Here is a 47,283-nt window from a genome sequence, read left to right on the forward strand (position 1 = left end):
CAAACCCGGTTGGCTTGAGCCATGAGCTCGGTGGCCGTCCTGACCCGTGCCCCGGGCGACCCCGCCCCGGGTGCAGAGTCCGACGACCTCGACGCCGCGGAGCCCGCCCGCCGCCCCGGCTCCTGGCCCGCCCACTGGCCGTTGACCGCCCTGTTCGTGGGGTTCCCGCTGTGGTGGGCACTCGGCATCGACTCCCTGCTCCCGCTGCTGCTCGCCGTGCCGATGGCCGCCCAGCTGTGGCGCCGTCGGAGCCTCCGACTCCCCGCCGGCTTCGGCTTCTGGTGCCTCTTCCTGGTCTGGGTCGTCATGGGCGTCGTGCTGCTCTGGGCCGACGCCCCGGGTGCGGTCCCCGGCGGCGACTCCTCGCGACTGCTGCTCTTCGCCTACCGGATCGCGTGGTACGCCGCCTGCACCGTCGTGCTGCTCTGGGTCACCAACCTGCGCCGCTCCGACCTGCCCGACGAGCACGTGCGGCGCCTGGTCGCCTGGATGTTCGTCGTGGCGACCGCCGGCGGCCTGCTCGGCCTCCTCGCTCCGTCGTTCTCGTTCACCTCCGCCCTGGAGCTGCTGCTCCCGACGAGCATCCGCTCCAACCAGTTCGTCGCCTCCCTCGTGCACCCCGAGGCGGCCGACGTGCAGCTGGTGCTGGGCTATCCGGAGACGCGACCCAAGGCGCCCTTCCCGTTCACCAACACGTGGGGCAGCATGCTGTCGCTGAGCCTGGTGTTCGTGGCCGCGCTGGACCTGCGGCGGCGACACGTCACACGTGCCCTCCTCGCGCTGGTCGCCCTGACCGCGCTGGTGCCGGTCGTCTACTCGCTCAACCGCGGCCTCTGGGCCTCGCTCGCGCTCGGCCTGCTCGGCGTGGTCGTCCTGCGCGTGCTGCGCGGTCACAGGGCGATGGCGCTCGGCCTCGTCGTCGCCATCGCGTTCGGCGCCGTGGCGCTGCTCGCCAGCCCGCTCGGCGACCTCTACCAGGGGCGTCTGGAGAACGGCCACAGCAACGACCGCCGCGGCCAGCTGCTCTCCGTCACGACCGAGGCGGTGACCCAGGGCTCGCCGGTGCTCGGCTTCGGCAGCACCCGAGACGTGCAGGGCAGCTTCGCCTCCATCACCGGCGCCTCGACGCCCGACTGCCCTGCGTGCGGGGTGCCCCCGATGGGGACCCAGGGCCAGCTGTGGCTGGTGCTCTTCTCCCAGGGCTGGCTGGGCCTCGCGTTCTTCCTGGGCTTCGTCGCGCTCGCGCTGTCGCGCACCTGGCGGTGCCGCACGACCAACGAGACGGTCTGCCTGTTCGTGCTGGGCTTCTTCATCGTCCAGCTGCCGATCTACGACACGCTCGGCCTCCCGCTCTACGTCACGATGATCGCGATCGGGCTCGTCGCGCGCGAGCAGGCAGCAGGCGCGGGCCGGGAGCCCGGAGGCGGGCGCTGGGCCCGCGTGCGCGCGCTCGGCGTACGCAACCTCCTGGTCCTCGTGCTGACCCCGGCCGCCGTGGGTGGCCTGGTCGGCGCCGGGGTGGCCGGCGCGACCGCCGAGCCGACCTTCCGGGCGAGGGTCTCGATCCTGATCACGCCCTCCCCCGTCTATCTCGACACCGGCGCACCGGAGGTCGACGACGAGGAGACCGACGAGGACCCCCCGCGCGAGATCACCGTCGACACCGAGGCCGCCCTGCTCGAGTCCGAGCGCGCGCTGGGGCGCGCGGCCGACGCCTCCGGCATCGACTCCGTCGAGCTGCGCGACTCCATCGCGGTGACGGCCGAGCCCAACTCCCAGATCCTCGTGCTCACCGTCGACGCCGGGGACGCCGAGCGGGCCGACGCCGGCGCTCAGGCCGTCGCCGACTCCTACCTCCAGGAGCGCGAGGCGTTCCTGATCCAGCGCCGCGACCGGCTCGTCGAGCAGCTCCGCGACGAGCTCGCCTCGCTCGACCCGGCGGTGCGCTCGCTGGCCGGCGACCGCGAGCTGGTCACCGCCCAGATCGACTTCCTCGAGACCTCCACCGCGACGATCGGCCGGGTGGTGCGCCACGAGGACGCCACCGCCGTACGCCGTCAGTCCGAGGTGCCGATCGCCTCCGGCGCCGCCCTCGGGCTGCTGCTCGGGGTCGTCGCCGTGCGCCGTCTCTCCGCCCACCGCCGCCCGCTCGGGGCACCCCGACCCAGGAGGGTCCGATGACCAGCCAACCCCAGGACCGTCTTCCCAGCACCTTGCCCAGCACCTTGCCCAGCGTCGACGTCGTCATCGCCACCCACCAGCGCCCCGAGCTGCTGCGCCGCGCCATCGCCGGGGTGATGGCGCAGACCTACCAGGGCACCATCCGGCTGCTCGTCGTGCACGACAAGTCCACGCCCGACACCTCGCTCGAGGAGCAGCACGCCGGCCGCAGCGTCGAGGTGCTCGCCAACACCCGCACCCCGGGCCTGGCCGGCGCGCGCAACAGCGGCATCGTCACCGGCACCGGTGACCTCGTGGCCTTCTGCGACGACGACGACGAGTGGCGCCCCGACAAGCTGGTGCGCCAGGTCCACCAGCTCGAGATCGACGGCGCGCCCACGTCGGTGACGGGCATCCTGGTCGACTACCAGGACCGCCAGGTCGTGCGCGTGCCCACGGCCGCGGACCTGACGGTCGCCACGCTGGCGCGGCACCGGGTCATGGCCGCCCACCCCTCGTCGGTCGTGGTGCGCCGCGCGGCGCTCGACCAGATCGGGCTGGTCGACGAGGAGATCCCGGGCAGCTACGGCGAGGACTACGACTGGATCCTGCGCGCGGCCGGTGTCGGTGGCTTCGCCGTGGTGCCCGAGCCGCTGGTGCTGGTGCGGTGGGGCGGATCGCAGTTCAACAAGCAGTGGTCGACGATCGTCGCCGCGATCGACCACCTGCTCGACAAGCACCCGGCCTTCCGGGCCGACCACCGCGCCCTGGGCCGCCTGCTCGGGCAGCGGGCCTTCGCGCTCGCCGCGTCCGGCAGCCCCGACGCGTGGCGGGCCGCGCGCACCACCCTGCGCACCAGTCCACGCGAGCGGCGCGGCTACGTCGCCGCAGCGGTCGCCGTGCACCTCGTCTCGGCCGAGCGGGTGCTGGACCTCGCCCACAAGCGTGGCCGCGGGATCTGAGCGGCCACCCGGTCGACACCGGCGCACGCTGCGCCTGGTCGCCCTGGTGGCCGTGCTGGTGGTCGTCGCGGTCGGGGGCGCCGTGGCCCTCACCCACCCGGACGACGACCTCCCGCTCCGGATCGGTCCCGAGGCCCACGGTGGCGTGCTCAGCAACGGCTGCTCCTTCAGCCCGCGCGGCCTGCCCACCTGCGGCGCCTACGTCGGGGCGGCGTACGGCGGCAACACCGACCCGGCCACGCTGGAGGCCGAGGCGGGCGGTCTCCTCGGCGTACGCCGGACCTTCTGGCGCCCCACGCAGGTCGCGGCCGCGGTGACGACGGCGCGCGAGGACCTCGCGGCGGGCCGGCTGCCGTGGATCAGCTTCAAGCTGCCGCTGTCGTGGGACGAGATGGCCAGCGGCGACGGCGACGACTGGGCGCTCGGGATCGCGACGGCCCTGTCCCGGCTGCCCGGGCCGGTGTGGATCGCCTTCCACCACGAGCCCGAGGGCGAGGGCGACACCGAGGACTGGCGACGGATGCAGGAGCACCTCGCGCCCCTCGTGCGGGCGACCGCGCGCAACGTCGCCTTCACGGTCATCCTCACCGGCTTCCACCAGCTCTTCGGAGACCCGGCCTGGAGCCTGGAGGAGGCGTGGCCGCAGGACACGACCATCGACGTGGCGGCCTTCGACATCTACACCGACTACGGCACCGTCAAGGGCGACCGCGTCGTCTCGGAGTGGCCCGACCTCGGCGACGACTGGTTCCGCCCCCTGGCGGCATGGGCGCGCGAGCAGGGTGTCGCGTGGGGACTGGCGGAGACGGGGGTGACCGACGAGGCCTTCGCGCGCGAGCCCGGGCTCATCGGCGAGAACTTCGCGGACCTGCGCGCCGAGGGCGGCATCGCCTTCAGCTACTTCGACTCCCCGCTCAACACCCCGGCGTCCTACCAGCTGCTCGATCCCGCCAAGCTCGCCGACTTCGCCGGGGTCCTGGGGCAGGGGGCGCGGCTCCCCGACTGACCATCGCGTACGCGGTGCAACATCGCGCCGACTCGGCGTACGCGGTGCAACATCGCGCCGACTCGGCACACGCGGTGCAACATCGCGCCGACTCGGCGGACCGGGCGCTTCCCCCATATAGGGGAAGGATCTGGGTACCCCCGCGGGGGTGCCCGGTGATCGGCGAGCGGCACCACCCGTTGTGACTACGGCGGGTGTGGCCGTTAGGGGGTCTCGGCCGGTCGGCGTCCGCGGCGACCCTGGCTCTCACACCCCCTGTGCACCTCCCCCCGCACACTCATCGATTCGAGACGCCGATGGTCCGACGCACCCCCCTGCCCACCCTCGCCCTGCTCGCCGGACTGGTGCTCGCCACCGGCCCCGCCCAGCCCGTCAGCGGCCTGCCACCGGCCGAGGGACCGACCCGCGCGCCGGTCGTCGCGCTCGCCACGACACCGGTCGCACCGGGGCCGATCACTCGGCTCAGCAACGGCTGCCGGGTGGGCCCGCGGGGGCTGCCGGGCTGCGGCGCCTACATGGGCGCCAGCCACGGCGGCAACGACGACCCGAGCGCGCTGGAGCGCCGTGCGGGGACGCAGCTCGGCGTGCGCCGGACCTACTTCCGCGGCGACCAGGTGGAGTACGCCGTGACGACGGTCCGCGAGGACCTCGCCGCCGGTCGCCTCCCCTGGATCAGCTTCAAGCTGCCGCTGTCGTGGGAGGACATGGCCTCGGGCAAGGGCGATGCCTGGACCCGCGACCTGGCGGAGCAGCTCGCGGACGTCGACGGCCCGGTGTGGCTGGCCTTCCACCACGAGCCCGAGGGCGACGGCGACATGGACGCGTGGCGCCGCATGCAGGAGCGACTGGCACCGATGGTGCGCAGCACCGCGCGCAACGTCGCCTTCACCGTGATCCTCACCGGGTGGAACCAGATGTTCGGCAGCCCGGACTACGCGCTGTCGCAGATCTGGCCGAGGGACACCAAGATCGACGTGGCCGGCTTCGACATCTACAACGAGTTCGGGGTGCGCAAGCACGGCTACCGGATCGACGAGTGGCCGCGGCTGCGGCACCACTACTTCCAGCCGCTCTCGTCATGGGCCCGCCGTCACGACGTGGCGTGGGGACTGGCCGAGACCGGCATCACCAACGAGGGTTTCCGGTCCTCGCCGCGGTGGATCCAGCGCAGCTTCCGCACGATGCGCCAGGAGGGCGGCGTGGCCTTCGCCTACTTCGACAGCCCGCTCAACACCACGGCGTCCTACGCGTTGACGTCGCCGGCCAAGATCGCCAGCTTCACCCGCACGGTCGCCCGCGGGGCGCGGCTCCCGCTGCCCTGACCGTCAGCGTCGGCCTCGCGCGGACAGCCGCTCGGCGAGCACGTCGAGCACGGTGAGGCCCCGGTCGGCGATGTGCTCGCCCCGGCTGGTCTCGGCGAGCGCGAGGTAGCGCACGGTGATCGCCATCAGGTAGAGGTCGGCCAGCACCGGGTCACCGGACAGCTCGGGGCGGGCCAGCGCCGCGTGCAGGCTGGCGGCGCTCGCCCCGTGCTCGCGGGTGTGGGTGTTGAGGGTGTGGTGCACCCCGTCGAGGCCGAACGGCACACCGGTCTCGAAGCGCTCCCAGTCCCAGACCCGCACCCGGCCCCGGGTCACCGCCATGTTCCACGGGGTCCAGTCGCCGTGCCAGGCGCCCACGCGCCACTCCCGCCGCGAGGCGCTCTCCTCCAGCGCCTCGTGGCAGGAGAGCGCGCGGGCGCGCAGCCCCGGGTCGGCGAGCCGACCGAGGACCGCACGCTGCTCCTCCCACCAGAGCAGCGAGCCGAGATCACGAGCGGGCTCCTCGAACGCGGCGGACAGCTCCTCCATCGCCGCCTCCGGTCGGGCCCATGGGTCGCGCAACGCCTGTGTCGGACCGGCTGCGAGCGCGGAGATCACCAGCACCGACAGGCCGCGCCAGCTGCTCTCGTGGAGCACGCGCGGGACCTCGAGGTGCCGCCACGTGCGGTCGGACACCTGCCGCAGGCCGCGGGCCTCGGCCGCCACGTCGGCTCGTGACTGCTCGGCGTCGCCGATCTTGGCCCAGCCGAGCACGCCACCGCGGGCGTCGAAGAGCTGGAGGACCGGCTTGCGGTTGACCCGCGCGTTGCCGACCCCGATGCTCACCTGCACCGGCTGGCCGAGGAGCTCGCCGAGGTGCCCGACCAGCGAGGCCCCACCCGCCCGTCGTACGACGATCCGGTCGGGCAGCGCGCGGGCGCCGAGGACGCCGGACAGCCCGGCCGCACCCAGGCGGGTGACGGCGTCGCGACCGCTCGCCGAGGCGCTGAAGCGTCGCAGCGACCGGGCACTCGCCCGCCGGGAGGCGGTCGGCACCAGGAGCCGGGGGGCGGAGAGCCGCGGAGCGATCCCGAGGCTGACCGTGTCGGCCCCGGACGGCGCCCGCCGCCCGGACTCGACGGAGACCTCCGCCTCGGGCCAGAAGTCGGCCACGGTCTCCAGCAGCACGCCGAGGGTGTCGAGCGCGGTGCTGGACGCGGCGTCGACCGAGGTCATCGCTCGCGGATGCAGGCGAAGAGGTGACGGCCGTAGTTGTCGGCGTAGGGACCCACGGCGTCGCGGTCGGGACCGAGGTCGACGACCCGGTCGAAGGTGCCGTGCTCCTCGAGGAAGGACCGCACGTAGTCGGTGTCCCACTCGGGCAGCGAGCTGCGGAACCAGCTCTCGTGCGCCTGGCCGGTGTCGAGGAAGAGCACCCGGCCGGTCACGTCGTCGAGCAGCCGCATCAGGCCGACCGCGTCGGTGCTGGCCCGGCCCAGCGCGAAGTGGTGCAGCAGGCTGAAGCAGGACACGACGTCGAAGCGCTCGCCGCGGTCGGCGCGCTCACCGAGGAAGTCGACCGCGTCGCCGGTGTGGACGTGGGAGCGGTCGAGGCCGTAGACGGCCTCGCCGAGCGTGGCGCCCAGGGGGTCGCGCTCGACTCCCTGCACCGCGAAGCCGCGCGCCTGCATCGAGGAGAGGAACCAGCCGTAGCAGCTCGCGACGTCGAGGTAGGAGGAGACCTCCGGCTCGATGCCGAGCGTGCCGAGCAGCCGGTCCATCGCCTGGAGCCGGTCGGTGCACTGGCGCACGGTGGTCCAGCTGCGGTCGAGCTCGGGGGCCGAGACCGGCTGGTAGAGCTCGTGGGTGCCGCCGATCCACGACATCCGGTCGAGCACGTCCTGGAGCGGGGTGACGACGGGGACGCGACGGACGCGGGCGTCGACCGAGCTGCGTCCGGCGACGACGTCGGCGGCGAGGCGGTGGTGGCCGTCGACGACCTGGTAGCAGTCGGAGTCCTTGATCGGCGCGAGCAGGACCGGCGCACCGGGGTCGCTCTGGTGGGGACGGGTGGCCCCCGGAGCGGCCCCCGAGCTCGTGGAGCCGTCGCGTGCCACGAAGTCCCGCGCGAGGGCGAGGATGCCGGCGTCGTCGGTGGCGCCGAAGTATTGACCCGACGCCTCGATGCAGGTGCGGGCGAGGTCGGCGTAGGGCGAGGCGAGGATCTCCGCGTCACTGAGCTCGTGGTCGGCCGCGGCGCGCAGCAGCGTCACGTGAGGGCCGTCGGAGACGTGGCGCGAGGGCCACAGCAGGTCGTCGGTCGCGTGGGCGAAGACGTCGGCGTCGAGACCGTTCTGCCCACCGAGGAGCACCCGGGCGAGCGGGACCCGCTCGGTGCCCGGACGCCACAGGACCAGCGAGGACAGGCGGCGGCGCAGCCGCTCGGGGATCGGCAGGGCCCGGGCGAGCAGGACCAGGCGGTGCACCAGGTCGGCGACCGCGCGGTCGGCGCGCTTGCGGGCGGCCTGGAGGCGGGAGCGGTGTCCCCTGCCGGAGAGCAGCGCGATCACGACGCCACCTCCGCCGTGCGCCAGGAGGGCTCGTGGCCCAGGAGCCGGGCCAGCTCCGCGTCGTGGGTCTCGTAGTGGCGCATCAGTCGGCTCCTCAGCTCGTCGTCGGTGGTGTCCCCGGGTGCCGTTGCCGGCCGTGCGTTCCAGCGCTCCACCGTCTGCGGCGACCAGGCGGGGAGCCCCAGGCGCTGCTGCAGGTCGGCGAACTCCTGCTCGGGCGCCGCGAAGAAGCGGTCGGCGTCGACCACGTGGACGCGGTCCTCGCCGAGGGCGTCGACGAAGCGGGTGATCTGGTGGGCGTACTCGCCGCGCTGCACGTAGGCGTGGTGGCGGTGCTCGAAGCTGGCGTAGCCCGGCTCGGACTTGAGCCGCGTCGACTCGCCGCGGGTGCGCAGGTCCTCGGCGTCGAGCGCCTCGCCCAGGGGCAGCGTCTCGAAGCCGCGGGCGACCTCGTGGCGGTGCGCGGAGCTCGCTCGCTCGACCGGGTCGCGCACCAGCACGACCACCTGCGCGTCGGGCAGGTCACGGGCCAGGCGCTCGGCGGCCAGCGGGTGGAAGAGGTAGTAGCCGCTGCACTCGAAGGCCTGCACGCGCCCCTCCACGCCCGCTGCCTTGGCCCGGGCCCGGACGACGGAGCGCATCGGGAAGTGCGCGACGTACCACCGGCGGCCCCGGCCGTAGTGGTCGTCGAAGTAGCCGGTGCCCTTGTCGAGCGTCGGGCGCACCAGGTGGGGGTGGGCCTCGAGCAGCCGGAAGAGGGTCGTCGTGCCGGAGCGCTGGGCGCCGACCACGATGATCGAGGGCGTCATCCGACCCCACGAGGTCAGGCGGCCCCACAGCAGCGCGAGGGCGCGCAGGCGGGTGGTCACCCCGCCCGGGAGCCGCCGGTCGAGGGCACGGGTCAACGCTCGGACGCGCATGCGAGCTCCTGGGCTGAGGTGGGAGAAGTGCTGGGCAGGACCGGCGTCGGACGACGGCGGAGGGCTGCGACGAGCTCGTCGAGCGAGAGCCGGGCGCGCAGGGCGTGCAGCGCCACGGCGTAGGCGACGAGGGAGGCGAGCGTGACCGCGGCCCAGGGCAGGAGCGCCGTCGAGCCGGACGCGGTGAGCGCGAGTGCCGGCAGGGCGAAGCACACGACCGGCACCAGCGCGACGCCGAGCAGGTGACCGGGCTGCGGGGAGACGCCCACGTGGCGCCGGACCTGCCAGAAAGCCAGGCCCGAGCGGGTGACGACGGCGGCGGCCCAGGCGATCGCGGCGCCCGCGATGCCGATGCGGGGCAGCAGGAGCAGGCACAGGCCGATGTCGAGGGCGACCGCGACGAGGGCGTTGGTCATGCTGAGGCCACTGCGACCGGCCATCAGCAGGAGCGTGTCCACGGGACCGGCGGCGATCGAGACCAGCATGGTCAGCGCCATCACCACGACCACGACCACGGCGCTGGTGGCGTCGGCGTAGGAGTCGCCGAAGAGCGAGAGGTAGAGCACGGGGCTGCACGCGACCAGGAGGTAGAGCGGCCAGATCAGCACCATCCCCCAGGTCGTGCTGACGCCGAAGACGGTGCGCAGGGTCGCGCGGTCCTCGGTGATGAGGATCGCGGTGAAGCGCGGCTGGAGCACCTGGTAGATCGCCTGGTTGGCCATCTGGCCGACCGCGACGAAGCGGGTGGCGGCGGTGTAGAGGGCGGCGTGGGCCGGGGACAGCAGCACCGCGACCAGCACGATGTCGGCCTTCTGCACCGATGCCTGCGCGAGCCCGGCTACCCCGCGCGGCCAGGTGAAGGACCAGAAGCTGCGGGCCAGGTCGGGGTCGGGAGACGGGTCGGGAGACGCGTCGGGAGAGGCGGGCGCCCCGGCGGGGCGGGTCGCGAGGAAGCTCCGCAGGAGGACCACCGCGACAGCGGCCGAGAGCAGGTAGGCCGCGGCCCAGCCGGCGACCAGCAGCACCGGGCCGCCACCGAGCGCGACGACGAGCCCGGCGGTGCCGAGCTGGACGACCGTGCGCAGGATCCGGTCCACCCCCACTGTGGTCCGGATCCTGCCCAGGGCCCTGGTGGCGGCCAGGCACAGGTCGGCGGCCACCGCGAACGGCAGGGCGACGGCGGCCACCCTCAGGAGCCGGTCGCCCTCGGCGCCGAGGCCGAGAAGACCGGCGAGCGGTCCGGCCACGAGGGTGCCGACCAGCGCCAGGAGGCTCGCGACGGCGACGGCGGGGCCGATCGCCAGCCGCAGGGTCCGGCGTACGTCGTGGGCCGCGGAGCGGGCCTCGAGGCGGAGCAGGAAGCGCGCGAGGCCCGCGTCGACGCCGAGCCCACAGGCCGTGGCGAGCAGGGTGAAGAGCGTCGTGGTCGCGAAGAACGACCCGGCCGTCTCGGCGTCGAAGCCGCGGGTGACGACCAGGGCCAGGGCGAAGGCGCCGACGGCGGCGACCCCCGAGCCGGCGAGGCCGAGCAGGCCACCGCGCGCGACGTGGCCGAGGTGGTCACCGGCAGTGGCGTCAGCCGTCACGATCGGTGCCCGCCTCCAGGGCGGCCAGCCGAGGCTTGCGGCCGGGCACGGACTGACGCACGCGGGCGAGCGCCGCGCCGGGGCGGCGGCGCTGACGGCGGGGCGTGGGCACGAAGACGCTGCAGATGTCGCGCACGCCGAGCCGGGCGAGGTCGGCGGTGACGGCGTCGACCTCGTCGAGGCTGGTCTCGCCCTGGTGGACCTCGAGGACCAGCACGTCGGCGAGCGCCACCAGTGCCTGGGTGCGGACCTCGTCGGGGGCTCCGCAGGCCAGCAGCACCACGTCGGCCCGGTCGGCCAGCTCGCGGATCCGGGCACCGGTCGCGGGCGCGGCGGCGAGGTCGTCGAGCCGGGCCTGGTCAGTGCCGGTCGGCAGCACCGAGAGGTGTGACGAGGGCGAGGAGAGGACCTGGTCGAGGGTGGCCCGACCCTGCAGGAGGTCGGTGAGGCCGCGCTGGCGGCGGGTCTCGGACCCGACGACCTCGACCACCACGGTCATCAGGTGGGAGGCGGCGAGCGAGCGGGCGACGGCGAGGGCCAGGCCGGTGCCGCCCTGCCCCTGGTGGTGTCCCTGCTGCAGGGCCGATTGGTCGGGGCCGCCGAGGGTGGTGGTGAGGACCACGAGCGGACGGCGCCGGTCGACGGCGAGCAGGGCGGTGCGCACGCGAGCCACCTGCTCGGGGTCGCCGGCCGGATCGAGGTCGAGCACGCCGAGGAAGCGGGCGTCGCGGACGGCGAGGTCCTCGGGGCGGCGTACGGCGTTGTCGAGGCGACCGAGCGCCAGCGCGAGCACCAGGCCCAGCGCTGCGCCGACGAGCAGTCCGAGCACCGCGGCCGTGGCGATCCCGCCCGGCAGGCCTCCGGGGGTCGACGTCGCGGGCGTGACGACCTGGCCGGGGTCGCGGGCCACGCTGGTGAAGGCGCTCAGCTGCGAGCGGAGCTCCCCGACCTGGGTGGTGAGCGTCGCCAGCTGCTGGTTGAGCAGCGGCGCCCGCGGCGCCGTCGGCGACAGGCCCGCGAGCTGGGCCAGGAGCGCGAGGCGCTCACGGTTGCGGTCGGCGATCTGCTCGTTGATCCGGGCGGTCTTCTCGAAGACCGCGGCGTCGGTGCGGGTGCGGCGGTATTCGACGTAGGTCTCGGCGAACGCCTGCGCGCTGGCGTTGGCCGCAGCGTCGGAGGAGCCCGTCGTGGTGATCTCGAGCAGCTGGGTGTTGGTCGGCACCGAGACCTTGACGGTCTCGAGGAGCTCGTCGGAGGTGCGGCCGTCGCCGACGCGCTCGGCCACCAGCTCGCCCATGGCGTCGGAGCGCACGAGCTGGGCCTCGGTCTCGAGGTTGACCAGGTCGTCGCCGCTGCCCTCCGGGCTGAAGGGGTTGCCCTCGAGCGGGTTGACCAGGATGACGGCGGTGGACTCGTGGACGGCCGCCTGGCCGGCACCCCACCACGACCCGCCGGCAGCACCCAGGAGCCCGAGCAGGACGACCAGGACGGCGGCGCGACGAGGCACGCGCCGGAGCGCCCGTCCCACGGGCCGTCGCCGGAGCGTGCGTGCATCTGGTCTGCTGCTGGACACTGGTCCCCATTCCCCCTGTCGAGGTCACCATCGTGACCGCGAATCGGCGCCGGACCCCTCCGCGAGGGCGATGACCCCCACATTTGGGGATGGGGTCGTGGCCCGGGTCACGCCCCGGTCCGTCCGTTCGCCAGCGCCACCTAGGGAGGGTTGCCTAACATGGCTCGCGTGACCGGGCACCCGGTCGCGTCGATGGGGATGCCGTGGGGTCATGTCAGGGACGAGCAACGAGCCGGTGAGCATCCGCCTGCTGGGCGGGTTCGAGGTCGTGCGCGCCGACGGCACCCACGTCGAGGCCGCCGACTGGACCACCCGCAAGACCAAGGACCTGCTGCGTCTGCTCGCCCTGAGCGCCGGCCGGCCGGTGCGCTCGTCGCACCTGGTCGAGAAGCTCTGGCCCACCGCGACCCCGGAGCGCGGTCGGGGCAGCCTGCGCACTGCAGCCAGCCAGATCCGTCGCACGGTCGGGGCCTCGTGCCTGGCCCGCCACCCCGAGGGCCTGATCCTGGTCGGCACCCGGGTGGACGTCGTGGACTTCCTCGAGCTCGTGCGCGACGTGCACCATGCCGCGCGCGAGGAGCGCCCGGAGGAGGCCGTCTCGATCGCGGTGCGCGCGGAGTCGCTCTACACCGGCGACTTCCACGCGAGCGACGACGACAGTCCCTGGGCACGGGGGGAGCGGCACCGGCTCCAGGCGGCCCGCCAGGGGATGCTCGCGGAGTCCGCGAGGTGCGCGCTGCAGGTCGGCCTGCACCGCGACGCCCTCGAGCTCGCCACGACCGCCGTCGCCCTCGACCCGCTCTCGGAGGGCGCCCACCGCTCGCTCATGCAGGCCCACGCCGAGCTCGGCGAGATCGCCAGCGCCCTGCGGGTCTACGAGCGCTACCGAGCGCTGCTGGCCGACGAGCTCGGCGCAGACCCGTCGACCCTGACCCAGGAGCTGCACCTGCGGATCCTGCGTGGCGGGGCCGACCACGCCGCCGGCTGAGCGGGCCCCGATCGGTCGAGCGACCCTACGGACCGAGCGAGCGCAGCGCGCTCGCGAACGACGGCACCGTCGGCAGGCACGGCAGGAGCGCGGCCTGGTAGGCGTGGTAGACGTCCGGCTTGCCCGGCCACGTCCGGCCGCTCGGACGGTTGAGCTCGTCGAGCTCGTGGACCCAGGACCCCCGCTCGTGGTCGACGAGGTTCCGGTCGACGTAGGCCCACCACCGCTCCCCCGCCTCGCGCCACCGCTCCTCGCCCGTGACGCGGTGCAGCACGACGGCGGCGCTGACCGCCTCCGCCGCGACCCAGTGCATGCGGGCACGCACGACCGGGACCCCGCTCCAGTCGGTGGTGTAGACGAAGCCCTCCTCGCCGTCGCCGGCCCAGCCGTCGGCGACGGCACGATCGGCCAGGGCCACCGCGGCCTCGGCGAGCCCCGCCGGGGCGTCGCCGCCGAAGGTCCGGTCGACCGCGACGAGCAGCCGGGCCCACTCGAGACCGTGACCCACCGTGGCGCCGTAGGGCTGGAAGGGGTGCGCGGGCACCTCCCGGTGGTGCTCGAGCAGGGGCTCCCAGGTCGCGGTGAAGTGCTCGGGGATGCGCCAGGCGTTGTCCTCGGCCCAGGCCACGACGCGCGCAGCGATGCGCGCCGCACGTCGGTGCAACGCCACCTCGCCGGTGACGTCGCCCGCGGCGAGCAGTGCCTCGACGGTGTGCATGTTGGCGTTGACGCCGCGGTAGTCGTCGAGCCGGGACCACGCACGGTCCCACGCGTCCACGACGAGGCCCTCGGCGTCGTCCCAGAACCGGTCGTCGAGCACGACGAGCGCTTGCTCGAGGAGCGCGGGTGCACCGTCGATCCCTGCTGCGGTCGCCGAGCTGGCCGCCAGCACCACGAAGGCGTGGCCGTAGGCCTGCTTGGTGTCGTCGACGACTCCGCCGGGCCCGACCGCCGCGAACCAGCCGCCGTGCTCGTCGTCGGCCAGGCTCGTGGTCAGCGCCGCGACCCCGTGCGCGGCGAGTGCGGCCAGCTCGGCGGGTCCGGGCCCGCCCGGCGCTGCGGGCTCGTCGGCCAGCAGCCCCAGGCACGCCACGTGGGTCATCCGGCAGGTGATCCAGAGCTCGACGGGCCGAGCGGGGTCGACGACGCCGTCGCTGTCGAGATAGCCGAAGCCCAGCTCGTGGCGCGAGCCCGCGGCGAAGCGCAGGAGGTCGGCGCGCTGGGCCGCGAGGTAGGTGGGGCTTCCGGGGGCAGGGCGTGCGGAGGTGACCACCGACCCCACCCTGCGTCAGTCCGGCCGTTCCGGCAAGCGGGATGCCCTCGCGGTATCGGCCCGACGGAGTTACCGTGATCGCACGCACATGGGGTGCTGGACCCGCTCGCTCGGACGCGCTGGATCGCCTGACGCCACACAACTTCACATCAACTCCTCGGCACCGCGGCCCTTCGCGGCGCCGCACTGCTCCAGGAGAATCTCTTGACCAGACGACTCACCACGCTGGCGGCCACGCTCGGCGCCGTCACGCTGACGGCGATGTCCGTGGCTCCGGCCCTGGCGGCCACCACGGTGTCCCAGGCCTCGGCGACCGCGCTGACGATCTCGCTCGCCGGCAACGGCACCGACTCCGGCACGACGAAGGCCACCAACGACGGCTCCGGCGAGACCAAGACCGGCGAGGCCAACCCGCCCGTCGCGGTCCTCGGCAACCAGGACCTCCTCGACGTCGGCGTCCTCGCCCAGGACGCCGAGGCCAAGCTCGACGGCCGTCAGGGTGTCTCGGCCGCCTGCTCGGGCGTGGCCGGTGACGGCGCCTCGATCGCCGACGTCGGCGAGTCGCAGTGCCTCACCCCCGGCGACCCGGTCGGCATCTCGATCGCCAACCTCGACCTCACCGGTGCGGTGCTGATCGACCCCGCCTCCGCGCTGGGTCCCCTGGCTCCGCTCAACGTGATCATCGACCAGCTGGTCGGCCCCCTCACCGCCGCGATCAGCGACGGCCTCGCCCCGCTCGGTGCGACCGGCCTCGGCGGGACGCTCGGTGCCGTGCAGGCCAGCTGCACCGCCGGCCCCGGCAACGCGACCAGCGGCACGGCCAACATCGCCGACACCACCCTCCAGCTCGACGTCGGCGGCGCCGCGATCGACCTGGTCGAGCTGCCCGCGAGCCCGCCGCCCAACACCCAGGTCCTCACCGACCTCGACGTGGTGCTCAACACCGTCATCGACGCGCTGCGCGTCGACATCAACAACACCCTCGACGGCCAGCTGGCACCGCTGAGCGCGATCATCGACCCGATCCAGGACCAGATCGTCAACAACCTGATCGCCCAGATCGCCCCGCAGCTCGCGCCCCTCGAGGACAACCTCCTCGAGATCACGCTCAACAAGCAGTCGAAGCCCTCGCCCGGAGCCATCGAAATCACCGCCCTGGTGCTCAACGTGCTGCCGGCCGCGGCCCAGTTCACCGACGCCCCGCTGGTCAACGCCGAGATCGGCAACGTCACCTGCGGCCCCAACGACCGCGCCGGCGACACCCCCGATCCGGACCCCACCCCGGACCCCGACCCGACGCCTGACCCCGACCCGCAGGACCCCGACGTCCCGACGATCGTCGACGCCGGGTCCTCGGGCGACGACCTGTCGCTCACCGGCGGCGCCCTCGGCGCCGGCCTGGTGCTGCTGACCGGTGTGGCCGGGCTGATCGGCTACCGCCGCTTCCAGCGCACCTGATCGCGGCGCGAGCGGACGACACCACGATGACGCCGGCGGAGCAGGCCGAGGCGACCGACGCGAGGATCATCCGGGGACTCCTCCTGATGGCCCTGGTGCTGGTCTTCCTCGGTCCTGCGCTGCCCGCGTCCGAGGGCTCCGGGACCGGCCCGCTCGGCACGTCACCGGCCATCACGCTCCCCCGAGGTGACGACGCGATCCTGGTCCCGTCGATCTCCCTCGACGCGCCCCTGGTCCCGATCGCCAAGGTGGGCGAGGTGCTGACCCCTCCGAGCGACACCGACCAGGTCGGGTGGTGGGACCTCAGCGCCGAGCCCGGCGCCCGCAGCGGCCAGACCGTCGTGACGGGCCACACCGTGCACACCGGCGGCGGTGTCATGAACCGGCTCGGCGACCTTCGCCCCGGCGACGTGGTGCAGGTCCGTGACGAGGGCCGGCTCGTGGACTACCGGGCGACCCGGGTAGAGGTCTACTCCAAGGCCGAGCTCGCCGCAGCCGCGGAGGAGCTCTTCGGCCAAGACCGCGGCCGCGGTCGGCTGGTGCTGGTCACCTGCACGGACTTCTCCGACGGCGAGTACCTCTCCAACATCGTGGTCGTCGCCCGTCCCGTGCGCGACGCCACGTCGGCCTGAGGGCCGTCGGGCACCCGAGCCTGCGGCCGGCGCGGCAGCTCGAACAGCAGCCCCAGCCCGAGCAGCACCAGCAGCCGGTGGACCGCGAGCGACACCACGACCACGACGGCGGTCACCGCGAGCGGGTAGGCCGCCGCCACCAGCACCCCCGCAGTCCTGGCCAGGGTCGAGGCACCAGGAGCGCCCGGCACGACCAGGACGTGGTGCAGCGCTCCGAGGACCGGGAGGTGCAGGACGTAGACCGGCAGGGTGCGACGGCCCGTCCACGCCAGCGCACCTGCGACGCGGGCGGCCGGGGCCGCGCGCACGAGAGCCGCAGCCACCCACACACCGACGGGGACCCCGACGACGCTGAGGAGGACCACCCGCACCGGCGAGGGGAGGCCCAGCAGCGCGACGGCCCCGGACCCCCCGAGCAGCGCGAGCACGCCCACCGGCAGCAGCCGCCGCACGCGCACCCCGGCGAGCGCCGTGACGACACCCGGGCACCGGGCGCCGACGACGAAGTAGACCAGGTGCACCAGCAGCGACACCCGGTTTGCCTCCTCGATCGGGAGCGCTCCGGCTCCCAGCGCCACCAAGCCGCTGACCGCGACCAGGGCGTACGCCGGCACGCGTCGCGTCAGCCACACGACCAGGAAGTAGACGGCGAGGGCGTAGAGGAACCACAGGGCCGTCGACGCGAGGAGCAGGTCCACCGCGAGCTCGCCCAGGTCCTGGGTGCGGTTGGTGACGAGGTCCTGCTCCCAGGTGAAGAAGAGCCCGAGCAGGACCAGCCAGACGACGTAGACGTAGGCGGGGCTGGTGACCCGCCGCGCCACCGAGGTCCAGGGCCGGTGGACCGCACGCGAGGCGAAGAAGCCGCTCAGGACGAAGAAGAGCGGCATGCGCACCGGCCGCAGGGCGCCGCTCACGCCCGACCAGGCCACCGCGACCACTGCGAGGTCGTCCGGCACGACCGCGAGCAGGTGCTTGCCCACCACGTGGTGGAGCACGACCAGCAGGATGCAGCCGCCCTTGGCGACGTCGGCCCAGCGCAGGCGCGAGGAGGGAGGGCGCGTGTGCATGGCATATGACCTGTACCCCACAGACACACCTGCCATGCCGTAACGCGGGCCACACCCGCCCGTCCACGCAGACGGTCAGCTACGCCGGGCCGCCAGGACCTCGGCGAGCCCGGCGATGTCGCGGGGACCCACCCGGCAGCAGCCGCCCAGCAGCCGCGCCCCCTCCTCCCACCAGGTGAGCGCCAGGGCGGTGTCGAAGAGGTCGGCGCCCCGCCAGGCGTGGTGCGCCGAGTCCCAGGACTCGCCCCGGTTGGGATAGGTGACGGCCGGGCGGCCCGTGGCGGCGACCGCGGCACGGACGGCGGCGCTGATGTCCGGAGGAGCGGAGCAGTTGACCCCCGCGGCGACGACCGCGGACGAGCCGGCGAGGACGGCGTAGGCCTCCTCGAGCGACTGGCCTGCGCGGGTGCGGCCGTCGGCGACGGAGTAGGAGAACCAGGCCGGGAGACCGAGCTCGTCCAGGAGCGGCACCAGCACCTCCGCCTCGCGCACGTCCGGGATCGTCTCGACGGCGAGCAGGTCCGGCCCGGCAGCGGCCAGGACCTCGAGGCGAGGGCCGTGGAAGTCGCGCAGCTGCGCGGGGTTGAGGCCGTAGTCGCCGCGGTACTCCGAGCCGTCGGCCAGGACGGCGCCGTAGGGACCGACGGAGGCGGCGACGAGCAGCCGGCGACCGGCGGCACGCTGCACCTGGTCGCGGGCGATCCGGGCCAGCGTGACGCTGGTGCTGATCAGCGACTCCGCCTCGGCCGCGCCGAGGCCCGACGCCACCAGGCTCGGGACGCTGGCCTGGTAGCTCGCCGTCGTGGCCACGTCGGCGCCGGCCTCGAAGTAGGTCCGGTGCACCGCGACCACCTCGTCTGGGGCGTCGCGCAGCAGCCGGGCGGTCCACAGGTCGTCGGACAGGTCCGCCCCCCGGTCCTCGAGGGCGTTGGACATGCCGCCGTCGAGCACGAGGAGTCCGTCAGCCAGCAGGTCGGTCAGGTCGTCCGGGGTCATGGGACGAGTCTCCTGCACCACATCCGGGACTAACTCCTCACCCGCGCCGGTTGTGCCTCCCATGACCACCATCGGACTCATCGGAAGCGGACACATCGGCAAGGCCATCGCCCAGCAGGCGGTCGCCCACGGCTATGACGTCGTCCTCAGCAACTCGCGCGGCCCCGAGACCTTGGGCGACGTCGTCGCCTCGCTCGGCGAGCGCGCCCGCGCCGGCACCGCCGAGGACGCGGCTGCGGCCGGCGACCTCGTCGTCGTGACCGTGCCGTTCAAGAACTACACCCAGGTCCCGGTCGAGCCCCTCGCGGGCAAGGTCGTGATCGACACCAACAACTACTACTTCGAGCGCGACGGCCGGTGGCCCGACATCGACGAGGGCCGCACCAGCCCCAGCGAGCTCCTCGCCGAGCACCTGCCCACCTCGAAGGTCGTCAAGGCGTTCAACGCCATCCAGGCCCTGCACATCGTCGACGCGGCGCTGCCGGCCGGCGACCCCGCACGTCGTGCGCTGGCCATCGCCGGGGACGACGCGGACGCCAAGAAGGTCGTGAGCGACCTCATCGACCAGTTCGGCTTCGACGTGGTCGACGCGGGTCCGCTCGTGGAGGGCCGCCGCTTCGACCGCGACAAGCCTGCCTACGGCGCCGAGGTCGGGGCCGACGGCATGCGCGAGGCGATCGCGGCCGGCTGATCCCCTCGGGGCCGCGGCTTCGGCGTGCGGCCCCGCGGGAGGGTCATCTCGAACACCGAGCCCCCACCGGGGTTGTCGTGGACCGTGAGGGTGCCGCCGTGCCGGGTGACGACGCGGTGGCAGATGGCGAGACCGAGGCCGGTGCCGCTGTAGCCCTGCGTGTGGGCCCGGTGGAACGGTGTGAAGATCGCGGCCCGCTGGTCCCGGGGGATCTCGATGCCCCGGTCGCTGAAGAGCACCGTGACCGCGTCGTCCGAGGTCACGGCCGTGACCTCGACACGAGGGACCTGACCGGGAGCGGTGTACTTGATCGCGTTGCCCAGGATGTTGGCGAACACCTGGCGCAGCCGCACCCGGTCGCCCATCACGCTGGGGAGTGCGCCGACGTGGACCACGGGCGGCTCCCCTTCCCAGGCACGCGCGAGCTGCTCCTCCAGCACCTCGTGCGCCAGCGCCCCCAGGTCCAGCTCGGTGAGGGCGAAGCCGGCGTCGCGGGCCGTGGTGTAGTCGAGCAGGTCACTGATGAGCTCGTCCATCCGGCGGGCGCTGGACAGGGCTCGGTCGGTGTAGTGCTCGACGCGGTCGAGGTGGGCCGACGGCGGCTCGGAGGCGGCGCCCGCCTCGAGGGCTATGAGCTCGAGGAAGCCGATGATCACGGTCAGCGGGTGCTTGAGGTCGTGCGCCACGACGCCGGCGAACGCCGCGAGCTCGGCGCGCTGCTCGCGGTCGATCGTCACGTCGCGGAACACCGCGACAGCGCCGCGCTGCCCGGCTGCGTCGAGCGGGCGCCCGCTCACCGCGATGTGCACCCCGTCGGGCCGCGCCCGGTTGCGCACGACCATCTCGACCTCGTCGGTCGACTCACCACCCAGGGCCCGCATCAGCGGCAGCTCCGCCTGCGGGAACGGCTCGCCCGCCGTGGTGAAGAGGCCGTAGTGCTGCTGCCACTCCTCGGGGCGCTCGATGTCCTCGACCCCCAGGAGCTCCTTGGCCGCGGGGTTGTGGATCAGGAAGGCGCCGTCCTCGTCCACCATGGCCACGCCGTCGCCGATCGAGTCGAGGACCGCGGTCAGGAGGCCGGCCTGGCGCCGGGCCTCGGCCTCGGCCTCGACGAGGTCCCGGGTCGCCCGCCGCACCTGGGCGCGGGCGCGCGCCCTCCCGGAGGCGAGCATCCAGGTCAGTCCGGCGAGCAGCAGGGCCACCAGCAGTGCGCCACCGAGCACGATGCGCGGGAGGTAGCTGCCCGTCCCGACGAGCGCGTCGGCGTTGGCCGTGACCTCGAGGGTCCAGGTGCGCTGGGCGGCCGGCAGGGTCGTCGTACGCCGTAGGTCCCGCTCGCCCGTCGCCGTCGAGAGCACCCCGGCCACGTCCACCAGGGCCCCCGTGGACGTGTCGCCGGAGGCCAGCAGCTCCACGTCGACCGCGTCCTGCGCAGCCTCGAGCAGGACGCCACCCATGAAGTCCTGCCCGCGGATCCCGAGCAGCACCCAGCCGATCAGCCGGTCCCCGTCGGGCCCCGGCCGCAGGACCGGGGCCGTCATGGAGAACGACGTCTGGCGCTCCTCCGGCGGCAGCGACTGGTCGATGATCAGCACGTAGGGCTCGCTGAGCGCCACGTCGCCGGACCGGGCCGCCTCCGTCAGCGCTGCGTAGGGCGCCGGGGCGGCGGCGACGTCGATCCCGGTCCTGCGGCTGGCCGCTCCGTCGAGGGGGTCGCTGAAGACGGCGAAGACGTGCGTCCCCAGGTCCGGGCTCGGCTCGAGCACGAGGTCCGTGGACCCCAGGGCCCGCCAGTAGCGCTGCTGGGCCGCGACGTCCTGCTCGAGGACCGGTGCCGCGATGAACACGATCGAGGTGGCGCCGGCCAGGTCCATGTCGTGCAGCGGGGCGGTGGCCGTCGCGAAGGCGTCGTACGTCGGCCGGTCGGCCGCCGCCAGGCCGGCTGCCGAGAGGCTCAGGGCGGTCGCATAGCGCTGCACCTCGGCGGACGTCGCCGCGCGCAGGGCCTCGGTGCGGTCGCGGATCTCGTGTCCGGCCGCCTCGTCGACCTGGCGCTGCACCACCTGGCTGACGGCGAGGCCGGAGCCCGCGAGCAGCACGAGCACGACGATGGCGAGCAGCACTCCCGACCGGCGACCGCGCGCCGACCGCGGGCTCACGTCGAGCTTCATACGAAGGAGATTGGCACGGATCGGGCACATCCGAGGGAAAACGGGCTGGTTGTCTCGGGCCCGATTGACCACCCTGTCACCCTGGGGCGGTGGATCCGATCATCGTGGTGGGGGCCGGCATCTCCGGCGTGGCGTGTGCTCGAGTCCTGGCCGAGGCCGGGCTGCCGGTGACGGTCGTCGACCGTGGGCGCCGGATCGGCGGTCGCATGGCGAGCCGGCGCCTGGCCGAGCGGCCGGTCGACACGGGCGCGCAGTACTTCACCGTCACCGACGACCGCTTCGCCCGGGTCGTGGCCGACCTGGAGTCAGCCGGGGTGGTGCGGCCGTGGACCGACACGTTCACCGTCCTGTCCTCCGGGGCCGCTCCCGCGCCCAAGCAGGGCCCGGTGCGCTGGGGCACCCCGGCCGGGATGCGCTCCGTCGTCGAGGCGCTCGCCTCCGGGCTGGAGGTGCGCGAGGACGCGGTCGAGGTGGTCACCGCCGACCCCGAGGGCCTGCGCGTCGACGGAACCCCGGCGAGCGCCGTGGTGCTCGCGATGCCCGACGGGCAAGCAGCGCGACTGCTGGGCGAGGGACTGTCGCCGCTGGCCGCGGACCTGAGCCGCGAGTGGGAGCCGGTGCTGGCCCTCACGGCCTGGTGGCCCACCCGGCTGTGGGACCTCGACGGCGCCTTCGTCGCGGGGGCGTTCGTCAACGACGACCCCGACCTGGCCTGGATCGCCGACGACGGCAGCCGCCGCGGCGACGGCGCACCGGTGCTGGTCGCCCACTCGACGCCGACCTTCGCCGCTCCTCACGTGCCCGACCCGCAGGCCGCGCTGCCGGCGATGGTGGCTGCCGTGCAGCGGGTGCTCGGGATCTCCGTCCCCCCGAGCGGGACCCACCTGCAGCGCTGGTCGATGGCGCGGCCGACCGGGTCGCGCGACGAGCCGTTCCTGCTGACGCCCTCCGGGCTCGGTGTCTGCGGCGACGGGTGGGGGCCGGTCTCCAAGGTCGAGGGCGCCTTCCTCTCGGGTGCAGCCCTCGGCGACGCCCTCGTGACGCGCCTCGAGACGGAGGCGCAGGAGCGACGCGACGCGCAGATCCGCGCCGACCTGGCCCGGGCCCGTGCTGCCGACCAGGGCGAGGAGCACGCGTTCGTGCGACAGCTCGGCTTCGAGGAGCTGTTGGAGGACTGAGTCCGGCGGCTCCTCGCCTACAGTCCATGGGGTGCCGCCCACGACCGCCCTCGCGCCGACCACGCCACCCCAGGTCGCGTCCTGGGGACGCGTCGCGCGGGCCTGCCGGTGGATGCTCGTCGTCAGCTGGGTGGCGCTGACGCTCGTCGCCCTGCTCGCGGGCGAGCGCGAGGCGACGCTGTCCGACCTCGAGGACGCGGTCGCCTCCGGCGAGGTCCAGGAGGTCGAGGTCGCCGGCGGGCTGGAGGAGGGCGATAGGGGCTCTGCCTCCGTGCAGGTCCGCTGGGACCGGGGACTGCTGACCTACACGACCGCACTCGTCGAGGAGCGCCCGCTGCCATCGGGGCGGTCCGGGGCGCAGGGCGCCGACGACGACCCCGCCGTCGCCGACGTCGAGGCACGCCTGCGCGACCTGCAGCCCGACCTCCGGGTGACTCGGACCGCATGGACCGGGCCGGGGTCCTCGGTGCTCGGCTGGGGCCTGCCGGCCTGGGCCGGGCTGCTCCACCTCGGCGTCCTGCTCGGGACCCTCTTCTCCCTGACCGGCTCCCCCCAGCCGTGGCGGGCGACGCGGTGGGCGTGGTTCTGGCTGCTCCTCCTGGTCCCACCGATCGGCGTGCCGGCCTACCTGCTCCTCGCCGGCCCGACCCCGCCGGTGCCGGCGCCGAGCGCAACGCGCCGGCGGCTGACCGGTGGACGCGGCTTCCTGCTCGGCATCGTCGGCAGCATGGGGCTGGCCGTCCTCGTCGCCTGGCTCGCCTGAGCCTGGCTGGTCTCGGGCCTGGCTGGTCTCGGGCCTGGCTGGTCTCGGGCCGCACCCGCAGAGCTCGCCGGGCTCGACCCACCACCCCAGCTGGCCAACGTTTGACCACCCCCGACGCGCACCCCATGCCAGACGGAGCACGAGTGGCACTCCGCGCTCGACGCCACCCCCGCGCACCAGCGACCACCGAGCGCCTCACATCAACGGCTCACCGGAGCTCGCCTGAGACACCCCGGTCTCGGGCCTCACCCGCAGAGCTCGCCGCGCTCGCCCCCCAGATGGCCAAACGTTTGACCACCCCCGACGCGCACCCCATGACAGACGCACCACGAGTGGCACTCCGCGCTCGACGCCATCCCCGCGCACCAGCGCCCACCGAGCGACCAGCAGCGACGCCCTACGAGTCGAAGCCCAGCCCCAGCCGGTCGAGCAGCCGCAGCCACAGGTTGCGCCGACCGGTCGCGTCCTCGCGGGCCAGCGACCAGCGGGTGAGCTGGATCCCGATCCACGCGAGCGGCTCGGGCGGGAACGGGAGCGGCTTCTCGCGGACCATCCGCAGCCGGGTGCGCTCGGTCGACTCCCCCGCGAGCAGGTCGAGCATCACGTCCGCCCCGAAGCGCGACGCGCCGACCCCGAGGCCGGTGAAGCCCGTGGCGTAGGCGATCCGTCGACCGCGGGTCACCCCGAAGAACGCGCAGAAGCGGGTGCAGGTGTCGATCGCGCCGGCCCACCGGTGGGTGAAGCTCACGCCCTCGAGCTGCGGGAAGGTCTCGACGAAGTGCCGCGCCAGCGTCTCGAAGGACGCGGTGCGGTCCTCATGGGCCACGTCGAGCGAGCGGCCGTAGTGGTAGATCGCGTCGTAGCCACCGAAGAGGACCCGGTCGTCGGGCGTGAGCCGGTAATAGTGGAACTGGTTGCCCGAGTCGGAGATCCCTACGCGGTCGGTCCAGCCGATCGCCTCGACCTGCGCCGGCGTGAGCGGCTCGGTCGCCAGGACGTAGTCGTAGACCGGCACGATCGAGAGCCGCAGCCGCTTGAGCAACGGGCGGAACACGTTGGTGGCGAGCACGACCTGCTCGGCGCGCACCTCCCCGTGCATGGTCGCGAGCGAGACGTGGTCGCGGTGCTGGACGACGTCGCCGACCGGCGTGTGCTCGGCGATCCGCACCCCGAGCGACTCCGCGACGCGGGCCAGGCCCCAGGCCAGTCGCGCCGGGTCCAGGGTCGCGCAGTCGTCGCGGGAGACGCGGCCGGCGAGGTAGGTCGGGGACGCGACCACACGGCGTACGGCAACGGAGTCGAGGAACCCCTCGACCTCCGGCGACAGGCCGGCGACCTCGTGGGGCCGGGTCGCGACGGCGAGGACGCCGCTGCGGTCGAAGCCGCAGTCGATGCCGTGCCGCTCGATGGTGGCCGCGATCTCGTCGAGGTTGCGCAGGCCGAGGGCCTCCAGGGCGTCGTACTCCTCGGGCCAGCGCTCGCGACCGTTGGCCTCACCGTGCGTCAGCGACGCCTCGCAGAACCCACCGTTGCGACCGGTCGCGTGCTCGGCGATCCGCTCGCCCTCCAGCAGGACGACGTCGCGGGAGGGCTCACGCTCCTTGGCTCGTACGGCGGCCCACAGGCCGGTGAAGCCGCCACCGACGATGACCAGCCCACGCACGCGATCGGCGTCGGCCGCCGACCAGGGCGGGCGCGGCTCGGGCCGGTCGGGCGTGTCGAGCCAGAGCGGTCGCAGGACCGAGCCGGCCAGGGCCGCGGTCGCCCCCGCCCCACGCGCGTCAGTGGGCGGCATGCGCCCGGGTGAGCGCGCGGTCGATCATCGCGATGCCGGCGAGGACGTCCTCGTCGCTGATCGTGAGCGGCGGGACGACGTGCACGCGGTTGAAGTTGGCGAAGGGCAGCAGTCCTTCCTCCTTGCACGCGGCCAGGATCGCCCCCATGGCCGGGCTGCTCCCGCCGTAGGGCGCCAGCGGCTCCCGCGTCTGCTGGTCGGCGACCAGCTCGATCGCCCAGAAGACCCCCGTGCCGCGGACCTCGCCGACCCAAGGATGCCTGGCGGCCAGGTCGTGCAGGGCGGGCCCGATGACGTCGCGGCCGAGGCGCGCGGCGTGCTCGACGACCTGCTCGTCCTCCATGGCGCGGATGGTCGCGACGACGGCCGCGCACGCCAGCGGGTGGCCGGAGTAGGTGAGGCCGCCGGGGTAGGGCCGCTGACCGAAGGTCGCGGCGATCTCGGCCGAGATCGCGACGCCGCCGAGCGGGACGTAGCCGGAGTTGACGCCCTTGGCGAAGGTCAGCAGGTCGGGGACGACACCGTGGTCCTCGACGGCGAACCAGCGGCCCGTGCGACCGAAGCCGCACATGACCTCGTCGGCGATGTAGACGATGCCGTGACGGTCGCACAGGTCGCGCACGCCCTGGAGGTAGCCGGCCGGCGGCACCATGATCCCGGCGGTGCCGGGGATCGTCTCGAGCATGATCGCCGCGATCGTCTGCGGGCCCTCCATCGCGACGAGGTGCTCGAGGTGCTCCAGCGCGCGGGCGCACTCCTCGGCCTCGGTGGTCGCGTGGAACTCGCTGCGGTAGAGGAACGGGCCGAAGAAGTGCACCGTGCCGGTCGAGGCGCTGTCATTGGGCCAGCGGCGCGGGTCGCCGGTGACGTTGACGGCGAGCTGAGTGCCGCCGTGATAGCTGCGGTAGGTCGAGAGGACCTTCTGGCGACCGGTGTGCAGGCGCGCCATCCGGATGGCGTGCTCGTTGGCGTCGGCGCCGCCGTTGGTGAAGAAGATCCGGTCGAGGCCCTCGGGGGTGTGCGAGGCGATCAGCCGTGCGGCCTCGGAGCGCGCCGCGTTGGCGTAGGACGGCGCGACCGTGCACAGCGTCGCCGCCTGCTCCTGGATCGCCGCGACCACTCGCGGGTGCTGGTGACCGAGGTTGGTGAAGACCAGCTGCGAGGTGAAGTCGAGCAGCTTGGTCCCGTCGCCGTCCCAGAGCCAGGATCCCTCGGCCCGGGTCACGACCATCGGGTCGATCAGGTCCTGGGCCGACCAGGAGTGGAAGACGTGCGCGCGGTCGAGCTCGTGCGTGCGCGCGGCGTCGAGGTCGATCAGCGGCTTGCTCTGCAGGTCAGTCATTGCGCGGGAACCCCAGCTCGAGACCGCCCTCGGGGCGGTCGGACGGATCGATCCAACGGGACGTGACGACCTTGCCACGCGTGAAGAAGTGCACGCCCTCGACCCCGTGGGCGTGGGTGTCGCCGAAGAGCGAGCGCTTCCAGCCGCCGAAGGAGTAGTAGGCGACCGGCACGGGCACCGGCACGTTGATGCCGATCATCCCGACCTGCACGTCGGTCTCGAAGCGCTTGGCGGCTCCCCCGTCGTTGGTGAAGACCGCGGTGCCGTTGCCGTAGGGGTTGGCGTTGACCAGCGCGACCGCCTCGTCGTACGACGCCACGCGGATGACGCTGAGCACCGGCCCGAAGATCTCCTCGGTGTAGATCTCCATCTCGGTGCTGACGTGGTCGAAGATCGTGGGGCCCAACCAGAACCCGTCCGCCTCGCCGCGGGCCTGGACCTCGCGGCCGTCGAGGACGACCTTGGCGCCGGCCTCCTCGCCGCTCGCGATGAGTCCAGCGACCCGGTCGCGGTGGGCGCGGGTGACCAGCGGGCCCATGTCGGCCTCCTTCGCGCCGGCCTCGGTGCTCGCCGTGGCGCCGTCGCCGATGACCAGCGTGCGGGCCCGCTGGGCGATCCGGTCGACCAGGTCGTCGGCGACGTGGTCGATCGCCACGAGCACGCTGATGGCCATGCAGCGCTCGCCGGCGCTGCCGAAGCCGGCGTTGACGGCGGCGTCGGCGGCCAGGTCGAGGTCGGCGTCGCCGAGGACGACCATGTGGTTCTTGGCGCCGCCGAGGGCCTGGACCCGCTTGCCGGAGCGGCTGGCGCGCTCGTAGACGTACTGCGCGATCGGGGTCGACCCGACGAAGCTGATCGAGGCGACCTCGGGGCTGTCGAGCAGCGCGTCGACCGCGACCTTGTCGCCCTGGAGGACGTTGAAGACGCCGTCGGGCAGACCGGCCTCGGTCCACAGCGCGGCCAGCCACAAGGCGGCCGACGGGTCCTTCTCGCTGGGCTTGAGGACCACCGCGTTGCCGGCCGCGATCGCGACGGGGAAGAACCACATCGGGACCATCGCGGGGAAGTTGAAGGGGCTGATGATGCCCACGACGCCGAGCGCCTCGCGGCGCGAGTGGACGTCCACGCCGGTGGAGGCGTTGTCGGAGTGGCTGCCCTTGAGCAGGTGGCCGACCCCGCAGGCGAACTCCACGACCTCGAGGCCGCGGGCGATCTCGCCGACCGCGTCGGAGTGCACCTTGCCGTGCTCGGCGGTGATGATCGCGGCGAGCTCGTCCTTGCGCGCGTTGAGGAGCTCGCGGAAGGCGAACATCACCTGCGTACGCCGCGCGATCGAGGTCGACGCCCACCCCGTGGCCGCAGCACTCGCGCACGCGATCACGTGCTGGGCGTCGCGCTCGCTGGCGAGGACCACCCGGCCTGAGACGGCGCCGGTGGCGGGGTTGGTGACGTCGGCCAGCTGGCCGGACGTGCCCTCGAAGGGGGCTCCGTCGACCCAGTGGGTGATGGTCGTGGACATGCGTGCTCCTCGGGGTCGTGCTCGGGGTCGTGCTCGGGGTCGTGCGGGCGGGGCAGATCGGTGGCGCAGCCTCCAGTCTGGCGCGGCCCGGAGGCTCCTAGGATGGTCACCATGTCTCCGCGCGACCCCCTGCCGTTACAGACTGTCGCCTTGCCCACGCTGGCCGAGGTCCTCGAGATGCCGCTGGTGCGGGCCGGCCGGGTGCGGGTGCTCGCGGGCCATGACGCCCTCGACCGAGCCGTCCACTGGGTGCACCCCGCCGAGCTCACCGACATCGCCCCGCTGCTGCGGGGCGGAGAGCTGGTCCTGACCACCGGCATCGCGCTGCCGGAGGACCCGGCGGGGCTGGCGTCGTACGCCCGGAGCCTGGCGGCGGCCGGTGCCGTCGGGCTGCTGGTCGAGCTCGGTCGGCGGTGGACCGCCGAGCTGCCCGCGTCGCTGGTGGAGGCCTGCGTCGCGAGCGGGCTGCCGCTGGTGACGCTCCAGCACGAGGTGCCGTTCGCCCGGATCGCGCAGGTCCTCGGGGAGCGGATCGTCGACGCCCGACTCGGCGAGCTCCAGGCCGTCGAGCACCTGCACGAGGTCTTCACCGAGCTCACCCTCGACGACGCCGGCCCGACGGAGGTGCTCGAGGCGGTGCACCGGCTCTCGGGGCGCACGGTGGTGCTGGAGGACGAGCAGCACCGGGTGCTCGACTACGTGCTCGCCGCCGACGCCACCGGGGAGTGGCTCGACGGGTGGGACCGACGGTCGCGTCGGGTCGACGTGCCCGAGCGCACCGGCTGGGACGCCGCGCAGGAGGCGCTGGTGACGCGCGTCGGGCGACCGGGCCGCGCGACCGGTCGGCTGCTGCTGCACACCAGCACCGCGCCACCGGCCCGCTTCGTGTCGCTGCTCGAGCGGGCGGCCGCCACGATCGCCGTCCAGCGCACGCAGGCGCGCGACCGCGACACCCTCGTGCGCCGCACCCACCTGGCGCTGGTGCTCGGCCTGCTCGCCGACCCCACCTCCCCCGACCTGCCGCGGCGCTGCGAGCTCGCCGGCCTGCCGGTCACCCGGCGGATGCTGGTGGGGGTCAGCGTCCGGCCGGTCTCGGCCCCCACGGCCGAGGTCATCGCCGCCGTGATCGCGGCCGGGCACCGGCTGCGGCTGCCGCTGGTCGCGGCCGAGATCGACCGGGACGTGCGGGTGCTGCTGTCCCTGCGGGCCGGCGACGACCAGGTCGCCCTCACGGCGGCGCTGCTCGCCCGCGTGGGGAGCGTCGCGCCGGTGCGGATGACCGCGGGCCGGGCCGTCCACGACCTCGGCCACGTCGACCGCTCGCTCCAGGAGGCCCAGCACGTGCTGGAGTCGCTGGCCGGCACGTCGGCCTCCGTCGACGTCGTGCACCGCATCGAGGACGCCCATGTGCGCGGCCTCGTCGCGCTGCTGACGCGCGACACCCGGCTGACCGACTTCTCCCGGCGCGAGCTGGCAGCGCTGAAGTCGCACGACGCCGGCTCGTCACGACCGCTGCTCGAGGTCGTGCACTCGCTGCTGCTCCACCCCGCGAGCAAGTCCGAGGCGGCGGCCGCGATCCACCTGTCGCGACCGGCGTTCTACAAGCGCCTCGCGCAGGCCGAGGCGCTGCTCGGCCTGAGCCTCGACGACCCCGAGACCCGGCTCTCGCTGCACCTCGCCCTGCTGATCGACGAGCTGGCCACCTGATGCCGAGTCGGCGCAATGGTGCAGGGTTGCTGCTCGCTCTCGTCGCGGGGGCGGCCTTCGGCGCGGCGGCCTCGCTGGCCAACGGACTGTCCTCGCCGTTCGGCCTCGGCGACGACGTCCCCGACCCCGTGCGCGAGGTCGCGCGCGTCGTCTCGCTGGTGCTGGGCCCGGTCTATGCCTGGGTCCTGCTGCCGCTCCCGCTCGGTTGGCTGCAGCGCGACGTCCGGTCCGCGGCGGCCGGGGGCGCGCTGGGCGTCACCGCGGCCGTGCTCGCCTACTACGTCAGCGACGCACTGCTGGCCTACGGCCTCCCGCTCGACCTGTCGAGCGACGCCTCGGCGCTGGCTCTGTGGACCGCGGTCGGGGTGCCGGGAGGGGCGGTGCTGGGCGCGCTCGCCGGAGCCGTACGCCGGCGGCGCTCACCCTGATGCCGAGTCGGCGCAATGTTGCAGAGTCTGCAACATTGCGCCGACTCGGCTCAGGACCCGACGTCGGCGCGCACGGCGTAGAGCTCGGGAAAGAACGTGAGGTCGAGCGCCCGGCGCAGGAACGGCACCCCGCTGGAGCCGCCGGTCCCGGCCTGGTGGCCGATCATCCGCTGCACGGTCTGCATGTGCCGGAAGCGCCACAGCTGGAAGGCGTCCTCGAGGTCGACGAGGGTCTCGCTCGCCTCGTAGAGGTCCCAGTGGGCCGGACGGTCGCGGTAGACCGTCGCGATCACCGGCACCAGGTCCGCGACGAAGACGTGGGCCTGCGTGACGTCCCGCTCGAGCACGGCGGTGGGGACCGGCAGGCCGCGACGGGCCAGCAGCCGCAGGAACTCGTCGTACAGGGTGGGCTCGGAGAGCAACCGCGCCAGGTGCTCGTGCGCGGGAGCGTCGTCGGCGAAGACGTCGAGCATCGAGCCGTTCTTGTTGCCCAGGACGAACTCCACCGCGCGGTACTGGCTCGACTGGAAGCCCGAGGACGACGCGAGGAACGGGCGGAACTCGGCGTACTCGCTGGGGGTCAGCGTCGCCAGCACCGACCACTGCACGGTGAGCGTCTCGACGATCCGCTTGACCCGCGCCAGCCCCTTGAGCGCGGAGCCGAGGTCGTCGCCGGCCAGGTGGGCGCGCACGGCGACCAGCTCGTGCAGCAGCAGCTTGAGCCACAGCTCGGAGGTCTGGTGCTGGACGATGAAGAGCAGCTCGTCGTGCTGGACCGGGCTGCTGCGCGGGTGCTGGGCGGAGAGCAGTCGCGGCAGGTCGAGGTAGGCCGCATAGCTGAGCTGGTCCTCGAGGTCGGTGAGGATCCCCTCCTCGAGGTGCCGGGTGTTGTCGTCCATGGTCCTGACCCTAGGCCGTCGCTAGGACCGCCGTCGTAGCGTCGGGGCGAGCGCACCCACCTCGACGCAGGAGGCAACACCATGGAGCTGTCCGGAGCACGCGTGCTGGTCGTCGGTGCGACCGGCGTCCTCGGCGGGCTGACCGCCCGTGCGCTGGTCGACGCGGGCGCGCAGGTCGTCGTCACCGGCCGCGACGCCGACCGGCTGGGCGAGGTCGCCGCCGTGACCGGGCACGACCCGATCACGCTGGACGTGGTCGACGTGGAGGCCTGCGCGGCCGCCGTCGATGCCGCCGCCGCGGACCTCGGCGGGCTCGACGGGATCGTCGTCGCGACCGGCGTGCCCGCCTTCGGGCCCGCGATGGACACCGACCCGGCCGTCGCCGAGGAGCTCTTCGCGGTCAACACCCTCGGCCCGATGGCGCTCGTGCGCGCCGCGTCGCGTCACCTCGACGGGGGCGTCGTGGTGGTGCTCTCCGCGATCCTGGCCGACCTGCCGACCAACCAGATGGCGGAGTACAGCGCGTCCAAGAGCGCCCTGTCGGCCTGGTTGGGCGTCGTACGACGCGAGAACCGTCGGCGCTTCCACGTCGTCGACGTCCGCCCACCCCACCTCGACACCGGGCTGTCCGACCGGGGACTGGCCGGCACCCCGCCGCGCCTGCCCGAGCCCCTGGCCGGCTCGGTCGTCATCGACCGCGTCCTCGACGCCATCCGCGCCGACGCGTCCGAGGTCGTGTGGGACGCCAAGGCCAAGGAGCTCGTCGTCCGCTGAGTAGGGTCGCGGGCATGCACCGACTCACGATCGAGTACACCGCGCCTGCCGACGTCGAGGCCTTCGAGGCCCACTACCGCGACGTCCACGTCCCGCTGGTGAACGGCCTGCCGGGCCTGCGTCGCTTCGTCACGTCGCACCCGCGCGGCCTCGGCGGGGACGCGCCGTACCTCGTCGCGGAGCTGTGGTTCGACGACGCCGAGTCGATGGCGAGCGCGCTGAAGACGCCCGAGATGGGCGCGACGGCGACCGACGCCGACGCGCTCTGCGCCGCGACCGGGGTCGCCAGCCGGCTGATGTTCACCGGTGACCTGGTCGACCACCTGTAGGCCGACCACCGGGAGGCCCGAGCCGCGCGCACGTCAGTCGCGCTCGAGGTGGATGTCGTATTGCGCGAGCTTGCGGTAGATCGTCGCGCGGCTCATGCCGAGCTCGGCGGCGGCGTCCTTCATCACGACGCCGGGTCTCGAGAGCACGCGCACGATCTCCTCGCGCTCGAACTCCTCGATCCGCGTCAGCCGGTGGGTCGAACCGGACAGCACCTCGGCCGGCAGGTGCCGAACGTCGACCACGTCGCCGCGCATCACCGCCTGACGCACGACCCGCAGCAGCTGCTCGACGTTGCCCGGCCACCGGTGCTGGGTCAGCGCCCGCTCTGCACCGGTGGTGAACGCCACCTCCCGACCTCGCGTACGACGAGCCACCTGCCGCGCCAGGGGCATCACGTCGTCGAGGCGCTCGCGCAACGGCGGGACCTCCACCACGGTGTCGACGAGACCGGCGAGTGCCGCAGGGATGTCCTCGAAGCGCTGGGCGGTGAGCGAGAACGCCACGGAGTGACCCAGCGCGCGACCGCTGTCGCCGGCGCAGCGCAGCACCAGGTCGCGCAGCCGCTCGGCCACCCAGGCGGGCAGGGCGTCGACGTCGCGCACGACGACCGCGGTGTGCTCCTTGCCCAGCTCCGGCGTCCACAGCCCGAGCCAGGCCTCGACGTCCTGGGGAGCCGGCGGGCTCGCCGAGAGGATGCGGTCGCGCGGTCGCGTCAGGCGCTCCGCCTGGGCCAGCACCGTGCTGCGGCCCGATCCGGGCTCGCCCACCGCGGCCACGACCATCCCGTCTGTGAATGCCTGGCGGGCCCGGCGCAGCGCCTCGCTCCAGCTGCCGGAGAGGTCCTGCAGGGTGCCGGCTCCGGGCTCGAGCCGGGGCACCTCGACACGGAAGACCTCCCCGCGTGACACCGGGCGCGGATGACGCCCCTGCGACCGTGCCAGCATCAGCGCAGCGGTGTTGCCGGCGGCCGACTGCGCCAGCGCGAGCAGCAGGTCGCTCGAGGAGCGTGACCAGGTGGTGAGGTTGACGGCACCCTCGAGGTGGCCGGTGAGCGGGTCGAGCACGGGCACGGCCGCGCAGGTGTAGGTCGTGAGGCTCAACGAGTAGTGCTCCTCCGCGCGCACCACCGTCGGCGCCCGGTCGGCCAGTGCCAGCCCGAGACCGTTGGTGCCGGCCTCACGCTCGGAGTAGGCGAACCCCGGCGCCAGGTGCACCTTGTCGAGGGCCCGCAGCAGGTCGGTGTCGCCACTGAAGCGGTTGAGCACCAGCCCCTCGGCGTCGGTGAGCATCAGGCTGATCGGCTCGTTGGCCAGGGAGCGGTGCAGGCCCGTCAGGACCTCGCGGCCGCACTGGAAGAACAGCGACTCGTCGTCATAGCTGCCGGTGAAGACCGGGTCGATCGACTCCAGGGGCACCCCGTAGTCCTGGCTTCGCTGCCACGAGGCGACCAGTCGGTGGGGCACCCGGTCGAGCGGCCCGTCGTGGAGACGGGCCCGGTCGGGCAGGTCGGTCTCGGACATCCAGGGCTCCTCCGGGGCGTGTGACCGACGTTACATTCAGGGCCCACGCGACGACACCCCCTGCTGTCTCACATTGAGACACCGGCGGTCTCAGATTGAGACGTCGCACGCGACCACGAGGCCCCCGGTCCGTCCTACGTTCTGCTTCGAGAGCCGTGACGCCCGTCACGTTCGATCGGAGGCCTGACGCATGTACACCAAGGACGGCGAGAGCTACTTCATCGTCGACGCCCACATCGCCCTGTGGGACGCCCGCCCGGAGAACCAGCGCAACATCCACGGCAAGCAGTTCATCGACTGCTTCTACGACTACCACCGCAACCTCTCGCCCGAGTCCGAGGTCTGGTCCTACGAGGACTACCTCTACCAGGGCGGCGAGCGCCTGATGAAGGACCTCTTCACCGACGGCTACGTCGACCACGCGATCTTCCAGCCGGCCTACCTCAGCGAGTTCTACAAGACCGGTTTCGGCCAGTCCGAGGAGGCCCACGCACTCACGCAGGCCAACCCGGGCAAGCTGACCTACAACCACAACTTCGACCCCCGCAACGGCGAGCAGGGACTCGAGCAGCTGCACGCCGACGCCGAGCGCTTCGGCCTCAAGGGCGTCAAGCTCTACACCGCCGAATGGCACGGCGAGTCGCGCGGTTGGAAGCTCGACGACCCGTGGGCCTACCGCTACTTCGAGGCCTGCCGCACGCTCGGCATCACCAACATCCACGTCCACAAGGGCCCCACGATCCGGCCGCTGGACCGCGACGCCTTCGACGTCGCCGACATCGACCACGTCGCCTCCGACTTCACCGACCTGAACTTCATCGTCGAGCACGTCGGACTCCCCCGCCTCGAGGACTTCTGCTGGATCGCCACCCAGGAGCCCAATGTCTACGGCGGTCTCGCGGTCGCGATGCCGTTCATCCACACGCGCCCCAAGTACTTCGCCCAGATCATGGGCGAGCTCATGTACTGGATCGGTGAGGACCGGATCATGTTCTCCTCGGACTACGCGATCTGGACGCCGAAGTGGCTGGTCGAGAAGTTCGTCGACTTCCAGATCCCCGACGAGCTCGGGGAGTACGCCCCCCTGACGACCGACCAGAAGAAGAAGGTCCTGGGGCTCAACGCCGCCAAGCTGTACGACCTCGAGGTCCCGGCCGAGCTGCGGCTGCCCGACGCCGACGAGACCGCCACCGGCCCGCGTCAGCCCGAGGCGGCCGACCTGGGCGCCGAGATGGCCTCGGTCTGACATGACCGCGACCCTGACACCACCCGACCTCGCGCAGGAGGCGTACGACGCCCTCGCCGTCGTCCTCGACCCCGAGCTGGACGAGCCGATCACCGACCTGGGCTTCGTGCGCTCGCTGGTGGTCGACGGCACCGACGTGGTGGCGCACCTGCGCCTGCCGACGTCGTTCTGCTCGCCGAGCTTCGCCTACCTGATGGCCTCCGACGCCAAGGACGTGCTCGTGGCGCTGCCCTGGGTCGGCCGGGTCGTCGTGGAGCTCGACGACCACCACGACTCCGACCAGATCAACGCCGGCCTGGCCGCCGACGCGGGCTACCGTGGGACCTTCCTGCACGAGGCCGAGAAGGATCTCGAGGAGCTGCGGGCGACCTTCCGTCGCAAGGCTCACACCGCGGCGATGGAGCGCTGCCTCACGCGGCTGCTGCGCGCTGAGCCCGACCGGGCGCTGGAGTCCGTCGGCACGGTCACGCTGGGCGACCTGCCCGCCGACGACATGACCACCGATGCGCTGCGGCGACGCCGCGCGGCGCTCGGGCTGCCCGGCGCCGCCGACGCGGTGGTCCTCGTCGACCACGAGGGCACGGCGCCGGCTCCCGAGAAGGTGCCGATGGTGCTGCGCCGGGCCCGGTCGACGCGCATCTCCATCGACGGCAACGCCCACTTCTGCCGCGGGCTGCTCCGCACCCGCTACCCGGGCTCGGAGTCCGAGCAGACCCACCGCACCGACGGCGCGGAGGCCGCGGACGCGGCGTACGACCCGACCTTCGTCCCGCTCGCGGCCCTCACCCGTCGCAGCAGCACCGCCACCACCCACCTCGAGGAGACCCCGTCATGAGCACGATGCGAGCCGTCCAGGTCGTCGGCTACCACCAGCGGCTGGAGATGACCGAGATTCCGGTGCCCGAGCCGACCGGCCCCTTCGACGTCGTCGTCAAGATCGGCGGCGCCGGCGTGTGCCGCACCGACCTGCACATCCTCGAGGGACAGTGGGCCGAGAAGTCCGGCGTGGCCCTCCCGTACACGATCGGTCACGAGAACGCCGGCTGGGTGCATGCCGTCGGCTCCGCCGTCACCGGAGTCCGTGAGGGCGACAAGGTCATCGTCCACCCGCTCATCACCTGCGGGCTGTGCCGCGCCTGCCGCTCCGGTGACGACGTGCACTGCGAGGCCAACCAGTTCCCCGGGATCGACACCGACGGCGGGTACGCGGAGTACCTCAAGACGTCCGCACGCAGCGTGGTGCGGATCGACGACCGCCTCGAGCCGGCCGACGTGGCGGCGCTCGCCGATGCCGGACTCACGGCGTACCACGCGGCCGCGAAGGCGGCTTCCCGCCTCACGCCGCGCGACCGGTGCGTGGTGATCGGCGCCGGCGGCCTGGGCCACATCGGCATCCAGGTGCTGAAGGCGATCAGCCCGGCCGAGCTGATCGTGGTCGACCGCAACCCCGACGCGGTCAAGCTCGCGCTCTCGATCGGTGCCGACCACGGCGTCGTCGCGGAGGGCAAGCAGGTCGAGGAGGTGCTCGAGCTGACCGCCGGCCACGGCGCCGAGGTCGTCATCGACTTCGTCGGCGAGGGGGGCTCGACGGCCGAGGGGCTGAGCATGACGCGCCCGGCCGGCGACTATCACGTCGTGGGCTACGGCGAGAACGTCGACGTCCCGACGATCGACCTCATCTCGGCCGAGATCAACATCGTCGGCAACCTCGTCGGCTCCTACAACGACCTGCAGGACCTGATGGCACTCGCCGCCCGCGGTGCCGTCACCCTGCACACCGTGAAGTACGCCCTGGACGACTTCCAGTCCGCCATCGACGACCTCGACGCCGGACGTGTCCGCGGTCGAGCGATCCTCACCCCGTGAAAGGCCTGTCATGAAGAATCTCCTCGGAGTCGGCATCTCCGTCGGCGTCCTCGCCGGACTGTGGACCCAGGTCAGCATCGAGCTGACCCTCATCACCTGGGTGGCGTTCGTCGCCTGGGCCTGCTTCTTCGCCGCCGGCGGGGGGCGCGAGGGCCTGGTCAAGGGCCTCGCCGCCAACGTCTCCGGCGTGCTGTGGGCCTATCTCGCCAGCCTGGCGCTCGAGCAGGCGACGTTCAACGGCGCGGTCGCGATCGCGGTGACCGTGCTGGGCTTCGTCCTGTGCCTGCAGGCCGCGCTGCCGCTGCTCAGCTTCATCCCCGGCGCCTTCGCCGGCACAGCGCTGTTCTTCGGCACGGCCTTCGACCTCAGCGGCGTGCTGATCGCGATCGTCGCCGGTGCCCTGCTCGGCCTCGTCTCCGAGGTGCTCGGCGCCCGGATCCAGGCGATGGTCGACCACGCGTCGGCCCCCGCCGGACCGAAGGCGCCGGCCGCCCTCGCCTGACCCACCGCCCCTCCTCACCACGCATACAGGAGTCCTGATGATCGTCATCACCGCCCGCTTCCCGGTCCTGCCCGAGCACGCCGAGGCCTGGCCCGAGATCTCCCGCACCTTCACCGAGGCAACCCGCGCGGAGCCGGGCTGCCTGTGGTTCGACTGGTCGCGCAGCCTCGAGGACCGCAATGAGTACGTCCTGCTGGAGGCCTTCGCCGGGGACGACGCGGCGGGTGCGCACGTGCAGAGCGACCACTTCTTCGCCGCCCAGCGCGAGCTGCCGCCCTACCTGGCGGCGACGCCGCGGATCATCAACACCACGGTGCCGGGCGACAGCTGGTCCGAGCTCGGGGAGCTCGCGGTCAGTCGACTGTGACCTCACCCATCTGGCCCCAGCCGTCACCGTCGACCTGACGGCTGACGATCTTGGGAGTGGCGACGAGCGCCTGCCCCATCTCGCCGGTGGCCTTCTTGAAGTGGTCGCTGTTGACGTGGGGGCCGGCGCCGTCGTCGGTGAAGGCCTCGACCAGCACGAACTCGGCGGGGTTCTCCACGGAGCGGGACCACTCGAAGAAGAGGTTGCCCGGCTCCTGGCGCGTGGCCTCGGTGAAGTCGGCGACCAGGTCCAGCCACCGGTCGGTCCACTCGGCCTTGGTCTCGAACTTGACGACGATGAAGTACATGCCGTCGAGCCTGCCACAGCAGTCCAGGGACCGCTCAGGCCGAGGCTCCGCGCCCCTCGGCCAGCGCCGCGTCGAGGGAGTCGAAGCACGGGAAGACCTTGTCCATCGCGGTGAGCGACAGCAGGCGGCTGACCTGCTTGCTGGGGGCGATCAGGCCGAAGGAGCCCTGGAGCACGCGGGCGTGCTTGCGGGTGGCGACCAGGGCGGCCAGCCCGGCGGAGTCCATGAAGGAAACGCCGCTGAGGTCGACCAGCACGTGGGAGCTGCCGTCGACCATGAGGTCACGCAGCTGGGTGCGCAGCGCACCGACGGAGGCCATGTCGACCTCGCCGCTGACCACGGCGACCTGGTGGTGGCCGTGCTGCTCCACCACGACGCCGAGGACCCCAGGCACGCCCGGACCCGCAGGGGCGATCTCCTGCTCCACAGCTTCTCCTCATTCGGTCCGACCGGCGCCAGGGTGCACGCGGACACAGGTGTATCCGACCGAAGAATGTCAGACGATCCGGCCGCGAGCAGTCACTTGTTCATCTTCCACCCGGTCGGGTGAGGAGATCACGCGCCGAGAGCCGTGCGCTGGTCGGCGATGATCGCGGCGAGCGCCGGCTTCGCGCCCCGGCTGAAGTAGGGGAAGCTCAGGAAGCCGTGGGGCATGACGTGGAAGTCCTCCACGCGCGCCGACCCGCCGGCCGCCACCAGCGCCTCGGCGTAGGCCACGCCCACGTCGTGCAGCGGGTCGAGCCCGGCCACCACGACGACCGCCGGCGGCAGGCCGGAGAGGTCGGGGGCGTGCAGCGGCGAGAGCCGCCAGTCGGTCGAGTCGACGGTCTCGTCGAGGTAGTGGCCGCGGAAGATCTCCATGTCGGCGTTGCTGAGCACGATCCCGCGGGTGTTGGCGCGGTAGGACGCGGTCTCGCGCAAGGCGTCGGTGAGGTCGGTGGCGGGATAGATCAGCGCCTGGTGACGCACGAGCGGTCCGCCCTGCTCGCGCGCCATGATCGCGACCACGGCCGCGAGGTTGCCGCCGGCGCTGTCGCCCATCACCCCGATCCGCTCCGGGTCGCCGCCCAGCTCGTCGGCGTGGGCGACGGTCCAGACCAGGGCGTCGTAGCAGTCCTCGACGGCCGCCGGGAAGCGGTGCACCGGCGCGAGCCGGTAGTCGACCGAGACCACGACCGCGTCGAGGTCGTCGGCGATCGTGCTGCAGGTCCAGTCGCACTGACGGGCGCTGCCCAGCGCGAAGCCGCCGCCGTGGAAGTTGACGACCACCGGCCGGGGACCGCCCGGCCGGTCCGGGGTGTAGACCCGCAGGGGGACGTCGCCGTGCGCCGCGGGGAACGAGCTCGTCGCGATCGTGACCCCGGCCCGCGGGCGACCGAGGAAGAGCGACGCGACCAGCGCGGCGGGCCCGGCGTCGGGGATGACGGAGGTCTGCGCACGGGCGAGCGCCCGCTCGTCCATGTGCTCGATCGAGAACGCCTTGTTGGACTTCATCAGCCGGTCGATCGCGCGGACGCCGACCGGCAGCCGGGGCTGGGTCGTGGGCCGCGTCGTGCGCTGGATCATGCGGTCGATCGTGCCACCCCGTGCACGATCGCCAGGATCCACGCGAGGCCGCTGCGCCGTGACGGGTCGAAGCGCGGCGCCGTGCGCCACACCGTCAGGTAGGCCTCCTGGGTCACGTTCGCGGCTCGCTCCGGGTCACCCACGAGGTGGCACGCGAGCGCGTAGGCCCGCCCCGACGTGGCGTCGTAGAGGGCGGCGAAGGCCTGCTTGTCCTGACGGGCCGTACGGCGCAGCAGGGTCGTCACGTCGCGACCGGGCGGACGTTCCGCGTGACCATCGAGCACGCGATCAGGGTGCCACGACGCCGGTGAGGTCGTAGCGCTCGGCCAGCGGCGGGAGCACCGGTCGTACGTCGCCACCGGGTGTCACCCAGCCGACCGTGGGCTCGTAGCGGCGCAGCACCCGCGCCGGCGCACCGCCCACGATCGCCCGGTCCTCGACGACCCCTCGGACCACCGAGCCCGCCGCCACCACGACGTTCGCACCGATCCTCGTGCCGGGCAGGATGATCGCGCCGTGGCCGATCCAGGAGCCGGCGCCGATCGACACCGGCTGGTGCTCCCCGAGCTGGAGCCCGATCGGCGCGTCGAGCTCCTGGTAGCCGTGGCTGGCGTCGGAGACGAAGACGTCCTGCCCGAACCACACGTCGTCGCCGACCACGATCGACTCGTGCGCGGTCAGGCTGGTGCGCGCGCCGATGACGCACCGGTCACCGATCACCAGCCCCCGCTCGGGCAGCGCCGTCGCGTCGGGGCCGTAGCCCACCGACAGCGTCACCTGCCGGCCGATCAGCGTGCGCTCGCCCACGTGGATCGCGCGCGCACCCATCAAGGTGGCCATGGGGAAGCCGATCGAGCTCCCGACGCCCAGGCTGCCGAACGCGTCCCCGGCCCGGGTGCCCGGCGCGATCTCCCCGGCCCGCTGCAGCCACGCCCACGCCGCCTGCACGCCGGCGTTCGTCCATCTCTCGGCTCGTCTCACGGCCCGAGCGTAGTGACTGTCGTCACCCACGGGGGCCGAGTCCGCGCAGCAACATTGCGCCGAGTCGGCGGTCTGCTCCGGTGGGGGCGCCCCTACGATCAGGGGCGTGAGTGCCACCCTGGTCGCCAAGGGCCTGTCCGGGGGACACGCCCACCGCACGCTCTTCGAAGGGCTCGACCTGACGGTCGCCCCGGGCGACGTCGTCGGCGTGGTCGGCGCCAACGGGGCCGGCAAGACCACGCTGCTGCGGCTCCTCGCGGGGCAGGACACCCCGTTGGCCGGGTCTGTCTCGACCGCACCGTCCGACGCCTTCGTCGGCTGGCTGCCCCAGGAGCACGAGCGGGTGCCCGGTGAGACCGTCGGCGCCTACCTGGCGCGGCGTACGGGCGCGGCGGAGGCGGAGGCGGCCATGGAGGCGACCGCCGCAGCGCTCGGGTCGGGGGCACCCGGTGCCGACGACGCGTACGCCGTGGCGCTGGACCACTGGCTGGCCAGCGGTGCCCCCGACCTGGCCGACCGGGTCCCCGCCGTGCTCGGCGACCTGCGCCTCGACGTCGGCGCCGATGCCCTGATGACCTCGCTGTCGGGCGGTCAGGCCGCCCGCGTCGGGCTCGCGGCGCTGCTGCTGAGCCGCTTCGACGTGGTGCTGCTCGACGAGCCGACCAACGACCTCGACCTCGACGGACTGGAGCGGCTCGAGTCGCTCGTGACCGGCATGCGCAACGGCATCGTGCTGGTCTCGCACGACCGCGAGTTCCTCGCCCGCTGCGTCACCCGGGTCGTCGAGCTCGACCTCGCGCAGCAGCAGGTGCGGGTCTACGACGGCGGCTACGACGCGTTCCTCGAGGAGCGCGCGGTCGTCCGACGTCATGCCCGCGAGGCCTACGAGCAGTTCGCCGACACCAAGGCCGACCTCGTCTCCCGGGCCCGCACGCAGCGCGAGTGGAGCTCGCAGGGCGTGCGCAACGCGATGAAGAAGAGCCCCGACAACGACAAGATCCGGCGCAAGGCGCAGGGCGAGTCGTCGGAGAAGCAGGCCCAGAAGGTGCGCCAGATGGAGTCGCGGATCGCGCGGCTCGACGAGGTCGAGGAGCCGCGCAAGGAGTGGGAGCTGCGCTTCGCGATCGCGGCGGCTCCCCGCTCGAGCACAGTCGTGGCCACGCTCGACCAGGTGACGCTGGCGCGCGGTGGCTTCGACTTCGGGCCGGTCTCGGTCCAGGTCAACGCCGGCGACCGGATCGGCATCACCGGCCCCAACGGCGCCGGGAAGACCACGCTGCTGCGGCTGCTGCTCGGGCAGCTCGCCCCGGCCACCGGACGCGCCTCGCAGGGCGCGTCGCTGGCGATCGGCGAGATCGACCAGGCCCGCGGGGTGCTCGCCGAGGACAGCACCCTCGGCGACGCCTTCGAGGCCGCCGTGCCCGACCAGTCCCCCGCGGAGCTGCGCACGCTGCTCGCGAAGTTCGGCCTCAAGGCCGACCAGGTGGGCAACCTCGTGGGGCGCCTCTCCCCCGGCGAGCGCACCCGTGCCGCCATGGCGCTGCTGCAGGCCCGTGCCGTCAACGTCCTGGTGCTCGACGAACCCACCAACCACCTCGACCTGCCCGCGATCGAGCAGCTCGAGCAGGCCCTCGACGCCTACACCGGCGCCCTGCTGCTGGTCTCCCACGACCGCCGGCTGCTCGACAACGTGCACCTCGACCAGCGCTGGCAGGTCGAGGACGGGCAGGTCACCGTCCTGGTGTGACGGCGCCCGCCTCTTGCGAGCCGCCCCGGAGGGGTACCTCCGTGGGATGAGCAGGAACTCCCGCACCGTCAGCGTCCCCCCTCAGCAGGTCTGGGACGTCCTCGCCGATGGCTGGCTCTACCCGCTGTGGGTGGTGGGCGCCTCCCGGATGCGCGACGTCGACGACGCCTGGCCGGCGCCCGGGTCCCGGCTGCACCACTCCGTCGGCGCCTGGCCCGCGCTCCTCGACGACACCACCGAGGTGCTCGAGCGTCGCGAGCCGGCCTTCCTCAAGCTGCGCGCCCGTGCCTGGCCCGGGGGCGCGGCCGAGGTGGCCCTGCACCTGACCCCCACCGCGGGCGGCGGCACCGAGATCGTCATCGAGGAGGACGCCGTCTCCGGACCCGGCGCCCTCGTGCCCTCGCTGCTGCGCCAGCCGCCGCTGGCCTGGCGCAACGTCGAGACCCTGCGTCGCCTCGCGCTCATCGTCGAGCGGCGTAGGTGACCGACCACGACGCCGTCGTGGTCGGGAGCGGTCCCAACGGCCTCGTGGCGGCCAACCACCTGCTCGACGCCGGGTGGTCGGTGCTCGTGCTGGAGGCCCAGCCCGAGGTCGGGGGCGCGGTCCGCAGCGCCCGCGACGTCCGCCCCGACTTCGTCCACGACACGTTCAGCTCGTTCTACCCGCTCGGCGCCGCGAGCCCGGCGCTGCAGTCCCTCGACCTGGAGAGCCACGGCCTGCGCTGGTCCCACGCCCCGGCGGTGCTCGGCCACCCGCTCGGCGACGGGGAGTGGGCGCTGCTGCACCGCGACCGCGACGTCACCGCCCACCTGATGGAGCTTCAGCACCCCGGCGACGGGGACGCCTGGCTCGCGCTCTGCGGGCAGTGGGACCGGATCGGCGACCAGGTCGTCCAGGGCCTGCTCGCGCCGTTCCCGCCCGTGCGCGCAGGGCTGGGTGCCCTGAGGAGACTTCGCTCCGTGGGCGGCCTGGAGTTCGTCCAGGAGATGCTGACCCCGGTCGCGGACGTCGCCCGGCTGCGCTTTGGCGGCGAGGCGCCGCGGGCGCTGCTGGCCGGCAACGCCGGCCACGCCGACATCCCCCTCACCTCACCCGGCTCCGGTCTCATGGGCGTGCTGATGACCATGCTCGGCCAGACGGTCGGCTTCCCCGTGCCCGAGGGTGGCGCCGGGATGCTGACCCAGGCGCTGGCGCGGCGCATCACCTCCCTCGGCGGTGAGATCCGGTGCGACCACGAGGTGACCGGGATCGAGGTCGACGGCTCCCGCGCCGTCGCCGTGCGGACCGGGGACGACCAGCGCTTCGGCGTACGCCGGGCGGTCGTCGCCGACGTGTCGGCCACCGCGCTCTACGGTCGATTGCTGGCCCCCGCCGACGTGCCCACCCGGGTCGCGCGGGGCATGCGGTCCTTCCAGCTGGACCCCGGCACCGTCAAGGTGGACTGGGCGCTCTCCGGCGAGGTGCCCTGGGACCGGCCGCCGCCGTACGCCCCGGGCACGGTGCACCTCGGCGGGTCCGTCGAGCAGATGTCGCTGGCCTTCCACCAGGTCGCGTCGCAGACAGTGCCGGCAGAGCCCTTCGTGCTCGCCGGGCAGATGACGACCAGCGACCCGACCCGCTCGCCCAGCGGCACCGAGTCGTTCTGGGCCTACAGCCCCGTGCCCCAGCAGGTGCGGTCGGACGCCGGCGACGGCGCGATCACCGGTCGCTGGGACGCGGCGGAGTGCGAGCTCTACGCCGACCGGATGCAGCGGCAGCTCGAGGAGCTGGCACCCGGCTTCGGCGACCGGGTCCTCGAGCGTCGGGTCCTGGGGCCCCACGAGCTGGAGGCCCGCGACGCCAACCTGGTGGGCGGCGCGCTGGGGGGCGGCACGGCGCAGCTGCACCAGCAGCTGGTCTTCCGTCCCGTGCCGGGCCTGGGACGGGCCGAGACCGGCGTGGGCGGTCTCTACCTCGGCTCCGCGTCGGCCCATCCCGGTGGCGGGGTGCACGGCGCTCCGGGCAGGAACGCCGCGCGGGCGGCCCTCCTGCACCACCGGGTGCGCTGGCCGCGCGACCGCGGCCGGGCCTGAGCCTCCCCCGCGGAGGTGGAGCGGCAAGAGAGTTGACCTGCCAGGCTCGTGGCATGACCTCCTCCCAGGACGAGACCAAGCCCGCAACGCTCCCCGACAGCGGGTCCGACCCGAGCCTGGACGACGGCGAGTCGAGCGACTGGACCGGTGAGGGCGGCGCCGCGACCGAGGGTCCCGCCACCGACCCGGAGGACGACCCGGAGCACCCCAGCCGCGACTGACGCCGGACGCCCGACGCCGACCTCAGGCCAGGACGGCGTCGATCGTCTTCTTCAGCGCACCCGGCTGCGACGGCTTGCGAGGAGCCTTCTTCCTCGCCTCCTCCATCGCCGCACCGATCTCCTGCAGGGCCTTGCGCCCGAGACCCTCACGCACCTGGGGGAACCACTCCTGCTCCTCCTCCTCCATGTGGTGGCGGACGTTCTCCATCAGCACGGTGGTCTTGGGGGCGAAGCGCTCGTGCTCGGGCTTCATGCCCACGAGCTCCATCACCAGCAGGTCGGCGACATGGTGCTCCTCGTAGGACTCCAGGACGTCGTCCTCGAGCTCGGGCAGCAGCTCGCGCACCCGGGGGTACATGACCTCGTTCTCGATGTAGGTGTGCACGGTGAGCAGCTCGATCATCCGGTCGACGAGCTTGCCCTTCTCGACGTAGGCCTTGTCACCGGCCTTCTCGAACGCGGTGAAGACCTTGCGGATCTCCTGGTGGTCCTTCTTCAGCAGCACGATGGCGTCGGTCGACATGTTTCTCCTCGGGTGGGTTGACCCGTCCGGTACCCGCCACCTCGTCCCTCAGCCCCACCCGTCGGGAGGTGTCGCGGCCCCGGCAGCCACGACACGATGGGAGGGTGACTCCTCTTCCCCGACCTCGCGGTCCGCGCAGCGCCTCCGTGCTCGCGGCCCTGCTCACCACCCCCGACGACGGCCCTCGTGACTTCGCCGCGGCCGACGGTCCGGAGGACGACGCGCTGACCCTGTGGGTGCTCCACGAGCTGCACTACCGAGGCTTCGCAGGGGTCGACGGACGGTGGGAGTGGCAGACCTCCACGATCGGCCTGCGCACCGAGCTCGAGCGCGCGCTCGAGGACCGGCTGCGTGCCCGCCGCCCCGAGCCCGTGGTCACCGGGGACCTGGCCGCGGACCTGCTCCGCGTCGTGGCCGACGACGACGGCCCCTCGCTGGCGCGCCACGTGCAGCGCCGCGCCACCCGCGAGCAGACCCTCCAGCTCCTGCGCCAGCGCTCGCTCTACCACCTCAAGGAGGCCGACCCGACGAGCTGGGTGATCCCGCGGCTGCCCGCCGGCCCCAAGGCGGCCCTGCTGGAGATCCAGTTCGACGAGTACGGCAACGGCGACCCCCGACGGCTGCACCACCGGCTCTTCCAGGCCGGCATCGAGGCGTCGGGCCTGCGGCCCGACTACGCGGCGTACGTCGACGAGGCGGTCCTGGAGGTGCTCGAGCAGAACAACGCGCTCAGCATGTTCGGCCTCCAGAGGCGCCTCCGCGGTGCCGCGCTCGGCCACCTCGCCGCCTTCGAGGGCACCAGCTCCCTGCCCTCGCGCCAGCTGGCCCAGGGCCTGCGTCGCCTGGACTTCCCCGAGGAGATGGCCGGCTACTACGACGAGCACGTCGAGGCCGACGCGGTCCACGAGCAGCTCGCCCTGCGCGACATCTGCGTCGCCCTGGTCACCGCCGAGCCCGACCTCTACGACGACGTCCTGCTCGGCGCCTGGGCGTGCCTGGACCTCGAGGCGCGCACCGCCGACGCGCTGCTGACGCTGTGGGACGCGGCGTGACCGACGCGGGATCCGACCAGGCCGAGGAGCACGCCGACGTCGTGCTGTGCCCCGACGGGCCGATGCTGCTGCGCGGCAAGGCTGTCGTGCAGGACGAGGACGGCGTGCGTCACCACACCACCCGGCCGGTGTCGGCCGTGTGCCGGTGCGGCCGCAGCGCCTCGGCACCCTGGTGCGACGGCACCCACAAGCTGCTGCGCGGCTGACGCCGCCCGCTCAGTCGCGCACCAGCCGCAGCACGACGCCGCGGGCACCGGCGCGACGTCCGGCGTCGTGCCAGCCGTCACGGGCGCGGGCCACGACCTCGTCCATCTGGGCCTCGTCGCCGAGCTGGAGCAGGAGGCTCCCGCCCGGGACCAGGTGCCGCCCCGCCACCGCGACGCACTCCAGGGCCACCTCGAGCCCGTCGGCCCCTCCGTCGATCGCGAGCAGAGGGTCCTCGGGGAAGCGACCGACCTCGGCACTGGTCACCCAGGGCGGGTCGGCGACCACGATCGCGAAGGTCTCGTCGGCGTGCAGCACCGAGCCCATCGCGCCTTCACGTACGTCGGTCCGCTCACCGACCCCGGCGCTCGCGGCGTTGCGCCGGGCGAACGCGCAGGCGACCGGGTCGAGGTCGACGGCGACGAGCTCGCGGCCCGAGGCAGCAGCGGCGACCAGGCCGATGTGGCCGGCCCCGGTGCACAGCTCCAGGATCGCTCCCGCGGGTGCGTCGGCGTCGGCCAGCAGCTCGGCCGCCCACCGCCCCTGCATCGCGGTCCAGGGCCGCGGCTCGAGCACCCGCGCGTCGTAGGCGATGGCGAGGCCGTCGATGTCGATCGACCGCACCTCGGGCACGCGCCGGCACACGAGCAGGCGGCCGCTCACCAGTCCATCCTCGATCAGCCCGGCCATCTGCCGGTGCTGGCGGTCGGCGACCTGCCAGGCCTCCTCGTCGCCGTGCTCGCGCTCGACGACCTCCTCGACCCGGGCCGCACGGTCCTCCCAGTCCTGGGGCGTGTCGAAGTCGTCGAGACGTGCCCGGCGCTCCACCACGAGACCGGCATCGGCCAGCAGCGCCTCGATCTCGGGCAGCCCCACGAAGTAGTTGCCCTCCGGCTCCTCGGGCAGCTCCTCGACCTCGGCGACGAAGACCAGCAGGCCCACCGTGGCGCCGACCGGCACGACGCGCGCCAGCTCCCTCAGGTGGGTCGCCTTGTCCGGCACGGTGCAGAGCACCCCGA

45 protein-coding genes and 1 pseudogene are annotated in these 47,283 nt (G+C 73.4%); 25 read left to right on the top strand and 21 right to left on the bottom strand.

Annotated features, from left to right (window positions below; translation table 11 throughout):
• Positions 1–21: 21 nt before the first annotated feature.
• The 4 genes from AAG827_RS10070 to AAG827_RS10085 all read left to right on the top strand — a co-directional run bounded on the left by AAG827_RS10070 (position 22) and on the right by AAG827_RS10085 (position 5,450).
• The gene (locus AAG827_RS10070) at positions 22–2,181 is read left to right on the top strand and encodes a hypothetical protein (RefSeq protein WP_341925808.1); all 2,160 of its coding nucleotides are present in this window, start codon (positions 22–24) and stop codon (positions 2,179–2,181) included.
• Positions 2,178–3,122, top strand: a complete 945-nt coding sequence (locus AAG827_RS10075; RefSeq protein WP_341925809.1) for a glycosyltransferase family A protein — start codon at positions 2,178–2,180, stop codon at positions 3,120–3,122. The genes AAG827_RS10070 and AAG827_RS10075 overlap by 4 nt, the downstream gene beginning before the upstream one ends.
• Positions 3,106–4,128, top strand: a complete 1,023-nt coding sequence (locus AAG827_RS10080; RefSeq protein WP_341925810.1) for a hypothetical protein — start codon at positions 3,106–3,108, stop codon at positions 4,126–4,128. The genes AAG827_RS10075 and AAG827_RS10080 overlap by 17 nt, the downstream gene beginning before the upstream one ends.
• A gap of 296 nt (positions 4,129–4,424) precedes the next feature.
• Positions 4,425–5,450, top strand: coding sequence for a hypothetical protein (locus tag AAG827_RS10085; RefSeq protein ID WP_341925811.1), 1,026 nt, complete (start codon positions 4,425–4,427; stop codon positions 5,448–5,450).
• 3 nt (positions 5,451–5,453) lie between these two features.
• Here the strand turns inward: AAG827_RS10085 and AAG827_RS10090 are convergent, their stop codons facing one another.
• Genes AAG827_RS10090 through AAG827_RS10110 form a run of 5 tightly spaced genes read right to left on the bottom strand, consistent with a single transcriptional unit; the run spans position 5,454 to position 12,012 of the window.
• Positions 5,454–6,665, bottom strand: a complete 1,212-nt coding sequence (locus AAG827_RS10090) for a hypothetical protein (protein WP_341925812.1) — start codon at positions 6,663–6,665, stop codon at positions 5,454–5,456.
• Complete coding sequence (locus AAG827_RS10095) at positions 6,662–7,999, bottom strand: methyltransferase domain-containing protein (RefSeq protein WP_341925813.1); 1,338 nt, start codon at positions 7,997–7,999, stop codon at positions 6,662–6,664. The genes AAG827_RS10090 and AAG827_RS10095 overlap by 4 nt, the downstream gene beginning before the upstream one ends.
• A complete protein-coding gene (locus tag AAG827_RS10100) occupies positions 7,996–8,919 on the bottom strand; it encodes a sulfotransferase (RefSeq protein ID WP_341925814.1) in 924 nt (307 codons plus the stop codon). Before AAG827_RS10100 ends, AAG827_RS10095 begins: the two co-directional genes overlap by 4 nt.
• Complete coding sequence (locus tag AAG827_RS10105; RefSeq protein WP_341925815.1) at positions 8,901–10,505, bottom strand: lipopolysaccharide biosynthesis protein; 1,605 nt, start codon at positions 10,503–10,505, stop codon at positions 8,901–8,903. Before AAG827_RS10105 ends, AAG827_RS10100 begins: the two co-directional genes overlap by 19 nt.
• Complete coding sequence (locus AAG827_RS10110; RefSeq protein ID WP_341925816.1) at positions 10,495–12,012, bottom strand: hypothetical protein; 1,518 nt, start codon at positions 12,010–12,012, stop codon at positions 10,495–10,497. Before AAG827_RS10110 ends, AAG827_RS10105 begins: the two co-directional genes overlap by 11 nt.
• Before the next feature lie 277 nt (positions 12,013–12,289).
• Here AAG827_RS10110 and AAG827_RS10115 point away from each other — a divergent pair, with 277 nt between their 5' ends.
• Entirely contained in the window at positions 12,290–13,066 is a 777-nt protein-coding gene (locus tag AAG827_RS10115; RefSeq protein ID WP_341925818.1) for a BTAD domain-containing putative transcriptional regulator, read from the top strand.
• Positions 13,067–13,091: 25 nt separating this feature from the next.
• Here the strand turns inward: AAG827_RS10115 and AAG827_RS10120 are convergent, their stop codons facing one another.
• Positions 13,092–14,339: an AGE family epimerase/isomerase gene (locus AAG827_RS10120; RefSeq protein WP_341925819.1), complete on the bottom strand. Its 1,248-nt coding sequence runs from the start codon at positions 14,337–14,339 to the stop codon at positions 13,092–13,094.
• Positions 14,340–14,543: 204 nt separating this feature from the next.
• On the opposite strand from AAG827_RS10120, the gene AAG827_RS10125 reads away from it, so the two are divergent.
• Both AAG827_RS10125 and AAG827_RS10130 read left to right on the top strand, forming a co-directional pair.
• Positions 14,544–15,797, top strand: coding sequence for a hypothetical protein (locus tag AAG827_RS10125; protein WP_341925820.1), 1,254 nt, complete (start codon positions 14,544–14,546; stop codon positions 15,795–15,797).
• Positions 15,798–15,823: 26 nt separating this feature from the next.
• Positions 15,824–16,429, top strand: coding sequence for a class F sortase (locus tag AAG827_RS10130; RefSeq protein WP_341925822.1), 606 nt, complete (start codon positions 15,824–15,826; stop codon positions 16,427–16,429).
• A 104-nt stretch (positions 16,430–16,533) separates the two neighbouring features.
• On the opposite strand, the pseudogene AAG827_RS10135 reads toward AAG827_RS10130, so the two are convergent.
• Together AAG827_RS10135 and mmuM are read right to left on the bottom strand one after the other, a co-directional pair.
• A pseudogene (locus AAG827_RS10135) lies at positions 16,534–17,532 on the bottom strand (acyltransferase family protein); the annotation flags it as partial.
• Between the two features lie 39 nt (positions 17,533–17,571).
• On the bottom strand, positions 17,572–18,492 hold the full coding sequence (gene mmuM, locus AAG827_RS10140) for a homocysteine S-methyltransferase (protein ID WP_341925823.1): 921 nt from the start codon (positions 18,490–18,492) through the stop codon (positions 17,572–17,574).
• Between the two features lie 61 nt (positions 18,493–18,553).
• On the opposite strand from mmuM, the gene AAG827_RS10145 reads away from it, so the two are divergent.
• Positions 18,554–19,183 (top strand): NAD(P)-binding domain-containing protein, encoded by a 630-nt coding sequence (locus AAG827_RS10145; protein WP_341925824.1) that lies wholly within the window; start codon positions 18,554–18,556, stop codon positions 19,181–19,183.
• On the opposite strand, the gene AAG827_RS10150 is transcribed toward AAG827_RS10145, so the two are convergent.
• Entirely contained in the window at positions 19,129–21,354 is a 2,226-nt protein-coding gene (locus tag AAG827_RS10150; RefSeq protein WP_341925825.1) for an ATP-binding protein, read from the bottom strand. The two genes, AAG827_RS10145 and AAG827_RS10150, sit on opposite strands and share 55 nt — an antisense overlap.
• A gap of 89 nt (positions 21,355–21,443) precedes the next feature.
• On the opposite strand from AAG827_RS10150, the gene AAG827_RS10155 reads away from it, so the two are divergent.
• Together AAG827_RS10155 and AAG827_RS10160 are read left to right on the top strand one after the other, a co-directional pair.
• Positions 21,444–22,532, top strand: coding sequence for an FAD-dependent oxidoreductase (locus AAG827_RS10155; RefSeq protein WP_341925827.1), 1,089 nt, complete (start codon positions 21,444–21,446; stop codon positions 22,530–22,532).
• Positions 22,533–22,563: 31 nt separating this feature from the next.
• Positions 22,564–23,295 carry a hypothetical protein gene (locus tag AAG827_RS10160; RefSeq protein ID WP_341925829.1) on the top strand — a complete coding sequence of 244 codons (732 nt, stop codon included), beginning with the start codon at positions 22,564–22,566 and terminating at the stop codon, positions 23,293–23,295.
• Positions 23,296–23,692: 397 nt separating this feature from the next.
• Here AAG827_RS10160 and AAG827_RS10165 read toward each other — a convergent pair whose 3' ends face one another.
• Genes AAG827_RS10165 through AAG827_RS10175 form a run of 3 tightly spaced genes read right to left on the bottom strand, consistent with a single transcriptional unit; the run spans position 23,693 to position 27,951 of the window.
• Positions 23,693–25,090, bottom strand: a complete 1,398-nt coding sequence (locus tag AAG827_RS10165; RefSeq protein ID WP_341925830.1) for an FAD-dependent oxidoreductase — start codon at positions 25,088–25,090, stop codon at positions 23,693–23,695.
• Positions 25,077–26,432 (bottom strand): aspartate aminotransferase family protein, encoded by a 1,356-nt coding sequence (locus AAG827_RS10170; protein WP_341925831.1) that lies wholly within the window; start codon positions 26,430–26,432, stop codon positions 25,077–25,079. Before AAG827_RS10170 ends, AAG827_RS10165 begins: the two co-directional genes overlap by 14 nt.
• Positions 26,425–27,951: a CoA-acylating methylmalonate-semialdehyde dehydrogenase gene (locus AAG827_RS10175; RefSeq protein WP_341925833.1), complete on the bottom strand. Its 1,527-nt coding sequence runs from the start codon at positions 27,949–27,951 to the stop codon at positions 26,425–26,427. Before AAG827_RS10175 ends, AAG827_RS10170 begins: the two co-directional genes overlap by 8 nt.
• Before the next feature lie 150 nt (positions 27,952–28,101).
• Here AAG827_RS10175 and AAG827_RS10180 point away from each other — a divergent pair, with 150 nt between their 5' ends.
• Complete coding sequence (locus AAG827_RS10180) at positions 28,102–29,658, top strand: PucR family transcriptional regulator ligand-binding domain-containing protein (RefSeq protein ID WP_341925834.1); 1,557 nt, start codon at positions 28,102–28,104, stop codon at positions 29,656–29,658.
• Positions 29,659–29,684: 26 nt separating this feature from the next.
• The gene (locus AAG827_RS10185; RefSeq protein WP_341925835.1) at positions 29,685–30,086 is read left to right on the top strand and encodes a DUF6518 family protein; all 402 of its coding nucleotides are present in this window, start codon (positions 29,685–29,687) and stop codon (positions 30,084–30,086) included.
• Between the two features lie 50 nt (positions 30,087–30,136).
• Here AAG827_RS10185 and AAG827_RS10190 read toward each other — a convergent pair whose 3' ends face one another.
• Positions 30,137–30,985 carry a tryptophan 2,3-dioxygenase family protein gene (locus AAG827_RS10190; RefSeq protein WP_341925836.1) on the bottom strand — a complete coding sequence of 283 codons (849 nt, stop codon included), beginning with the start codon at positions 30,983–30,985 and terminating at the stop codon, positions 30,137–30,139.
• An 81-nt stretch (positions 30,986–31,066) separates the two neighbouring features.
• On the opposite strand from AAG827_RS10190, the gene AAG827_RS10195 reads away from it, so the two are divergent.
• Complete coding sequence (locus AAG827_RS10195; protein WP_341925837.1) at positions 31,067–31,759, top strand: SDR family oxidoreductase; 693 nt, start codon at positions 31,067–31,069, stop codon at positions 31,757–31,759.
• Between the two features lie 14 nt (positions 31,760–31,773).
• Positions 31,774–32,088 (top strand): EthD family reductase, encoded by a 315-nt coding sequence (locus tag AAG827_RS10200; protein ID WP_341925838.1) that lies wholly within the window; start codon positions 31,774–31,776, stop codon positions 32,086–32,088.
• Positions 32,089–32,121: 33 nt separating this feature from the next.
• Here AAG827_RS10200 and AAG827_RS10205 read toward each other — a convergent pair whose 3' ends face one another.
• The gene (locus tag AAG827_RS10205; protein ID WP_341925839.1) at positions 32,122–33,609 is read right to left on the bottom strand and encodes a helix-turn-helix domain-containing protein; all 1,488 of its coding nucleotides are present in this window, start codon (positions 33,607–33,609) and stop codon (positions 32,122–32,124) included.
• A gap of 190 nt (positions 33,610–33,799) precedes the next feature.
• Between AAG827_RS10205 and AAG827_RS10210 the strand changes: the two genes are divergently transcribed.
• The 5 genes from AAG827_RS10210 to AAG827_RS10230 are packed head-to-tail and all read left to right on the top strand — an operon-like array spanning position 33,800 to position 37,590.
• Entirely contained in the window at positions 33,800–34,855 is a 1,056-nt protein-coding gene (locus tag AAG827_RS10210; RefSeq protein ID WP_341925840.1) for an amidohydrolase family protein, read from the top strand.
• Position 34,856: 1 nt separating this feature from the next.
• The gene (locus AAG827_RS10215; RefSeq protein ID WP_341925841.1) at positions 34,857–35,690 is read left to right on the top strand and encodes an iron-sulfur cluster assembly protein; all 834 of its coding nucleotides are present in this window, start codon (positions 34,857–34,859) and stop codon (positions 35,688–35,690) included.
• Positions 35,687–36,721 (top strand): NAD(P)-dependent alcohol dehydrogenase, encoded by a 1,035-nt coding sequence (locus AAG827_RS10220; RefSeq protein WP_341925842.1) that lies wholly within the window; start codon positions 35,687–35,689, stop codon positions 36,719–36,721. The genes AAG827_RS10215 and AAG827_RS10220 overlap by 4 nt, the downstream gene beginning before the upstream one ends.
• Before the next feature lie 10 nt (positions 36,722–36,731).
• Positions 36,732–37,223, top strand: a complete 492-nt coding sequence (locus tag AAG827_RS10225) for a DUF1097 domain-containing protein (RefSeq protein ID WP_341925843.1) — start codon at positions 36,732–36,734, stop codon at positions 37,221–37,223.
• A gap of 37 nt (positions 37,224–37,260) precedes the next feature.
• Positions 37,261–37,590: a putative quinol monooxygenase gene (locus AAG827_RS10230; RefSeq protein ID WP_341925844.1), complete on the top strand. Its 330-nt coding sequence runs from the start codon at positions 37,261–37,263 to the stop codon at positions 37,588–37,590.
• On the opposite strand, the gene AAG827_RS10235 is transcribed toward AAG827_RS10230, so the two are convergent.
• The 5 genes from AAG827_RS10235 to AAG827_RS10255 form a co-directional block, all read right to left on the bottom strand.
• On the bottom strand, positions 37,577–37,897 hold the full coding sequence (locus tag AAG827_RS10235) for a putative quinol monooxygenase (protein WP_341925845.1): 321 nt from the start codon (positions 37,895–37,897) through the stop codon (positions 37,577–37,579). The two genes, AAG827_RS10230 and AAG827_RS10235, sit on opposite strands and share 14 nt — an antisense overlap.
• A 34-nt stretch (positions 37,898–37,931) precedes the next feature.
• A complete protein-coding gene (locus tag AAG827_RS10240; protein ID WP_341925846.1) occupies positions 37,932–38,324 on the bottom strand; it encodes an STAS domain-containing protein in 393 nt (130 codons plus the stop codon).
• Between the two features lie 128 nt (positions 38,325–38,452).
• Positions 38,453–39,463, bottom strand: a complete 1,011-nt coding sequence (locus AAG827_RS10245) for an alpha/beta hydrolase (protein WP_341925847.1) — start codon at positions 39,461–39,463, stop codon at positions 38,453–38,455.
• Entirely contained in the window at positions 39,460–39,747 is a 288-nt protein-coding gene (locus AAG827_RS10250; RefSeq protein ID WP_341925848.1) for a sigma factor, read from the bottom strand. Before AAG827_RS10250 ends, AAG827_RS10245 begins: the two co-directional genes overlap by 4 nt.
• Before the next feature lie 4 nt (positions 39,748–39,751).
• Complete coding sequence (locus AAG827_RS10255; protein WP_341925849.1) at positions 39,752–40,444, bottom strand: acyltransferase; 693 nt, start codon at positions 40,442–40,444, stop codon at positions 39,752–39,754.
• Positions 40,445–40,550: 106 nt separating this feature from the next.
• Between AAG827_RS10255 and AAG827_RS10260 the strand changes: the two genes are divergently transcribed.
• From AAG827_RS10260 to AAG827_RS10275, 4 genes are read left to right on the top strand one after another with little or no spacing between them, the layout of a single operon-like run.
• Positions 40,551–42,191: an ABC-F family ATP-binding cassette domain-containing protein gene (locus AAG827_RS10260; RefSeq protein WP_341925850.1), complete on the top strand. Its 1,641-nt coding sequence runs from the start codon at positions 40,551–40,553 to the stop codon at positions 42,189–42,191.
• Positions 42,192–42,237: 46 nt separating this feature from the next.
• Positions 42,238–42,675, top strand: coding sequence for an SRPBCC family protein (locus AAG827_RS10265; RefSeq protein WP_341925851.1), 438 nt, complete (start codon positions 42,238–42,240; stop codon positions 42,673–42,675).
• Positions 42,672–44,264, top strand: coding sequence for an NAD(P)/FAD-dependent oxidoreductase (locus AAG827_RS10270; protein ID WP_341925852.1), 1,593 nt, complete (start codon positions 42,672–42,674; stop codon positions 44,262–44,264). Before AAG827_RS10265 ends, AAG827_RS10270 begins: the two co-directional genes overlap by 4 nt.
• A 53-nt stretch (positions 44,265–44,317) precedes the next feature.
• On the top strand, positions 44,318–44,485 hold the full coding sequence (locus AAG827_RS10275) for a hypothetical protein (RefSeq protein WP_341925853.1): 168 nt from the start codon (positions 44,318–44,320) through the stop codon (positions 44,483–44,485).
• Between the two features lie 22 nt (positions 44,486–44,507).
• Here the strand turns inward: AAG827_RS10275 and AAG827_RS10280 are convergent, their stop codons facing one another.
• Positions 44,508–45,008, bottom strand: a complete 501-nt coding sequence (locus tag AAG827_RS10280) for a hemerythrin domain-containing protein (protein ID WP_341925854.1) — start codon at positions 45,006–45,008, stop codon at positions 44,508–44,510.
• Between the two features lie 104 nt (positions 45,009–45,112).
• Between AAG827_RS10280 and AAG827_RS10285 the strand changes: the two genes are divergently transcribed.
• Positions 45,113–46,060, top strand: a complete 948-nt coding sequence (locus AAG827_RS10285; RefSeq protein ID WP_341925856.1) for an iron-containing redox enzyme family protein — start codon at positions 45,113–45,115, stop codon at positions 46,058–46,060.
• Entirely contained in the window at positions 46,057–46,266 is a 210-nt protein-coding gene (locus AAG827_RS10290) for a CDGSH iron-sulfur domain-containing protein (RefSeq protein ID WP_341925857.1), read from the top strand. Before AAG827_RS10285 ends, AAG827_RS10290 begins: the two co-directional genes overlap by 4 nt.
• A gap of 10 nt (positions 46,267–46,276) precedes the next feature.
• Here the strand turns inward: AAG827_RS10290 and AAG827_RS10295 are convergent.
• Positions 46,277–47,283, bottom strand: a 1,007-nt coding sequence (locus tag AAG827_RS10295) for a class I SAM-dependent methyltransferase (RefSeq protein ID WP_341925858.1), incomplete at its 5' end; no start/stop codon positions are given.

It is taken from the genome of Nocardioides psychrotolerans (genome assembly GCF_943371775.1).
GTDB classification, from domain to species: Bacteria; Actinomycetota; Actinomycetes; order Propionibacteriales; family Nocardioidaceae; genus Nocardioides; species Nocardioides psychrotolerans_A.

Excerpts from the sequence above, each read along its gene's own strand:
- AAG827_RS10070 (WP_341925808.1), top strand. The coding sequence starts at position 22 with ATGAGCTCGGTGGCCGTCCTGACCCGTGCCCCGGGCGACCCCGCCCCG.
- AAG827_RS10075 (WP_341925809.1), top strand. The coding sequence starts at position 2,178 with ATGACCAGCCAACCCCAGGACCGTCTTCCCAGCACCTTGCCCAGCACC.
- AAG827_RS10085 (WP_341925811.1), top strand. The coding sequence starts at position 4,425 with ATGGTCCGACGCACCCCCCTGCCCACCCTCGCCCTGCTCGCCGGACTG.
- AAG827_RS10090 (WP_341925812.1), bottom strand. The coding sequence starts at position 6,665 with ATGACCTCGGTCGACGCCGCGTCCAGCACCGCGCTCGACACCCTCGGC.
- AAG827_RS10100 (WP_341925814.1), bottom strand. The coding sequence starts at position 8,919 with ATGCGCGTCCGAGCGTTGACCCGTGCCCTCGACCGGCGGCTCCCGGGC.
- AAG827_RS10115 (WP_341925818.1), top strand. The coding sequence starts at position 12,290 with ATGTCAGGGACGAGCAACGAGCCGGTGAGCATCCGCCTGCTGGGCGGG.
- AAG827_RS10130 (WP_341925822.1), top strand. The coding sequence starts at position 15,824 with ATGACGCCGGCGGAGCAGGCCGAGGCGACCGACGCGAGGATCATCCGG.
- mmuM (WP_341925823.1), bottom strand. The coding sequence starts at position 18,492 with ATGACCCCGGACGACCTGACCGACCTGCTGGCTGACGGACTCCTCGTG.
- AAG827_RS10145 (WP_341925824.1), top strand. The coding sequence starts at position 18,554 with ATGACCACCATCGGACTCATCGGAAGCGGACACATCGGCAAGGCCATC.
- AAG827_RS10150 (WP_341925825.1), bottom strand. The coding sequence starts at position 21,354 with ATGAAGCTCGACGTGAGCCCGCGGTCGGCGCGCGGTCGCCGGTCGGGA.
- AAG827_RS10165 (WP_341925830.1), bottom strand. The coding sequence starts at position 25,090 with ATGCCGCCCACTGACGCGCGTGGGGCGGGGGCGACCGCGGCCCTGGCC.
- AAG827_RS10170 (WP_341925831.1), bottom strand. The coding sequence starts at position 26,432 with ATGACTGACCTGCAGAGCAAGCCGCTGATCGACCTCGACGCCGCGCGC.
- AAG827_RS10175 (WP_341925833.1), bottom strand. The coding sequence starts at position 27,951 with ATGTCCACGACCATCACCCACTGGGTCGACGGAGCCCCCTTCGAGGGC.
- AAG827_RS10190 (WP_341925836.1), bottom strand. The coding sequence starts at position 30,985 with ATGGACGACAACACCCGGCACCTCGAGGAGGGGATCCTCACCGACCTC.
- AAG827_RS10195 (WP_341925837.1), top strand. The coding sequence starts at position 31,067 with ATGGAGCTGTCCGGAGCACGCGTGCTGGTCGTCGGTGCGACCGGCGTC.
- AAG827_RS10200 (WP_341925838.1), top strand. The coding sequence starts at position 31,774 with ATGCACCGACTCACGATCGAGTACACCGCGCCTGCCGACGTCGAGGCC.
- AAG827_RS10205 (WP_341925839.1), bottom strand. The coding sequence starts at position 33,609 with ATGTCCGAGACCGACCTGCCCGACCGGGCCCGTCTCCACGACGGGCCG.
- AAG827_RS10210 (WP_341925840.1), top strand. The coding sequence starts at position 33,800 with ATGTACACCAAGGACGGCGAGAGCTACTTCATCGTCGACGCCCACATC.
- AAG827_RS10215 (WP_341925841.1), top strand. The coding sequence starts at position 34,857 with ATGACCGCGACCCTGACACCACCCGACCTCGCGCAGGAGGCGTACGAC.
- AAG827_RS10220 (WP_341925842.1), top strand. The coding sequence starts at position 35,687 with ATGAGCACGATGCGAGCCGTCCAGGTCGTCGGCTACCACCAGCGGCTG.
- AAG827_RS10225 (WP_341925843.1), top strand. The coding sequence starts at position 36,732 with ATGAAGAATCTCCTCGGAGTCGGCATCTCCGTCGGCGTCCTCGCCGGA.
- AAG827_RS10230 (WP_341925844.1), top strand. The coding sequence starts at position 37,261 with ATGATCGTCATCACCGCCCGCTTCCCGGTCCTGCCCGAGCACGCCGAG.
- AAG827_RS10235 (WP_341925845.1), bottom strand. The coding sequence starts at position 37,897 with ATGTACTTCATCGTCGTCAAGTTCGAGACCAAGGCCGAGTGGACCGAC.
- AAG827_RS10245 (WP_341925847.1), bottom strand. The coding sequence starts at position 39,463 with ATGATCCAGCGCACGACGCGGCCCACGACCCAGCCCCGGCTGCCGGTC.
- AAG827_RS10265 (WP_341925851.1), top strand. The coding sequence starts at position 42,238 with ATGAGCAGGAACTCCCGCACCGTCAGCGTCCCCCCTCAGCAGGTCTGG.
- AAG827_RS10275 (WP_341925853.1), top strand. The coding sequence starts at position 44,318 with ATGACCTCCTCCCAGGACGAGACCAAGCCCGCAACGCTCCCCGACAGC.
- AAG827_RS10280 (WP_341925854.1), bottom strand. The coding sequence starts at position 45,008 with ATGTCGACCGACGCCATCGTGCTGCTGAAGAAGGACCACCAGGAGATC.